At 62.7% G+C, this 50,178-nt stretch carries 48 protein-coding genes; 25 read left to right on the forward strand and 23 right to left on the reverse strand.

What is annotated here, in order from left to right:
- The first annotated feature begins 143 nt into the window (after nt 1–143).
- Nucleotides 144–779 carry a sigma-70 family RNA polymerase sigma factor gene (locus tag HCZ87_RS05295; RefSeq protein ID WP_167642727.1) on the forward strand — a complete coding sequence of 212 codons (636 nt, stop codon included), beginning with the start codon at nt 144–146 and terminating at the stop codon, nt 777–779.
- The gene (locus HCZ87_RS05300; RefSeq protein ID WP_167642728.1) at nt 776–1,411 is read left to right on the forward strand and encodes a ChrR family anti-sigma-E factor; all 636 of its coding nucleotides are present in this window, start codon (nt 776–778) and stop codon (nt 1,409–1,411) included. The genes HCZ87_RS05295 and HCZ87_RS05300 overlap by 4 nt, the downstream gene beginning before the upstream one ends.
- 148 nt (nt 1,412–1,559) lie before the next feature.
- Here the strand turns inward: HCZ87_RS05300 and HCZ87_RS05305 are convergent, their stop codons facing one another.
- Nucleotides 1,560–2,285 (reverse strand): SDR family oxidoreductase, encoded by a 726-nt coding sequence (locus HCZ87_RS05305; protein WP_167642729.1) that lies wholly within the window; start codon nt 2,283–2,285, stop codon nt 1,560–1,562.
- Entirely contained in the window at nt 2,282–3,052 is a 771-nt protein-coding gene (locus HCZ87_RS05310; RefSeq protein WP_167642730.1) for a DUF1365 domain-containing protein, read from the reverse strand. The genes HCZ87_RS05305 and HCZ87_RS05310 overlap by 4 nt, the downstream gene beginning before the upstream one ends.
- A gap of 125 nt (nt 3,053–3,177) precedes the next feature.
- Between HCZ87_RS05310 and HCZ87_RS05315 the strand changes: the two genes are divergently transcribed.
- The 4 genes from HCZ87_RS05315 (at nt 3,178) to HCZ87_RS05330 (ending at nt 7,533) form a co-directional block, all read left to right on the forward strand.
- Nucleotides 3,178–4,509 (forward strand): NAD(P)/FAD-dependent oxidoreductase, encoded by a 1,332-nt coding sequence (locus HCZ87_RS05315; protein ID WP_167642771.1) that lies wholly within the window; start codon nt 3,178–3,180, stop codon nt 4,507–4,509.
- Nucleotides 4,460–5,617 carry a cyclopropane-fatty-acyl-phospholipid synthase family protein gene (locus tag HCZ87_RS05320; RefSeq protein WP_167642731.1) on the forward strand — a complete coding sequence of 386 codons (1,158 nt, stop codon included), beginning with the start codon at nt 4,460–4,462 and terminating at the stop codon, nt 5,615–5,617. Before HCZ87_RS05315 ends, HCZ87_RS05320 begins: the two co-directional genes overlap by 50 nt.
- A 132-nt stretch (nt 5,618–5,749) precedes the next feature.
- Nucleotides 5,750–6,976 (forward strand): MFS transporter, encoded by a 1,227-nt coding sequence (locus HCZ87_RS05325; protein ID WP_167642732.1) that lies wholly within the window; start codon nt 5,750–5,752, stop codon nt 6,974–6,976.
- Entirely contained in the window at nt 6,973–7,533 is a 561-nt protein-coding gene (locus HCZ87_RS05330; protein WP_167642733.1) for a DUF3833 domain-containing protein, read from the forward strand. Before HCZ87_RS05325 ends, HCZ87_RS05330 begins: the two co-directional genes overlap by 4 nt.
- Here HCZ87_RS05330 and HCZ87_RS05335 read toward each other — a convergent pair.
- The 13 genes from HCZ87_RS05335 to HCZ87_RS05395 all read right to left on the reverse strand — a co-directional run bounded on the left by HCZ87_RS05335 (nt 7,478) and on the right by HCZ87_RS05395 (nt 22,237).
- Nucleotides 7,478–8,383 (reverse strand): alpha/beta hydrolase, encoded by a 906-nt coding sequence (locus HCZ87_RS05335; protein WP_167642734.1) that lies wholly within the window; start codon nt 8,381–8,383, stop codon nt 7,478–7,480. The genes HCZ87_RS05330 and HCZ87_RS05335 overlap by 56 nt on opposite strands.
- Nucleotides 8,384–8,499: 116 nt before the next feature.
- Nucleotides 8,500–10,005, reverse strand: coding sequence for a class I adenylate-forming enzyme family protein (locus HCZ87_RS05340; protein ID WP_167642735.1), 1,506 nt, complete (start codon nt 10,003–10,005; stop codon nt 8,500–8,502).
- Nucleotides 10,002–10,421 (reverse strand): PaaI family thioesterase, encoded by a 420-nt coding sequence (locus tag HCZ87_RS05345; protein ID WP_167642736.1) that lies wholly within the window; start codon nt 10,419–10,421, stop codon nt 10,002–10,004. The genes HCZ87_RS05340 and HCZ87_RS05345 overlap by 4 nt, the downstream gene beginning before the upstream one ends.
- Nucleotides 10,418–11,521 (reverse strand): acyl-CoA dehydrogenase family protein, encoded by a 1,104-nt coding sequence (locus HCZ87_RS05350; protein WP_167642737.1) that lies wholly within the window; start codon nt 11,519–11,521, stop codon nt 10,418–10,420. Before HCZ87_RS05350 ends, HCZ87_RS05345 begins: the two co-directional genes overlap by 4 nt.
- A 3-nt stretch (nt 11,522–11,524) precedes the next feature.
- Nucleotides 11,525–12,721, reverse strand: a complete 1,197-nt coding sequence (locus HCZ87_RS05355) for an acyl-CoA dehydrogenase family protein (protein ID WP_167642738.1) — start codon at nt 12,719–12,721, stop codon at nt 11,525–11,527.
- Nucleotides 12,722–12,724: 3 nt separating this feature from the next.
- Entirely contained in the window at nt 12,725–13,903 is a 1,179-nt protein-coding gene (locus tag HCZ87_RS05360; protein ID WP_167642739.1) for an acetyl-CoA C-acyltransferase, read from the reverse strand.
- The gene (locus HCZ87_RS05365; RefSeq protein ID WP_167642740.1) at nt 13,903–15,990 is read right to left on the reverse strand and encodes a 3-hydroxyacyl-CoA dehydrogenase NAD-binding domain-containing protein; all 2,088 of its coding nucleotides are present in this window, start codon (nt 15,988–15,990) and stop codon (nt 13,903–13,905) included. Before HCZ87_RS05365 ends, HCZ87_RS05360 begins: the two co-directional genes overlap by 1 nt.
- A gap of 40 nt (nt 15,991–16,030) precedes the next feature.
- Complete coding sequence (locus tag HCZ87_RS05370; protein ID WP_167642741.1) at nt 16,031–16,840, reverse strand: IclR family transcriptional regulator; 810 nt, start codon at nt 16,838–16,840, stop codon at nt 16,031–16,033.
- A 9-nt stretch (nt 16,841–16,849) separates the two neighbouring features.
- On the reverse strand, nt 16,850–18,187 hold the full coding sequence (locus HCZ87_RS05375) for a TRAP transporter large permease (protein WP_167642742.1): 1,338 nt from the start codon (nt 18,185–18,187) through the stop codon (nt 16,850–16,852).
- Between the two features lie 2 nt (nt 18,188–18,189).
- Nucleotides 18,190–18,696 carry a TRAP transporter small permease gene (locus HCZ87_RS05380; RefSeq protein WP_167642743.1) on the reverse strand — a complete coding sequence of 169 codons (507 nt, stop codon included), beginning with the start codon at nt 18,694–18,696 and terminating at the stop codon, nt 18,190–18,192.
- Between the two features lie 87 nt (nt 18,697–18,783).
- The gene (locus HCZ87_RS05385) at nt 18,784–19,824 is read right to left on the reverse strand and encodes a C4-dicarboxylate TRAP transporter substrate-binding protein (protein ID WP_167642744.1); all 1,041 of its coding nucleotides are present in this window, start codon (nt 19,822–19,824) and stop codon (nt 18,784–18,786) included.
- Between the two features lie 152 nt (nt 19,825–19,976).
- Nucleotides 19,977–20,783 carry a class II glutamine amidotransferase gene (locus HCZ87_RS05390; RefSeq protein WP_167642745.1) on the reverse strand — a complete coding sequence of 269 codons (807 nt, stop codon included), beginning with the start codon at nt 20,781–20,783 and terminating at the stop codon, nt 19,977–19,979.
- Complete coding sequence (locus HCZ87_RS05395; protein WP_167642746.1) at nt 20,783–22,237, reverse strand: aminotransferase class V-fold PLP-dependent enzyme; 1,455 nt, start codon at nt 22,235–22,237, stop codon at nt 20,783–20,785. Before HCZ87_RS05395 ends, HCZ87_RS05390 begins: the two co-directional genes overlap by 1 nt.
- Before the next feature lie 99 nt (nt 22,238–22,336).
- On the opposite strand from HCZ87_RS05395, the gene HCZ87_RS05400 reads away from it, so the two are divergent.
- Nucleotides 22,337–22,801, forward strand: coding sequence for an Lrp/AsnC family transcriptional regulator (locus HCZ87_RS05400; protein WP_167642747.1), 465 nt, complete (start codon nt 22,337–22,339; stop codon nt 22,799–22,801).
- Between the two features lie 69 nt (nt 22,802–22,870).
- Here the strand turns inward: HCZ87_RS05400 and HCZ87_RS05405 are convergent, their stop codons facing one another.
- Entirely contained in the window at nt 22,871–23,764 is an 894-nt protein-coding gene (locus HCZ87_RS05405) for a rhodanese-related sulfurtransferase (RefSeq protein WP_167642748.1), read from the reverse strand.
- Between the two features lie 198 nt (nt 23,765–23,962).
- On the opposite strand from HCZ87_RS05405, the gene pncA reads away from it, so the two are divergent.
- The 3 genes from pncA (at nt 23,963) to pncB (ending at nt 28,270) form a co-directional block, all read left to right on the forward strand.
- Nucleotides 23,963–24,556, forward strand: a complete 594-nt coding sequence (gene pncA, locus HCZ87_RS05410; protein ID WP_167642749.1) for a bifunctional nicotinamidase/pyrazinamidase — start codon at nt 23,963–23,965, stop codon at nt 24,554–24,556.
- A 202-nt stretch (nt 24,557–24,758) separates the two neighbouring features.
- Entirely contained in the window at nt 24,759–26,918 is a 2,160-nt protein-coding gene (locus HCZ87_RS05415; protein WP_254868529.1) for a PAS domain-containing hybrid sensor histidine kinase/response regulator, read from the forward strand.
- 62 nt (nt 26,919–26,980) lie between these two features.
- Nucleotides 26,981–28,270 (forward strand): nicotinate phosphoribosyltransferase, encoded by a 1,290-nt coding sequence (gene pncB, locus HCZ87_RS05420; RefSeq protein ID WP_167642751.1) that lies wholly within the window; start codon nt 26,981–26,983, stop codon nt 28,268–28,270.
- 39 nt (nt 28,271–28,309) lie between these two features.
- Here the strand turns inward: pncB and HCZ87_RS05425 are convergent, their stop codons facing one another.
- Nucleotides 28,310–29,485 (reverse strand): acetyl-CoA C-acyltransferase family protein, encoded by a 1,176-nt coding sequence (locus HCZ87_RS05425; RefSeq protein WP_167642752.1) that lies wholly within the window; start codon nt 29,483–29,485, stop codon nt 28,310–28,312.
- 107 nt (nt 29,486–29,592) lie between these two features.
- On the opposite strand from HCZ87_RS05425, the gene HCZ87_RS05430 reads away from it, so the two are divergent.
- The 3 genes from HCZ87_RS05430 (at nt 29,593) to tdh (ending at nt 32,574) form a co-directional block, all read left to right on the forward strand.
- Nucleotides 29,593–30,159: a helix-turn-helix domain-containing protein gene (locus HCZ87_RS05430; protein ID WP_167642753.1), complete on the forward strand. Its 567-nt coding sequence runs from the start codon at nt 29,593–29,595 to the stop codon at nt 30,157–30,159.
- 182 nt (nt 30,160–30,341) lie between these two features.
- Nucleotides 30,342–31,526, forward strand: coding sequence for a glycine C-acetyltransferase (locus tag HCZ87_RS05435; RefSeq protein WP_167642754.1), 1,185 nt, complete (start codon nt 30,342–30,344; stop codon nt 31,524–31,526).
- Nucleotides 31,527–31,542: 16 nt separating this feature from the next.
- Entirely contained in the window at nt 31,543–32,574 is a 1,032-nt protein-coding gene (tdh, locus tag HCZ87_RS05440) for an L-threonine 3-dehydrogenase (protein ID WP_167642772.1), read from the forward strand.
- Between the two features lie 246 nt (nt 32,575–32,820).
- On the opposite strand, the gene HCZ87_RS05445 is transcribed toward tdh, so the two are convergent.
- Nucleotides 32,821–33,564, reverse strand: coding sequence for a metallophosphoesterase family protein (locus HCZ87_RS05445; protein ID WP_167642755.1), 744 nt, complete (start codon nt 33,562–33,564; stop codon nt 32,821–32,823).
- Between the two features lie 144 nt (nt 33,565–33,708).
- On the opposite strand from HCZ87_RS05445, the gene HCZ87_RS05450 reads away from it, so the two are divergent.
- A complete protein-coding gene (locus HCZ87_RS05450; RefSeq protein ID WP_167642756.1) occupies nt 33,709–34,077 on the forward strand; it encodes a hypothetical protein in 369 nt (122 codons plus the stop codon).
- Between the two features lie 55 nt (nt 34,078–34,132).
- On the opposite strand, the gene serA is transcribed toward HCZ87_RS05450, so the two are convergent.
- Nucleotides 34,133–35,728 carry a phosphoglycerate dehydrogenase gene (gene serA / locus HCZ87_RS05455; RefSeq protein ID WP_167642757.1) on the reverse strand — a complete coding sequence of 532 codons (1,596 nt, stop codon included), beginning with the start codon at nt 35,726–35,728 and terminating at the stop codon, nt 34,133–34,135.
- Between the two features lie 99 nt (nt 35,729–35,827).
- A complete protein-coding gene (locus HCZ87_RS05460) occupies nt 35,828–36,973 on the reverse strand; it encodes a phosphoserine transaminase (protein WP_167642758.1) in 1,146 nt (381 codons plus the stop codon).
- A 234-nt stretch (nt 36,974–37,207) separates the two neighbouring features.
- Here HCZ87_RS05460 and serB point away from each other — a divergent pair, with 234 nt between their 5' ends.
- The 5 genes from serB to HCZ87_RS05485 all read left to right on the forward strand — a co-directional run bounded on the left by serB (nt 37,208) and on the right by HCZ87_RS05485 (nt 41,449).
- A complete protein-coding gene (gene serB / locus HCZ87_RS05465; protein WP_167642773.1) occupies nt 37,208–38,083 on the forward strand; it encodes a phosphoserine phosphatase SerB in 876 nt (291 codons plus the stop codon).
- A 7-nt stretch (nt 38,084–38,090) separates the two neighbouring features.
- A complete protein-coding gene (locus HCZ87_RS05470; RefSeq protein ID WP_167642759.1) occupies nt 38,091–38,849 on the forward strand; it encodes a TSUP family transporter in 759 nt (252 codons plus the stop codon).
- A gap of 181 nt (nt 38,850–39,030) precedes the next feature.
- Entirely contained in the window at nt 39,031–39,564 is a 534-nt protein-coding gene (locus HCZ87_RS05475; protein WP_167642760.1) for an invasion associated locus B family protein, read from the forward strand.
- A gap of 233 nt (nt 39,565–39,797) precedes the next feature.
- Nucleotides 39,798–40,988: a 23S rRNA (adenine(2503)-C(2))-methyltransferase RlmN gene (gene rlmN, locus HCZ87_RS05480; RefSeq protein ID WP_167642761.1), complete on the forward strand. Its 1,191-nt coding sequence runs from the start codon at nt 39,798–39,800 to the stop codon at nt 40,986–40,988.
- A 260-nt stretch (nt 40,989–41,248) separates the two neighbouring features.
- The gene (locus HCZ87_RS05485; RefSeq protein WP_167642762.1) at nt 41,249–41,449 is read left to right on the forward strand and encodes a hypothetical protein; all 201 of its coding nucleotides are present in this window, start codon (nt 41,249–41,251) and stop codon (nt 41,447–41,449) included.
- Between the two features lie 124 nt (nt 41,450–41,573).
- On the opposite strand, the gene HCZ87_RS05490 is transcribed toward HCZ87_RS05485, so the two are convergent.
- Nucleotides 41,574–42,422: a TIGR00730 family Rossman fold protein gene (locus HCZ87_RS05490; RefSeq protein ID WP_167642763.1), complete on the reverse strand. Its 849-nt coding sequence runs from the start codon at nt 42,420–42,422 to the stop codon at nt 41,574–41,576.
- A 160-nt stretch (nt 42,423–42,582) separates the two neighbouring features.
- Between HCZ87_RS05490 and HCZ87_RS05495 the strand changes: the two genes are divergently transcribed.
- The 4 genes from HCZ87_RS05495 (at nt 42,583) to HCZ87_RS05510 (ending at nt 45,710) form a co-directional block, all read left to right on the forward strand.
- Entirely contained in the window at nt 42,583–43,536 is a 954-nt protein-coding gene (locus tag HCZ87_RS05495) for a threonine/serine dehydratase (protein WP_167642764.1), read from the forward strand.
- A gap of 46 nt (nt 43,537–43,582) precedes the next feature.
- Nucleotides 43,583–44,182, forward strand: a complete 600-nt coding sequence (locus HCZ87_RS05500) for a GntR family transcriptional regulator (RefSeq protein WP_167642765.1) — start codon at nt 43,583–43,585, stop codon at nt 44,180–44,182.
- A gap of 126 nt (nt 44,183–44,308) precedes the next feature.
- Complete coding sequence (gene dapD / locus HCZ87_RS05505; RefSeq protein WP_167642766.1) at nt 44,309–45,136, forward strand: 2,3,4,5-tetrahydropyridine-2,6-dicarboxylate N-succinyltransferase; 828 nt, start codon at nt 44,309–44,311, stop codon at nt 45,134–45,136.
- A 205-nt stretch (nt 45,137–45,341) separates the two neighbouring features.
- The gene (locus HCZ87_RS05510) at nt 45,342–45,710 is read left to right on the forward strand and encodes a hypothetical protein (RefSeq protein WP_167642767.1); all 369 of its coding nucleotides are present in this window, start codon (nt 45,342–45,344) and stop codon (nt 45,708–45,710) included.
- Nucleotides 45,711–45,712: 2 nt separating this feature from the next.
- Here the strand turns inward: HCZ87_RS05510 and HCZ87_RS05515 are convergent, their stop codons facing one another.
- Together HCZ87_RS05515 and HCZ87_RS05520 are read right to left on the reverse strand one after the other, a co-directional pair.
- The gene (locus HCZ87_RS05515) at nt 45,713–46,780 is read right to left on the reverse strand and encodes a transporter substrate-binding domain-containing protein (RefSeq protein WP_167642768.1); all 1,068 of its coding nucleotides are present in this window, start codon (nt 46,778–46,780) and stop codon (nt 45,713–45,715) included.
- Between the two features lie 73 nt (nt 46,781–46,853).
- The gene (locus tag HCZ87_RS05520) at nt 46,854–48,014 is read right to left on the reverse strand and encodes a Hint domain-containing protein (RefSeq protein WP_254868530.1); all 1,161 of its coding nucleotides are present in this window, start codon (nt 48,012–48,014) and stop codon (nt 46,854–46,856) included.
- A 380-nt stretch (nt 48,015–48,394) separates the two neighbouring features.
- On the opposite strand from HCZ87_RS05520, the gene dapE reads away from it, so the two are divergent.
- Together dapE and HCZ87_RS05530 are read left to right on the forward strand one after the other, a co-directional pair.
- A complete protein-coding gene (dapE, locus tag HCZ87_RS05525) occupies nt 48,395–49,540 on the forward strand; it encodes a succinyl-diaminopimelate desuccinylase (RefSeq protein ID WP_167642769.1) in 1,146 nt (381 codons plus the stop codon).
- A complete protein-coding gene (locus HCZ87_RS05530; protein ID WP_167642770.1) occupies nt 49,537–49,965 on the forward strand; it encodes a GNAT family N-acetyltransferase in 429 nt (142 codons plus the stop codon). Before dapE ends, HCZ87_RS05530 begins: the two co-directional genes overlap by 4 nt.
- Nucleotides 49,966–50,178 lie beyond the last annotated feature (213 nt).

Below are 50,178 nucleotides of genomic sequence, written 5' to 3' on the forward strand. Positions count from 1 at the left end.
AAAGGAACCGCTATGGCGGATCAATTGTTCTGCGAAAAACGGCTTGACTGGGACGCCCCCGTTACCGAAGTCCAGACGCTGGATTCTGTGCAGGCTTCGTCAGAAAAAGTGATCCGGGACGCAGGCTTTGCCGTAGCCGGGGTATGCTGAACGAAATTCTTGACACAAGATACGCCGAACGGCGGCCTGGGCTGGCGCAACGTCATGAAAGAATACCTGTGTCGAAAAGCAAGATCGAGATTTCGCAGCAGACCCGATGGATGATTGCCGTGCGGGACAATCGGGACCGCGCCGCATTTGCCGCTCTATTCGATGCCTTTGCGCCCAAGCTAAAAGGCTTCATCATGCGCTCTGGAGCCTCCGCACATCAGGCCGAAGAAATCGTGCAGGACGTGATGCTGACAATCTGGCGCAAGGCAGCGCAGTTCGATCCGCATCGCGCTCAGGTCTCGGCCTGGATCTATCAGATCGCCCGAAACCGTCAGATTGACATCGCCCGCAAGGAAAACCGCCCCATGCCCGAGGAGCTGAAGGAAGAGCCGGGGACGGAACCCGACGCCAGCCAGATCCTCGGCCTGGAACAGGAAGCCGGGCAGTTGAGGCACGCGCTTGCCGCGCTCAAGCCCGAACAACGCGAGATCATTGAACAGGCCTATCTTGGCGAGCTGACTCATCAGGAGATCAGTGCGCAGACCGGTCTGCCGCTTGGAACAATTAAGTCGCGCATCCGGCTTGGACTGGAGCGCCTCAGACACGAGTTAAAGGACCTCAAATCATGAGTGCCATAACCCATCATGTCCCCGATGCCATGTTGGCCTCCTATGCGGCCGGCACCCTTCCGCATGCCTTCGCGGTCGCTGTGGCCAGCCATGTTTCAATGTGTGAGCAGTGCCGGGCGGCTTTGGGCGCGCATCAGGCGGTTGGCGGTGCCATTCTTGAAGAGACACCTTCTGTCGCGGTTTCCCCTGCGTTGAAGCGCGACCTGCTGGCACGGCTGGACGCGCCGTTCACACCAGAGCCGGTGTTTGAGCGAAAAGGCATCTTTCCCGGCCCGGTCATGGAAGCATTGAGAGGCCGTGCACTGCGTTGGAAAACACTGGGCATGGGGGTCCGTCAGGATATCCTGGCCGCGGACCCGAGCGGCTCTGTCCGACTGCTCTACATCCCGCCGGGACAGGCGGTGCCCGATCACGGCCATAACGGGTTGGAACTGACGTTGGTGCTGCAAGGCAGCTTCAGCGACGAAACCGGCCGATTTGGCGTTGGCGATGTCGAGATTGCCGACGAACACCTAGAGCATACGCCGGTTGCCGACGATGGAGACCCCTGTATCTGCCTGGCGGCAACGGACGCGCGATTGCGTTTTCGTGCGCTGGTGCCACGGCTGTTGCAGCCGCTGTTCCGAATTTAGCCCCAGCCGCACGTGACCTGTGTCGGAAGCCGTCCCTTTGGCGGCTTTCTTTTCGTCGGGATGTGTTGGACATGAGGAGGAGCTCCCCACGCGCGCCGCGCCTTCGGACCAATCTTGCGCTGGGTTCCAGCACGTTGTGGTGAAGGCGCTATTTGCCGCGATACACCAGCCAGTCCGGCAGCATCGCCAGCGCGCGGATCGCCCAGGAAAAAGGCGCCGGGAAATCGGTGCGAAAACGGCGCTTCGACATCGCCTTTATCACGCGGTCCGCCGCATCCTCGGGCGTCATCAGCATGGGCATGCGAAAGGTGTTTTTTCGCGTGAGGCGGGTCTTGATAAAACCGGGGTTGACCAGGCGCACCACGATGCCCGTTCCCCTGAGGTCAAAGCGCATGGTTTCGGCAAGGCTCACCACTGCGGCCTTGCTGGCGGCATATCCGATCGACGCGGGCAAGCCACGATAGCCGGCAAGCGAGCCGATCAGGGTGATATCACCGCGATCCCGCGCGACCATTGCAGGCACCACTTCCCCCAGGACACGCATCGCACCGGTGAAATTGACATCGGCCATGGTCAACGCGGTTTCGCTGTCCCAGGCCGTTGTGCGCATGGGCTCGTAGGTGCCGACATTGTAGATCCCCCCATCCACATCTCCCGCCACTTGGGCCGCCTGCCGCACCTCATCAACATCGGTCACATCCAGTGCAAGCACGGTCGCATTGCTCAACTCCGCCCGCAGGGAGTCCAGCCGCTCTGTATTGCGTGCCGACAGGATCAGATGGGCGCCTTGCGCGTCCAACCGTTTCGCCAGCGCCCGCCCCAGGCCCTCGCTTGCCCCGATGAGCCAGTAAGTCTTGCCGAAAAAATCATTCATTTGCTGACCTCACCCAAAGGTTGGCTGTCGCTCATCAAGACCGACGGCGCAGGTTGTTTCCGAAGAAATGGCGCGCGTTTCAGATAGAGGATCGCGGCCTGCCAATGAATCAGCGTCAAGACCCGGACCGCGCCCAAGGGGCGGCGAAGCGCGGCCCACAGAAGTGAGCCGTTTGTCGCCACATGCCGGTTTCCTGACAAGGTCGCCAAGACACCTTGATCCTCATTTTCAAAGACAATGCGAATATCTATCCGCGCGTCGCTGAAACCGAAATGAAACCGGTAGTGACCGGCGATTTCCTGAAAGGGCGAGACATGCATCAGCTTCTCGGCGATCAGCGCGTCGCTGCGTTCGATCGGGCGAAAATCCTCATGGGCGCAGAAATAGCAGTGCCTCTGGCCGAAGGTGCTGTTCACCTCCGCAACAAAGGCCCGTGGCCTGCCATCCACCAGCGCAATCCAAAAGCTGACTGGGTTGAAATGGAACCACAGGAAGCTGGGCTGGGTCAGCAACAAAAGCTCTGCGCCCTTGGTGTCGAAACCGCGCTCTTGCAGAACCTGCTCAAACCACGCCAGACCACGCCCGCCGCCCCGCGCTCCGCCGTGCTGACGATCCCACAGTGACCAGAGATTGAACCGGTTGCGCGACATCAGCCACGGGGTCTTGGCACTGAGATCGGTCAACACGAAATCAACGCCATAGCTGAATGTGTTCTTCAGCTTTCCGCGCCGGGCATGAAGGGTTCGGGCCTGTATATGTTCGAGCATCATACCTTCTATACGCCAGCGCGCCGCTTTTGGATCTGAAAAGACTGGCGATCTTTCGGGTTTTATTGATCCGACCTGACGCCCCCAGCGTAACAGCTTCATTACGCTGCAAAGTTGAGGACGGTATGTTCGATCAGACCCACGGCCCAAGAAAGAAGATCGCAATTGTTGGCGGAGGGATCTCCGGCCTGTCGGCGGCCTATTATCTGGCCCCCTTCCACGACGTCACCCTTTTCGAAGCGGCACCTCGATTGGGTGGGCACGCCCGCACCGTGATGGCAGGCAAGAACGGCGACCAGCCGGTCGATACCGGGTTCATCGTTTTCAATTACGTCACCTATCCTTTCCTGACGCGGCTGTTTCGTGATCTCGACGTCCCGGTGATCAAAAGCGAAATGAGCTTTGGCGCCAGCATCAACGACGGTCAGCTGGAATACGGGCTGAGCAGCATGGGCGCCATCACTGCCCAAAAGAGCAACTTGATGCGGCCACAGTTCTACAAGATGATCGCGGACATCATCCGTTTTGGAAAACGCGCCGAAGCTGCCGCCACCGATGATGAAAAGACCATCGGTGAACTGGTCGAGGAGCTCGGCCTCGGCACGTGGTTCCGCAACAACTATTTGATGCCAATGTGCGGTGCGATCTGGTCAACACCGGTTGAGGATGTGGACCGTTTCCCGGCGAAATCGCTGGTGCGGTTTTTCCGAAATCATGCGCTCTTGGCCGGTTCGGGCAAACACCAGTGGTGGACGGTGAAGGGCGGCAGCATCGAATATATACGCCGCCTGGACGCCGCGCTTCGCGCCCGGGGGTGCATCATTCGCACCGATACGCCGGTGCGCCATGTCCAGCGCGACGCCCAGGAGGTACGCCTCTTTGCTGACCATGGCCTTTCGGCCTCCTTTGACGAGATCATCCTGGCCTGCCACTCGGATCAGGCGCTGCAAATTTTGGGCAAAGACGCCACGCAAGCCGAAACCGACGCGCTGGGCAGTATTCGGTATCAACCAAACACCGCTGTTTTGCATTGTGACGCAAATCAGATGCCCCGGCGTCGTGCCTGCTGGTCGAGCTGGGCCTATCGCTCGCAAGACGGCAATATCGGCCTGACCTATTGGATGAACCGCCTTCAAAGCATCCCGGAGTCGGACCCGCTTTTCGTCACCCTGAACCCGTCCACCGAAATCCCGCAGGACATGGTCTATGACGTGGCGCATTTTGCGCACCCGATGTTTGACAAGGCTGCCATCAAGGCACAGCGCGACATTCGCGACATGCAGGGACGCAACCGGACGTGGTTTGCCGGCGCGTGGAACCGGCACGGATTTCACGAGGATGGGATCGCCAGCGCGATGCGCATCGTGCGCGCCCTGAATGACCGTCGCCAATTCAAAGGAATGGAAAATGCGTTTAACCAACAAAGCCCTGAAATCGAATTTCCTGTCCACTTGTGAACGGCTGCGTGACGGGCAACTGACGCTGCGCACCCCGGAAGGCGAGCGATATCACTTTGGGCACTCCGGCCCCGAGGCGGAAATGGTTATCCGCGACTGGTCTGCGGTCTCGGCCCTGGCCGCCCATGGCCAGGTGGGTCTTGGCGAAACCTATGTTCAGGGTCTCTGGGATACGCCCTCGGTCGAAGCGCTGGTGGCCCTTGCCATGCGCAACCGCGATTATCTGGGCACATTCGATCAGGCCAACCCATTCAACAAGGCCAAGTTCCGCCTGGTCGATACCGTGTTGCGGGCCAATTCACGTCGCGGTTCCCGTAAGAACATCCGCGCCCATTACGATGTGGGCAACGAGTTTTACGCACTGTGGCTGGACGAAGGAATGACATATTCCTCCGGCCTCTATGAACAAGCCGATGACGATCTGAACCGTGCGCAAACCCGCAAGAACGCGCGCGCGCTGTCGCGGCTCGGGAGCGGAGAGCGCACGCTCGAAATCGGCTGCGGATGGGGCGGATTTGCGGAACATGCCAGCGAAGAAGGGCGTGACGTGACCGGCGTAACCATATCGCGCACTCAGCATAGCTATGCCGAGTGCCGACTTGATGGCCGCGCCGATATCCAGCTGCGCGACTACCGCGACATAAATGGCCAATACGACAACATCGTTTCGATCGAGATGATCGAAGCGGTCGGAGAGCGCTATTGGCCCAGCTATTTTGCCACCCTCAAGCGCAACCTCGCAGAAGGCGGGCGCGTTCTTTTGCAAGCGATTACCGTCAAAGACAGTTTCTTTGACACCTACAAATCCTCCTCCGACTACATCCGCCAATACGTCTTTCCCGGTGGCATGTTGCTGTCTGACAGTGTGATCGCCGCCCAGGCCAAGACCGCGGGTTTCACCGTTCGCGACAGCTTTGCCTTCGGCCGGGACTATGCCCGAACCTGTCGCACCTGGGCCGAGCGTCTCGCCGCGCAGAAGCATCGCATTTCAGAAATGGGATATGACGAGCGCTTCTTTCGCAACTGGCAATATTATCTGGAGATTTGCGCGGCCTCCTTTGCCGTGGGTCACACCGATGTCGTTCAGGTGGAGTTGGCCCATGCCTAGCTTTATCTGCCCGTCTGCATGGCTTGCATTGCCCATGGGGGCAGGCCTCTGGGGCAAGACCCGCGCCCGGGCGCTCTCTTGGGGCGACGCCAGCGAGTCGAACGCCTTTAGCCGCACGCCGAAAGACGCATGATGCTGTATCCGCGTGTCAGCCTCTATGCGCTGATGCTGGCCGCGGCTGGCATTCCGCTCTATATCCATTTGCCGCGATTTGCGTCGATCGAGCTTGGGCTCGGTCTGGGCGTGATCGGCACCATCCTGTTTGCAATCCGGCTGGTCGATCTTGTGCAGGACCCGCTGATCGGCTGGGCAATCGACCGCTGGCCGCGTGCACAAAGCCTGTTTGCAAGCATCGCAGCACTTGGGTTGGCGATCGGCTTTCCGTTGCTCTTTACCGCCCAGCCCGGACCACAGGTGGTGCCACGCCTGGTCGTCATCCTCGTGCTGCTCTTCTCCGCCTACAGCCTGGGCATGATCCTCCTCTATGGGCGCAGCGCCACTCTGGCAGCCTCGCCGACACCCCAGGCCCTGATGACGCTGGCATCCTTTCGCGAGGGGGGCATGCTTGCCGGCGTGGTGATTGCGGCCATTGCCCCGGCCATCTTCGTCGCCCTCGGGGCTGGCGGACAAGGATACCAGGCCTTCGGTCTGTTTCTTGGCGCCATGGCCCTTGGCATTGCCGCGATCACCTTGCCGATCTGGCGCCGTCCTGTCGTCCTGGGAGACAGGCTTTCCATGGAGGGCCTGCGCCAGGCTGGCGCGCTACGGCTTCTTATTCTGGCGTTGGTCAACAGCCTGCCCGTGGCGATCACATCAACCTTGTTCTTGTTCTTCGTCGAAGACCGTCTTCTGCTGCCAGGCAAGGCCGGCCCCCTTTTGGTGCTGTTCTTTCTCAGCGCAGGGCTCAGCGTGCCGCTCTGGACCCGGCTGAGCCAGAAGATGGGCCCCAAGACCACGTTGCTGATCGCGATGCCTCTGGCAATCCTCGGTTTTGTGGGGGCGGCGTTGCTGGCACCCGGCAATCTGGCAGGATTTGCGCTGATCTGCCTGGCCTCCGGTGCCGCCTTGGGGGCCGATATGGTCATCCTGCCCGCAATGTTCTCTGTGGCCCTGACCCACGCGGGTCTCAAGGCCTCGCTGGCGTTCGGCATCTGGTCCTTTGCGGGCAAACTTGGTCTTGCCCTGGCGGCTTTCGCGGTTCTTCCCGTTCTTGAACACAGTGGCTTCATTCCTGGCGGGACAAACAGTGCCGAAGCCTTGAAGACATTGAATATCTCCTACGCCGTCATTCCCTGCATCCTGAAACTCGGCGCCCTGGCACTCGTCATGGCGCTTCCCACCGAGGAGCCAACCAAATGAAACTCATTACGGCCCTGCTTCTGCTTGTCATCTTGGTCATGGCGGCAAAGTCCATGTTCTTCAGCTTTCGCGCGCAGACCCCGGCAGATTACGCCGATACCAGCCCTGCCTTCTCCTTGCAGACCCACCTGAACGGTGAAATCCGGTCCGAAGGTGTGATCTTCGGTCCAACCGGCAAGATGACGAACAGTTTCGTTGCCAGAATGGTCGGCGAATGGGACGGCGACACGGGCACCCTGAGCGAGGAGTTCACCTATTCAAACGGCAAACAACAACGTCGTGAATGGTCCCTGAAAATGGGCGCTAACAACACCTTCACCGGCACGGCTGATGATATCATTGGCGAGGCGCAGGGCGTGGTTTCGGGATCGACGATCAGAATGGACTACCAGATCGTTCTGCCAAAGGAGTCAGGCGGTCATACGCTGACAGCAACCGACTGGCTGTATCTGACCGAAAGCGGCGTCATCATGAACAAGTCAGAGATGCGCATGTTTGGCATCAAGGTGGCGGAGCTGATCGCAACCATGCGCCCGGATCCCGAGGCCCAGCGCTGAGCCAGGCCGCGACCTCTTCCCAAAGCCTCTCTCGCCCCGGCAGAAAGCCCCCCGCGTGGCCGATGCGGCGCAGGCCGAGGTCGCGTGGCCTGCGAAAGGCGAGCTCGCTCGATGCATTGGGATAGAGGGCGAGCAGGTCTGGGGCGCTTTTGCGCGTGGCGATGGGATCGTCGGAGAAGACCCAGGAGCGGATCGGGGCCGTGACCTCGGCATAGGATTGCAGCTGCGATGCTGATGCAAGGTCGCGGCGCAAATACCCGGGACGCTGGCACCACCGCCGCCAGGTGCGAAACAGGCGCGGCGGCAAGGCTTCGCCGCTCCAGCCTCCGATCGGCATTATCTGCTTGTATCGCAACAGCGAATAGGGCCCAAGCCCCCACCAGAAATACAGCTCCAGTGGAATGTACCACAGATGGTGCGCGCCCCAATAGCCGCTGCCGACACCGATAAAAGCATGTCGCGATAATTCAATTTGATTGGCGGCAAGACCCAGGAAATGGCCACCGACACTATGCCCGATATGTGTCAGCGGCAGCCCCTTGGCCTGGTGGCGCAGCGTGTCAATCGCGCTGGGCAGGTCAAGGCTTCCCCAATCGGTGTAGTCGATCTGATCAAAGCCCTCGTCGCCGTTGCGCGACTCGGCGATGCCCCGATAATCATAGGTCAGCACCATCGCACCCCGGGCGGCGAGGTAGCCCGCGATGTGGCGGTAAAACCGTCGTGGAAAACCGGTTCCAGCGGATATCAGCACCCCATAGTGCGGCACATCCCGCCCCCGGTAGAGCGTGCCCACCAGAGGCCAGCCGTCGCGCGCGGCGAACTGAATATCCTCTGCGTGAACCTCCGTCATCGGGCGTGCCACTGTCCTGTTGCTGGTCAGCTGTGCGTTTCCTTGTCAGGAGGCGCACAGCCGGTTTGCATTGCATGGGTGATGCCTGACCGGCCAAGGCGCGGCGGCATCTTGCGTCATGCCTCGCTGCTGTCCAGAAGCGCGGCGAACCGGGTCAGCAGCTGATGTTTCAGGATCTTGCCGGTGGCCGCAGCCGGGAGGGTCTCGACAACAAAGATGCGTGACGGGCGTTTATACCCGGCCAGGCGTTCGGCGACAAAAGACCTTAATGTCGCAGCATCCGTGGCTCCGGGGGCTGTTGGCTGAACAAAGGCCAGGATCTCCTCGTCGCCATGCGCGGGGCGTCCGATCACGGCGCATTGCACCACGGCGGGGTGATCGTTCAGCGCCGCCTCCACCTCGGGGGGGTAGACATTGAACCCGCCGCGGATGATCAGCTCCTTTGAGCGCCCAACGATGTGCAGACGCCCCTGATCGTCAAACCGTCCCAGATCACCGGTGCGCAGCCAGCCATCCGTGATCGCTTGCGCGGTGGCCTCGGGGTTGCGGAAATAGCCGGTCATCACATGCGCACCACGGGTCAGCACCTCGCCGACCTCCGGGTCTTCGCCGAGGGCCAGGTCCAGCGTGACCTCGACACCTGGCAGCGGCGGCCCGACCGAGGTATCAGGATCGCCAATGGCGTTGCGCGTGCCAGAGACACCGGCGGTGCTTTCGGTCATGCCATAGCCGTTCTGCAACGGCAGCCCGTAAAAGGCCTCGGCCTTGCGCTTCCAGGCTGGATCAAGCGGGGCCGCGCCGGAGGAGACATAGCGCAGTTTGGCGTTTTCCAGCCGCGAAATACCCTGCTTCTCGGCATAGGCCATCAACAGCGCATGCATCTGAGGCACCGCAGGCAGCACGGTCACCCCGTCCAGCAGCGCGGAATAGAGCCTGGCCGGATCAAACCGCGTCACCAGCTCCACCATCGCGCCGACCTGGGCAGAGGCCATCAGCATGGAGGCAACGCCAAACACATGGGTTAGGGGCAGCCCGCCATAAACGTGATCCTCGGCGGTGAGATCCCGCAGCCCAACCGACGCCTGCGCGGCAAACAGCAGGTTGGCGTGGCTGAGCATCACGCCCTTGGGATCGCCGGTGGTCCCGGTGGTATAGAGCAGGATCGCAGGGGCGTCGGCCTCATCCGGGATCGGCTCGGGGTCGGGCGTGCCGGGTTCAAACCGGAGCCTGCCAAAGCCGGTGTCCAGAGCCTCGGCCGATCCTGCATGGGCGGCCGCCTCGGGCGAAATATGCGAGGTATAGAGCGTGAGCACGGGCCGCGCGTGGGTCTTGATCCGGGCGATTTCGGCGCTGGACATGCGCGCGTTGACCGGCACGGCCCAGACGCCGATGCGCGAACAGGCGTTGATCAGAACCGGCAGGGAGAGGCAGTTTTCCCCCACGACCAGCACCCGCTCGCCCGGGGCGGCGCCACGATCACGCAGCAGGGTCTCTGCCTCCTGCACGAGGGCGGCATAGGCGCCCCAGCTATAGGTTTCACCGTCGCAATCCCGGATTGCGGGGCGTTCTGAGCGCGTGGCCAGGTTCTGGTCCAGCAGGTGGTGAATACGGGATGGCGTCATGCGTCGCCTCCTTTCTGAAGCCGCGCGCGTTTGAACACGCCGGTGGCCGAGGCGATCAGCACGCCGGTTTCATCCACCAGATCCGCCGCCAGGAACAGGATGGACCGACCGCCGCCGGTGATGCGCGCGGTGGCGGTGACACGGGTGCCGGCCATGACGGGCGCCATGAACTGCGTCGCCATCGAGATGGTCAGGAACGGTGTGCGGGCGCTTTCATCGACGGTCAGCGAACAGGTGGCGCCCATGGCATTGTCCAGCAGCGTCGCGGCAATGCCGCCATGCAGCACATCGTGGCGGTTGGTATGCGCCCCGGTCACGTCCAGATGGCAGCGGGCGCAGCCATCCTCGTGACCGATGGTGAGCACATAGCCAAGCGTCTGCTGGGCGCCGGTCTCGTTGCGGATCTCCTCGATCATGCGGCGCTCTGTGCCAGGGCGATGAAGCGCTCAAGGTGGTAATCCGCGTCGCCAAAGCGATGATCAACCATGCTGAGGCGTTTGGCGAAATGGCCAAGGGCGTATTCCATCGTCATGCCGATACCGCCATGCATCTGGATCGACTCTTCGACCACCAGCCGCGCGGTGCGGCCAACAAGGTTCTTGGCAGCCGAAACATGCAGCTCGCGCTCGGGGGCGTCGAGGTGACCACAGAGGTTGATGACAGCCGAACGGACCTGCTCGATCTCGATCAGCACATCCGCCATACGGTGTTGCAGGGCCTGGAATTTGCCGATGGGCTGGCCGAACTGGCGACGCTGGCGCAGGTAATCGACGGTCAGGGCCTTGATGGTTTCCATCAGGCCAAGCGCCTCGGCGCATTGCGCGGCACTGGCGCGGGCCTGTGCGGTCTGGATCAGGGCAAAGCCGTCCTCCGTCAGCCGCGCGTCGGCGTCGAGCGTGACATCCAGCACCAGTTCCGCGGCACGGCCACCGCCATGCAGGGGATAGTCGCGCATCTGCATGGCGTCGGTCGGCACCAGGAAGAGGCCGATGCCCTCGGCGGCGTCCGTCGCGCCAGCGAGGCGGGCGCTGACAATGCAGGTCTCGGCGGCGGCGGCATTGTGGACCACGGCCTTGCTGCCCTTCAGCACCCAGCCATCGCCGCTCTGCTGCGCGGTGGTGGACACCTGTGACAGCTCATAGCGCGAGTCGGGCTCGGCATGGGCGAAGGCGATGATACGGCCCGCGATGATCTCCTCCACCAGCGCGGGGCGGGTGGAGGCAAGGACGGTGCCAGACAGCAGCGCGCTGTCGATCAGCGGCGACGGCAGGCCGGCGCGGCCCAGTTCCTCGGCCACGACCATGATGTCAAAACCAGCACCGCCAAAGCCTCCCTCGTCCTCGGTGAACATCGCGCCGGGCAGGCCCATCTCCACCAGCTGTTCCCAGAGCTCCGGGTCGAGACCGGTGATGCTGTCGGTCGCCTTGGCAATGCTTTCATGGTCGGTGGTGTCCGACAGGATGCGGCGCAGGCTGTCCTGCAACATCTGGCGTTCTTCGGTGAGTTTGAAATCCATCGGTCAGAGCTCCAGAATGGCTTTGGAAATGATCGCGCGCTGCACCTCGTTGGAGCCGCCGTAGATCGAGAGTTTCCGGTTGTTCAGATAGGCCTGGGTGGCAGGCAGCGCATAGTCCGGGCCGATGGGGTCCAGATTGCTGCCCTCGTCCAGCTGTTCCGAGACAAAGGGCGCGGCGTAGGGGCCAACCGCCTGTTTGGTCAAGGCATTGATTTGCTGGCGAATAACCGTGCCCTTGACCTTCAGCATCGAGCTTTCGGCCCCCGGTGCCTGACCGGATGCGGCGGCGGCGATGGTGCGCAGGTTTGTGGTGGCCATGGCCATCAGGTCGATTTCCACCTCGGCAAGTTTGGCGGCGAAAAACGGGTTTTCGATCAGCGGCTTACCATGGTGGGTTTGCTCGCCCGCGATGCGTTTCAGTGCCGCCAGCCCGGCGCGGGCAAAGCCGACACCGGCGATATTGGTGCGCTCGTGTGTCAGCAGGTATTTGGCATAGGTCCAGCCCATGTTTTCGGTGCCGACAAGGTTTTCGGCGGGCACGCGCACATCTTTGAACCAGACCTCGTTTACCTCCGGTTCGCCGTCGATCAGCACGATGGGGCGGACCTCGATGCCGGGGGTGTTCATGTCGATCAGCAGGAAGGAAATCCCCTCTTGCCGCTTGCCCTCGCGCGAGGTGCGCACCAGGCAGAAAATCATGTTGGCATGCTGGCCAAGGGTGGTCCAGGTCTTCTGGCCGTTGACGACGTAGTGATCGCCGTCCCGCACCGCGCTGGTCTGCACATTGGCCAGATCCGATCCGGCGCCCGGTTCGGAATAGCCCTGGCACCACCAGTCATCACCGTTGAGGATGCGCGGCAGGTAATGCGCCTTTTGTGCGTCGGAGCCGAATTTCATCAGCACCGGACCCAGCATCGCAACGCCAAAGGGCACGATGCGCGGGGCGTTGGCGCGGGTGGTTTCCTCTTCGAAGATATGGCGCTGCACCGCGTCCCAGCCGGTGCCGCCATGCTCTGTCGGCCAGTTGACACCGAGCCAACCCTGCTGGTTCAGGATCGCGTGCCACTCTTCAAAATCCTGCTTTGTCAGGCGTTTACCAGAAGCCACCTTCAGCGACAGGCGCTCTGGCAGCTTGTCGCGCAGGAAAGTGCGGACGGTCTCGTGAAAGGCGAGTTGTTCAGCGGAATAGCTAAGATCCATGGGTCAGGCTCCGAAAATTTCAAACAGGCCAGCGGCACCCTGGCCGCCGCCCACGCACATGGTGACAACGCCGAGCTTGGCCCCCCGGCGACGGCCTTCGCGCAGCAGATGCCCGGCCATACGGGCGCCGGTCATGCCAAAGGGGTGACCGATCGAGATGCCGCCGCCGTTGACGTTGAGGCGGGCATTGTCGATGCCGAGCTGGTCGCGGCAATAGATCACCTGCGAGGCGAAGGCCTCGTTCAGCTCCCAAAGGTCGATATCATCCACCGTCAGGCCGTGGCGCGCCAGCAGCCGGGGGATGGCAAAGACCGGACCGATGCCCATCTCGTCGGGCGCGCAGCCCGCGACGGCATGACCGAGATAGCGGCCAAGCGGCGCGAGCCCGGCCTTTGCGGCCTCGTCTTCATGCATCATGACCAGCGCGGCGGCGCCGTCCGACAGTTGCGAGGCATTGCCGGCGGTGATGAACTTATCCTCTCCCCGCACCGGTTTCAGGCTGGCCAGCCCTTCGGCGGTGGTGCTCGGACGGTTGCATTCATCCTGCGCAATGGTCAGCGTCTGATGCGAAACCTCGCCGGTTTCCTTGTCTTTTACGGCCTTGGTGACCTCCATCGGGACGATCTCATCCGCATAGAGACCTGCGGCCTGGGCGGCGGCGGTACGGCGCTGGCTTTCCAGCGCCAGCTCGTCCTGCGCCTCGCGGCTGATGCCATAGCGTTCAGCGACATTATCGGCGGTTTCGATCATCGTCACATAGAGATCGGGGCGATGGGCCTCGACCCAGGCTTCGCGCGCATGCCGGGGCGTTGGCTGGTTCAGCGAGATGCTCTCGACCCCGCCAACGAGCATCGCCCGCGCGCCCTCGTTGATGGCCTGTCCGCCCATGGCGATGGCCTGAAGCCCCGAGGCACAAAAGCGGTTGACGGTGGTGCCGGCAACGGTGTCAGGCAGCCCCGCGCGGATCACCGCCTGGCGCGCAACATTGCCGCCGGTGGCATGTTCGGGATAGCCGGTGCCCCAGATGGAATCCTCCAGCAGCGCCGGATCCAGCCCGGCGCGCTCCACCGCGTGACGGGCGACATGGCCCGCCATTGTGACACCATGGGTCATGTTGAAAGCCCCCCGCGCGGCTTTGCCGATTGCGGTGCGGGCGGTTGAAACGATTACGGCACGCGACATTATGCGGCTCCTTCGTTGAGGTCGCCAAAGGTCTTACCCTCGGCGACGAGACGTTCAAGCAGGGGGGCGGGGGTCCAGAACCAGGGGTCTTCGCGCGCCCAGTCCTGAATATCGGCGAGCAGACCCGGCAGGCCCTCGCGGTCGGCCCAGAGCATCGGGCCGCCGCGCCAGCGCGGAAAGCCGTAGCCATAGAGCAGCGTGACGTCGATATCGAGCGGCCGGGCGGCGATGCCATCTTCCAGCACTTTCGCCGCCTCATTGACCATGGCCGCCATGTAGCGGCGCTGGATCTGTTCAGGCTCCAGCACCTGTTGCGATTGATCCCCCCGGGCGGCGTCGATCAGGGGCTGCACCTCAAGGTTCGGCGTCGGGCTGCCCTCGCCATAGCAATAATACCCGCTGCCGGATTTTCGGCCGAGCCAGCCCCGGTGATACATCTCATCCGCCCAGGTCGGCACGATGTCACGCGGGTCGCGGGTGGCGGCTTTGCGCTGGCGGGTCATATAACCGATGTCGAGTCCGGCCAGATCGCTCATCTCAAAAGGCCCCATCGGCAGGCCAAAGGCGCGGATCGCCTCGTCGATCTGCCAGGGCGAGGTGCCCGCAAGGATCATCCGGTCGGCGGCGGCGCGATAGGTGGCGAGGATACGGTTGCCGATAAAGCCGTCACAGACGCCCGCTTTCACGGCGGTCTTGCCGAGCCGCTTGGCCAGGGCAAAGGCCGTCGCCGTGACCTCGGGCGCGGTCTGATCTGCGACCACCACCTCCAGCAGCTTCATGACATGCGCGGGCGAGAAGAAATGCAGGCCGATCACATCGCCGGGACGGCTGGTGGCCTGCGCGATTTCGTTCACATCGAGGTAGGAGGTGTTGGTGGCAAGGATCGCGCCCGGTTTCATCACCGCATCAAGGCAGCCAAAGACCTGTTTCTTGACGTCCATATTCTCGAAAACGGCCTCGATTGCCAGATCGGCATCGGCAAGCGCCGCGTAATCGGTGGCAAGGCTCAGGCGCGCAAGTGCCGGGGCGCTGTCTGCCAGCTTGCCACGTTTCACGGCGGCGTCGAGATTGCCGGTGATGGTCTGCCGCGCGCGGTCAAGGCCCGCGTCATCCTGTTCGATCAGCGTGACGGTGAGACCACGCAGCAGGCAGGCGGTGGCGATCCCGGCCCCCATGGTGCCGCCGCCGATCACCCCGACATGATCCAGCGAACGGGCGGCAATGCCCTGAAGCTCGGGCAGTTTGGCGACCTTGCGGTCGTTGAAAAACGCATGGATCATCCCGGCGCGCTGCGGCGTCTCCATCAGCTCCAGGAACAGGCGGCGTTCCTCGCGGATGCCCTCTTGCAGCGGCAGGGTGCAGGAGGCTTCGACCGCGTCGATGGCGCGCAGGGGGGCCACCTGTCCCCGGGATTTCGCGGCCCAGCTTTTGCGGGCGCTGGCAAAGAGGTCGGCGTCATGCGCGGGCGCAGGCAGAGCGCCGGTGCGCCGGGTCGGAGCGCTCTGCGCCAGCAGCTCCTGCGCATAGGCCAGCCCCTCGGCGCGGGGATCGCCCTCGACCAGACGGTCGATCAGGCCGATTTTCAGCGCCTTTTCGGCAGAAAGAGGCGCGCCGCTGCACATGGCGTCCAGCGCCGGGCCAACACCCGTCAGCCGGGGCATGCGCTGCGACCCACCCGCGCCGGGGATCAGGCCAAGCGCCACCTCGGGAAAGCCAAAGCGCGCGCCGCTCACCGCAAGCCGGTAATGGGCACCAAGTGCGATCTCGCAGCCGCCGCCCAGGGCGGGGCCGTGAACGGCAGCGACGACGGGCTTGGTTGCATCCTCAATCCGGGTGCAGAGGTCGGGCAGGTAGGGCTCCACCGGCGGTTTGCCGAATTCGGTGATATCCGCGCCGCCCAGGAACAGGTTGCCGTCGCCGACAATCAGCGCGATGCGCGCGTCCGCGTCTGCGTCAAAACGGTCGATCGCCTCCCACAGGCCCTGCCGCACGGCCTGGCCGAGGGCGTTCACCGGCGGATTTGCGATGGTGATGATCGCGACCGCACCGTCGCGGTCGTAGCGGATGGGATTGCTGGCCTGGCTCATGGGTGAAGGCTCCGTTTCGTTTCGGGCAAGGGGGTCTCGTTCAACTGCGCAGGGTGATGGAGGGCGGCTGTCCCATCATGCGCTCAAGCTCGCTGACCGCATCGTTGAGACGCGGACCGACTTCGTTCTCCATGCGCGCGACGCTCAGGTCGGCGGGCATCGCACCGGCGGTAAACACCACCGGTTCGGCAAAGTCGCGGGCGTGGAAGGGTTTGCTGACGGCGTGGATGTCAGCGGCGAAATACTGGTCCGGCGGGGTGATGGCAAAACCGCGGGTGATAAGCTGGTCATGCGCCGTGCGGCGGACGTCCTGCGCGCGTTCCACCGTGAGGCCGCCGTCGTTCAGCGCATTGGCGACGGTGGTGGCAAACAGCTCGTCGCTCATTGCCGCCAGCATCGTATGCCCCGAGGAGGTGCCATGAAACGGCAGGCGGTGACCGGCCTCCAGCCAGAGGGAGGAGACCCCGCGCGGCCGCCAGGTGCGCAGGATCAGGAGCTTGGCATTGTCACGCACCAGAAGCAGCGCCAGGGTGCCGGTCTCATCCGCCAGCCGCTGCATGATCGGGCTGCTGACATCCACAAAGGACACCGAGGCCTGCGCCACATTGCCAAGCGCAAGCAGCGCCGGGCCGGGGCGATAGCGGTCATTGCGGCGGGCGTGGGTCAGATAGCCAAGCGAGCGCAGGGTGAAGGTCAGACGCGAGACCGTGCTCTTTGGCAGCCCCGTGCGCTCGGCGATTTCGGCATTGCCGAGCCCGTCATCCGAGGCGCGGAAGGCGCGCAGCACCATCAGCCCCCGGGCGAGGGTGGTGGCGAAGCGGCGGTCATTGGTGTCTGGAAGCGAGGTCATTGGCGGGCCTTACATGGAGTTCGGGATCAACAATGACAGTATCGGGAAGGCCATGATCAGCGCCAGAACGATAAAATCGACCGACAGGAACCGCACGATGCCCGAGAAGATCTGGTTGCTCGGCACCTCTTTGCCCACCACCGAGGCGATGACAAAGACATTGAGCCCCACGGGCGGCGTGATCAGCCCGATCTCCAGCAGCTTGATCACCACAACGCCGAACCAGATCAGGTTCAAACCGTAGCCTTCGACCAGCGGCACCAGCAGCGGCAGCGTCAGCACCATGATGCCGATCGGATCCAGGAACATCCCCAGGATCAGATAGATCGCGGCAATCGCCAGCATCAGCAGGACCACGTTCAAATCAGCCGCCTGCACCGCGCCGACGATATCCCCGGCAACACCGGTGAGGGCGATAAAGGCGACAAAGATCTTGGCGCCAGCCGCGATGATAAAGATCGAGGTGGTCTGGATCACCGTATCGCGCAGCGCGTCAAAGACCGCCCGCAGGGTCAGCGTGCCCTGGGCAAAGCCGATCAACAGGGTGGTGCTGACGCTGATCGCTGCGGCCTCGGTCGCCGTGAACAGCCCACCATAGATACCGCCAACGATGATGACGAAGAGCATCGCGGCAGGCCAGGCATCGGCGGCGGCACGCAGACGCTCGCGGCGCGTGATGATCCCCGGGGCAACCGGCGCGGCGGCGGGGTCGCGACGGACCCAGAGCCAGATCACCAGAAGAAAGCCGATCAGCGAAATCAGCCCCGGAAGCACGCCCGCAAGAAACAGCGAGGAGATCGAGGTCTCGGTGAAAATACCGTAGATGATGAACAGCACCGACGGCGGGATCAGGCTGCCAAGCGTGCCGCCCGCGGCGACCGAGGCCGTCGCCAGGCGCTTGTCATAGCCCATGCGCAGCATCTCGGGCGCGCAGATGCGGCCCATCGTCGATGCACAGGCAATCGAGGAGCCGGTGATCGCCGAAAATCCGCCGCAGCCCACCACCGAGGCCATGGCGACGCCGCCGGGGATACGGGTCAGCCAGACCCGGGCGGCGTGATAGATCCTTGTGGTGATCTCGGCCTTATAGGCGATATGCCCCAGCGCCACGAAGAGCGGGATCATCGACAGATCATAGCTGTGGATCAGATCAAAACTGTTGGAAAACACCAGGCTGGAGGTCGGGCGCCAGGCTCGGTCGGGGTTGAAGGCCCCGGTGCGGAAGGCAAAGATGACAAAGCTGCCAAGCGTCGCCACTCCGGTCAGTGCAAAAGCGATCGGGACGCGCAGGGCCAAGAGGCCAATCAACGCGGCAAAGGCGATCAATCCGATCAGTGTTCCGTCCATATTCAGTGACCTCCGATGCCGGGTTCGGACAGGCGCTCGTTGCGCAGAAGGCAGCGCAGGTCGGTGGCTGTCATCACCAGAAGGCGCAGCCAGCAGATGACCATTCCGGCCAGGAAAATCAGGCGTCCCGGCCATTTCGGCACTGCCAGCTCGCCAAAGTAAAAAGAGGATTTCTCGATCGCGCCGGCGGTTTCGCGCCAGCCCGCCCAGATCAACGGCAGGAGCGCCAGCAGGCCGAAGATGGATCCGAAGATGATCAGCGCATCCGACAGCCGCGCCGGGATGCGGTTCGCCAGGAACTCCACCGCGATATGCGCCCGGTTGGCGGTGGTGGCGGCCAGCGGCAGTACCACCGCCGCGACCATGAGATCCGCCACCACGATGGTGCTGTCGGGCACGCCCGAGTTGAACAGGGCCCTGAGCAGGACATTGGCCGTGATGACCAGGCCAAGCGCAAGGACGGCACAGATGGAAAGATCGACGAGCAGGCGCTCGATCCGGCGCAACATGGGACACCTATCAGCTAGGGGATAACGGTCGGAGCAGAGGACCGGGCCAGCCGCCAGGGGCCGGCCCGGTGAAAGAGCAGTCTGGGATCAGCGCGTCCAGGGATAGCCTTGTTCGTCCCGCTCCGCGGTGAATTTCGCCAGCAGGTCCTTGTATTCCGCCAGCATGGCCTCGCCATCCAGGCCAACCGCATTGGCGCGCTCGATCCAGGCCGCGACATAGGGCGCACCGCCCTCGACCAGCTTGGCGCGGTCCGCATCAGGCAGGGTGATGATCTCGACGCCAGCGTCCTTCATGGTCTGCAGGGCCCGGTCATTGTCAGCGATGATCAGGCGACCGAGCTCGTCCGCCATGCCTTCGCCCGCGGTCAGAAGCGCATTTTGGTCGGCTTCGGACAGGCTGTCGAACATGTCCTTGTTCATCAGGATGCCCAGCGCGCCGACCTGACCCCAGTTCAGCAACGTATAGCTGTCGATCACCTCGTGTTGCTTCAGCGCGGCGGTGGCGTAGCTGTAGCCCTGCGAACAATCGAGCAGGCCGGAATCCAGCCCCTGATAGGCATCATAGACCGACATCGGCACCATATTGGCCCCAAGATCCCGGAAGGTGTCGCCATAGGCGCCAACGCCCCGCACCTTGAGCCCGCTGATATCCTCGACCGAACGGATCGCCGCGCCTTTGCAGCCGATGTGAACGGCCGATGTGGTGAAGGTGCCGATATAGACCAGGTTCATCTCGGCCAGGTTGGCGCGGACGCTCTCGTTGGTGCGCATAAGCGTGTCGGTGGCCTTCATGCCGACCCAGGCGTCATCGTTCTGAAGCGGCAGATCGGCGATGCCATAGGCAACCATCTCCTGCGGGAAGTAGACCGAAATGACGGTGCCGAGATCGGCAACACCATCCGCAATGCCGCCCAGCGCCGCGCCTGCCTTAAAGAGCGCACCACCCCATTGGATATCGAAGTTCAGATCGCCCGACAGCGTCGTGGCTTCCTCAGCAAACCAGTTCAACGCGGCGGCACGGGCGCCCCGGTTGGGACCAGCTTCGGCCAGAATCAGTGTTGTGTCGGCCTGCGCAACAGGCGCGACCGCCATCAGCCCGCAAAGCGTTGCTGCCTTGAAAAACGTCATAGTTTCCTCCCTTAATTCCACTATGCAGAATTATATTCGCATAATTGATCTGAAATCAGGTCAGAAGGCAAGACATTTTTGGATCCGATCATCCGGATAGGGATTTCGGGAGAAGCAGATGGAACTGTCGGGAGGCAAGACGCGAGGTCTTGCTATGATGCGAGCTGTGCGGTCTCGGTCAGGGGCGTGATGTCGCTTGTGAACTCATGCTGAATGACCGCCTCTGGCGTGACCTCGATGGCGGTGCCCGGCTTGACCTCAATCCAGGTGTCGCGCCCATCGTCCAGCGGTTCGGAGGAAACGATGTGACCCTCCGCGCAGGGGCGCACGTAAAGGCTTGGCGCGAACCCATCAGAGGCCATTCTCGCAGCAAAGAGCCGTGTGCCATCGGACCAACAGGCCGCGAAGCGCATGAAGGGGGTTGTTCCGTATCGCTCGGCCATGGATTGCACATCATTGACCGCCCGCGCCATCGCGCCGATCGGATCGGTCTGCAACCCGTGCCCCAGAGCAATCAGAAAAATCGCCTCGCTATCCGTCGCGCCAAAGCGCGATCCATAGAGATCGGACGGAATCAAGGCGTCCAGAGCCTGCCGAAAGCGCTCGTGCCCGCCCGCCTGGCCATTGTGCATGAAACACCAATTGCCCACCGCGAACGGGTGGCTGTTGTTGCGCGAGGTCGCCATCCCAGTGGAGGCCCGGACATGCGCCAAGAACAGCCCGGACTTGATATGACCGGCGAGCTGCTTGAGGTTGGGATCGGACCAGGCGGGATGGGTATCCTTGTACAGACAGGGCGTTTCACGATGCGCATACCAGGCCAGCCCAAACCCATCCGCGTTGATCGGGGTCTTGCCGATCAGCGCGTTGCGGCTCTGCGCCACGAGGGATTGTTTTTGGTCGAGCACAAGTTCGTCGATAAATCGCGGCGCGCCGACCCAGGCAAGAAATCTACACATTATGCAGCCACCATTGAAAAGCGCGCGGTCTTTGTGTCAGCGCGATACAGCATGCGTTGCTCGCGCGAATTGCGGGCCACATCCCTGACAGCCTCTATAATCCGATCTGCTTTAGAATTCGTCATCAGCACAGAGAACCCGAGCCGGGTCCAACCGGGCTTCTCGATCTCCCGGCCCTCCAGGATATCCGCACGCAGCGCCTCGGAGCGGCTCTGGTCGATCCCGAGCAGGCGATGCGCATAGGGGCCGGCACAGGCACAGCCACCCCGCGCCTGCACCCCATGCAAATCTGACAGCATCCGGGTGACCAATTGCTGATGCACGGGCGCCCCATCCGGGTCGGTGACGGTAAAGGAAAAAATCGGCATGCGGCGCGCACGCGGCTGGCCAAGGATCTGCAAGCCGGGAAAATCCGCCCAGGCCGCCTCGGCCCGTTGGCGCAGCTCTTGCAGGCGGGTCGCGGTATACTCCGGGCCGATCGCATCCTTGACGATGAAGCAAAGTGCGGCCCGCAAATCGCCGACAACGTTCGGCGTGCCCGCCTCTTCGCGCGCGACAACATCGTCGGAGTAATCATGCCCCCAGGGCGACACAAAGCGGACAGTGCCGCCACCGGGCAATGTCGGCCTCATGGCCTTTACCGCTTCACGGCGCAGGATCAGAACGCCGGACGCTCCAGGCCCGCCAATGAACTTATGGGGGGACAGCACCACGGCATCAATCTGGGCCTGCGCGTCGCCGGCCAGATCAATCGGCAGATAGGGCGCGCCGCCGGCATAGTCCCAGATGCTGATGGCACCATGCGATTTGAGCACCGCCGTGACCTGCCGGACGTCCGTCACGATGCCGGTCACATTCGACATGGCGGAGAAAGCCCCGATGACGCGGCGCCCCTTATGGGCGCTCAGGGTGGCGCGCAGGATGTCCATATCCGGGCCGCCCGCCTCTGCCTCGGGGATTTCAATGACCTCTGCGCCGCTCTCGCGCCAGGGAAGGATATTGGAATGATGCTCATAGGGCCCGATCAGCACCACGGGGGATTGCGCCCCCTGCCCCGCCGCCTCAACGCCCAGCAGACCGACCAGACGATTGATACCCGCGGTCGCGCCGGAGCCGGTGAAGATGACATCATATTGGTCATTGCCGCCGCAGCTCTTCAGGATGATCTGGCGCGCCCGTCGCCGCAGCCGCGTCATCATCTGCCCGCAGAAGGAAGCCTCGGTATGACTATTGGCATAGATCGGCAGAATGTCCTCGACCACGAAGTCTTCGACCTGGCGCAATCCCCGGCCCGAGGCCACATAATCCGCGTATATCAAAGGGTTCGACCCATTGGGGCCTGGCACGTCGATGCCATCTCCGATCAATCCACGGCGCAGGTTTTCGATCAGATTCGCCTGCCCCAAGGAAGCCTTGAAACGATCAAATTGGTCCAATTGTGCTGCGCCAGTCATCGCCTGTAACCCTTATCCATGCCTTCGCAGATTGATACCACCGCCGATGCGTGGAATACTTCACCAAAATATCACCTAGATCTGCGGATTTTCTATCAAATGACCACACGAGACCTGGATTCCATCGACAAATCCATCTTGCGCTGTCTTCAGCGCGACGCGTCGCTCTCGCAGCGCGATCTTGCAGACAAGGTTGGGCTGTCGCAAAATTCCTGCTGGCGTCGTTTGACCCGCCTGCGTGAAGAAGGGGTGATCAAGGGGCAGACCATCCGTGTGGATATGCAGGCGCTTGGCCTGGGCCTGACTGTCTTTGCAATGGTCAGGACCCGGCACCACACGGCTGAATGGCTGGACCGTTTCCGCAAATCCGTTCTGGCGATTGAAAATGTGGTCGATTTCTTTCGGATCGCCGGGGACTACGACTATATGATCAAGATCGTCGCCAAGGACATGAATGATTTTGACCGGGTCTATCAAAAACTCATTGGCACGACCGAACTTGAAACGGTCACGTCCTATATCGCCATGGAGGCCATCGCCGATGGCAGAGACGCGCCAGCCTAGAGACTGAGAAGGGCTCCTCGCCCGCGGAAAATCTGTCGAGTGTGCCTCGCGACCTGTCGCGCCCCGCGCCTAGGCAAGTTCTCCGCGCTCACGGGCGAGACGGATCTGCTTTTGCCGCTCCCGAAAGCGGTTCTTGTCGTCCTCGGAGGTCTCGGCGACGCATTGATGGCAGGAGACCCCTTCCTCGTATTCCGCGCGCGCCTTGTCTTCGGGCAGAATCGGGCGGCGACACCCGTGGCAGAGCTCATGCGGGCCTTCCTTCAGCCCGTGGCCAACCGACACCCGATTGTCGAACACGAAGCATTCGCCCTGCCAGGTGCTGTCCTCGGCGGGCATTTCTTCCAGATAGCGCAGGATACCGCCCCTGAGGTGATAGACATCCTCTACCCCTTGAGAGAGCAGATAGTTCGTCGATTTCTCGCAGCGGATACCGCCGGTGCAGAACATCGCGACGCGTTTGTTGTGAAACCGGTCCTTGTTTTCCTGCCACCAGGCCGGAAACTCGCGAAAGCTCTCGGTCTCGGGATCGACCGCGCCTTCAAAGGTGCCGATGGCGACCTCGTAATCATTGCGGGTGTCGATCACCACCACATCATCGGAGCGGATCAGCTCGTTCCACTCCTGCGGTTCCACATAATTGCCCACCGAGGCGCGCGGATCGACATCCGGCTGCCCCATTGTCACGATCTCTTTTTTCAGGCGCACCTTCATGCGGCCAAAGGGCGGATGATCGGCGGTTGCCTCTTTCCACTCCAGCCCGGCACAGCCCGGCAGGGACTTGAGATGCGCCAAGACAGCGTCAATCCCGTCCCGCGGCCCGGCGATGGTGCCATTGATCCCCTCTTGCGCCAGCAGCAGCGAGCCTTTGACATCCTGCGCCAGACACAGGTCCAGAAGCGCCGGTTTCAGGGCGGCGGGATCAGCGAAACGGGTGAACTGATAGAGAGCGGCAATTGTGTACATGCCCCGGCGCATAGAGCGAAGCGGGTATTTTTGCAAGCGCGGAAAACACCGCAAAACGCCTTTAAAATATGCAAATAAGATGGATCAAAAGCCACATGCACGAGCTTGGGGCCGGACCCATCAAATGCAATGGATTGCGTTTTGCCCGAAAAGTCGCGCAGTATTTTCCGACGACAGAATACCCGCAAAGGAACGGTGATGACAAAAGCGCTTTTGGTGATTGATGTGCAAAATGATTTCTGCACCGGTGGCGCATTGGCGGTGCCGGATGGCGATGCCGTGGTGGCCCCGATCAATGCGATGATGGATCATTTTGACACCGTCATCCTAACACAGGATTGGCACCCTTCCGGGCATTCCTCCTTTGCCAGTTCCCACCCCGGACGCGGGCCCTTTGACACCGTAGAGATGCCATATGGCACGCAGGTGCTCTGGCCTGATCACTGTGTGCAAGGCAGCACCGGCGGCGCCTTTCATCCAGACCTGCGGGTGGACGGCGATCTGATCCTGCGCAAGGGCTTTCGCCGCGATATCGACAGCTACTCCGCCTTTTTTGAAAACGACCAGACCACACCGACCGGGCTGGACGGCTATCTGGGCAGCCGCGACATTACCGATCTGACGCTGGTGGGGTTGGCGCTGGATTTCTGCGTCGCCTTCTCCGCCCTGGATGCGCGCCGGCTTGGCTATGCGGTGACAATCGCCAGCGACGCCTGCCGCGCGATTGATCTTGACGGCTCATTGGAGACACAGCTCGCAAACATGCGTCAACGCGGCGTGAACTTTACATAATAGCGCAGGCTAATTTGTTAAGCTAATCCCGATACCAGTTCTATTGATAGCACTCAAAAAGCAAAAGGCGCACGCAGGTTTACACCGAATGGAAACCGCTGAGCAGCAAACACCCCTAGGGCCGCTTGCCCAATATGACGCGCAATTCAGCCCGCGCGGACTGCTCATGCGGTACATAAAATCCCGCGCGGGTTTTTTGTCGATGCGCATCGGACTCGCATGTACGGCGGTGCTCTGCGTGTCATTGGTCGTCACGCTGCCATTGGCGCTGGTCATGCTTGCCTTCTACCTGCTGTCGGATTGCGGCGAGGTCTGGTATCTGCGCGCCCTCGCCACACGGTTACGGGAGGGCGCCTCGGTGCGCCGGGCGCAGCTCGTGACCATGGGTTTTGCCATTCTGAACGCGCTGTCCGTCTCCGCCTTTGCCTATGCCCCAATGCTTCACCCGCATGCGGGTGCCGCGGGTCATCTCGCGATGGGGGAGCCCTTCTTTGCCCTTTGCGTCCTTCTGGGACCGGCCCTGCATGCCGGGTTGGACTATCGCTGGAACCCCGGATCTTCGCTCGTTCGGTTCCTGGTCTTTGCGCTGCTGGCGCTGACCATCGGCGCCCAGATTATCGCCAGCCCGGCGCTGCTCGACGCCGATCTGATCCTGCTTGGGATCGGGCTGTTGTGCTTTGTTATCGTGTTGGTTTGGTTCCTGATTTTCATTCAGAAGACCCATCAGCATTCGCGCCGCTCCAAGCGGTCGCAGGCGTTGCAGCGACAGGCGCTCGAAGATGCCTACCTGCGATTGTTCAAGCAAAAACAGGAGGCGCGCCATCTGGCGATGATTGCGGAACATGCCAATGACGGCGTCATGCTGCTGCATCCCGATGGCACCATTCGCTGGGTCAACGAGGCCTACGCGCGGATGGTCGGCTATCGCCGCGAGGAGCTGTTGGGGCATCATCCCAAGAACCTGCTGAATGACGACAATACCGATCCCGACACCCTGCGCATCATCGAAGACGGGCGGCGCGACGGCAAACCCTTCCGCGTCGAAATTCGCGCCAAACGCAAGGATGGCACGCCCATTTGGGTCGATGCCAACCAGGTTCCGATGTTTGATGACAACGGCCAGATCGAAGCGTTCATTTCGGTGGAGCGCGACGTCACCGCCGCCAAGGATCACGAACGCCAGCTGCGCGAGGCCCGCTGCGCCGCCGAAGAAGGTGCCCGCATCAAGGAGGAATTCCTGGCCACCATGAGCCATGAATTCCGCACTCCGATGAACGGGGTGATCGGCATGGCCCAGATGCTTCAGGCCACCAATCTGAACGAGGATCAGAAGCTCTACACCGACACGATTCTCAGCTCCTCGCGCGCGCTGTTGTCGCTGATCAACGACGTGCTGGATCTGTCCCGGATGAACGCGGCCGGCGTCTCCCTCTTTGAGGTGGATTTCGACCTCTATGCCTGCGTCGAGGATACCGCGCGGCTGTTGCAGGCGCAGGTCGATGAGAAGGGGCTGAAACTGACCGTCGACTTCGCCCCCGATCTGCCGCAATGGGTCCGCAGCGATGATCGCCGGTTGCGCCAGATCTTGCTGAACCTTGTAGGCAACGCTGTCAAATTCACCATCAGCGGCGGCATCGTCATTCGGGTCCTGACCGAGACTGTGCAGCAATCGCTCACGCTCAAGATCGAGGTCGAAGACACCGGCATCGGCATTCCCAACAACAAGCTCGAACATATCTTCGAGCGGTTTTCGCAGGCGGATAACGCGATTTCCCGTCGCTTTGGCGGCACCGGCCTGGGCCTGTCGATTTCGCGCGGGCTGGCCCAGGCGATGGGCGGTGACATCTCCGTCACCTCGACCCCTGGACAGGGATCATGCTTCACGGTGCAGCTGCCGCTGGAGCTCAGCGATGAACCCGCGCTCGCCCCCTGCGCCGAGGACAGCTGTTCCTCGCTTGAGGATCTTGCCGGGCTTGAGGGGCTGCGACTGTTGGTGGCCGAAGACAACCGGGTGAATCGCCTGTTGATCAGCAAGTTTCTGACCGATGTTCCCATCGACCTGCGATTTGCCGCCAACGGAAGCGAGGCCATTGATCTGGCAAAACAATTCAGCCCTCAGGTGATCCTGATGGATATGTCCATGCCAGAGGTCAACGGGCTGGACGCCACCCGCAGCAATCGCAAACTGGACATCCATCAGCCCTATATCGCAGCCCTGACCGCCAATGTGGACGAGGCCAGCCACAAGGCCTGCCTCGATGCCGGGATGGATACGTTTCTCAGCAAACCGCTGTCACGCGGCGAGCTGCTGACCCTCTTGCTGCGCTTCAGCAAAGCCTCTCAAATGAGTGCGCAGTCCTGAACGACTTGCCCGGGGGGCGGGGCTGTCCTATCAATCCCTGAACAACCGCAAGAGGCCCGCCCTTGGATATCGCCACCCGCGTCTACAATCACAAGTGGAAGATCGACCCGATCATTCGGTCCCTGATCGACACGGATTTTTACAAGCTGCTGATGTGTCAATCGGTGTTCCGCAACAAGCCGGACACGCAGGTGACCTTCTCCCTGATCAACCGCTCCACCTCGGTGCCGCTGGCCAGGCTGATCGACGAAGGCGAGCTGCGCGAACAGCTCGACCATATCCGCTCGCTGTCGCTCAGCCGTGGCGAGAGCACCTGGCTGCGCGGCAACACATTCTACGGCAAACGCCAGATGTTCCGCCCCGACTTTATGGAGTGGTTCGAAAACCTGCGCCTGCCGCCCTATCACCTGGAGCGCAAGGGCGATCAATATGAGCTGACCTTCGAGGGCAGCTGGCCCGAGGTCATGCTCTGGGAGATCCCGGCGCTGTCCGTGTTGATGGAGCTGCGCTCCCGCGCCGTGCTCAATGACATGGGCCGGTTTGAACTCCAGGTGCTCTATGCCCGCGCCATGACCAAGGTCTGGGAAAAGATCGAAAAGCTGCGCGAGATTCCGAACCTCGGCATCGCCGATTTCGGCACCCGTCGGCGGCACAGCTTCCTGTGGCAGGATTGGTGCGTGCAGGCGATGATGGAGGGGCTGGGCAATGCCTTCAGCGGCACCTCCAACTGCCTGATCGCGATGCGCCGGGAGGTCGAGGCAATCGGCACCAACGCTCATGAGCTGCCGATGGTCTATTCCGCCCTGGCCGAGGATGACGCCGCTCTGGCGCAGGCGCCCTATAACGTGCTGTCCGACTGGCATGACGAACACGAGGGCAACCTGCGCATCATCCTGCCCGATACCTATGGCACCCAGGGCTTTCTCGACCATGCGCCGGATTGGCTGGCCGGATGGACCGGGATCCGGGTCGACAGCGGCGATCCGGCGGCTGCCGCCGAAATCGCCATTCGCTGGTGGCAGGACCGCGGCGAGGATCCGCGCCAGAAGCGGGTGATTTTCTCCGATGGGCTTGATGTCGACAAGATCGCAGAGCTTCAGGCGCAATTTGCCGGCCGGGTCAAAGCCTCCTTCGGCTGGGGCACGCTTTTGACCAATGATTTCCGCGGCTTGGTGCCCGGTGATCGGCTGGCGCCCTTCTCGCTGGTCTGCAAGGCGATCTCTGCCAATGGGCGCCCGACGGTCAAGCTCTCGGATAACCCGGAAAAGGCCATGGGCCCGGCAGACGAGATCGCCCGCTACAAACGGGTGTTTGGCGTGGGCGAACAGGACTCCGTCGAAGTGATCGTCTGATCGGGTCGGGGAGAGCGCAACCGCCCTCCCCCGCTCCCTTCAGAGCCGCTCGATCGCAAGGGCAATCCCCTGACCGCCACCGATACACATGGTGATGATCGCGCGCCGCCCGCCGCTGCGTTCCAGTTCATAAAGCGCCTTGACGGTGAGGATCACGCCCGTGGCGCCCACCGGGTGGCCCAATGCGATGGCGCCGCCATTTGGGTTCACCTTATCGGCATCAAGGCCCAGCGCCTTGTTCACCGCCAGCGCCTGCGCAGCGAAGGCCTCGTTGGATTCGATCAGGTCAAAATCGCCAATGCCCATGTCGATCCGCTCCAGCAGCTTCTCGACCGCCGGGATCGGCCCGATGCCCATGACCTCCGGGCGCACGCCCGCATGGGCATAGCCAAGCACACGCGCCCGAGGTTTCAGGCCGGCCTTTTCCGCCGCCTCACCGCGCGCGAGCACCAATGCCGCCGCGCCGTCGTTGATGCCCGATGCATTGCCCGCCGTCACCCGACCGTCCTTTTGAAACACCGGCCGCAGGCCCGCCAGCGCCTCCAGCGAGGTGGCCTTGGGGTGTTCATCCACCGCAAAAGGCACCAGATCACGTTTGACCCTGACCTCGACCGGGACGATCTCGTTTTTGAAATATCCCGCCTCGATTGCCGCCGCAGCGCGGGTCTGGCTGGCGAGGGCAAAGGCGTCCATCTCTTCGCGCGAGATATCATACTCCTGCGCGACGTTTTCCGCCGTCACCCCCATATGGCCGGTGCCAAAGGGGCAGCTCAGCGCGCCCAGCATCATGTCGAGCGAGGTCACATCGCCCATCTTCTGGCCCCAACGGGTCGACGGCGTGATGAAGGGGCTGCGCGACATGCACTCGGCACCTCCGGTCAGGGCGAAATCCGCATCCTCCAGCATCAGCGCCTGAATGCTAGAGACGATGGCCTGCGCGCCCGAGCCACAGAGCCGGTTCACATTCATCGCCGGGGTGCTCTCCGGCACGCCCGCCTGCATCGCCGCCACCCGCGACAGATACATGTCGCGGGGTTCGGTGTTGATCACATGGCCATAGACCACCGAGCCGATCTGCCCGGGCTCCACCCCGGAGCGCTCCATCGCGGCCTTGGCGACCACGGTGCCAAGGTCGATGGGCGCCACGCCCGCCAGCGCGCCGCCAAAGGTGCCAATGGCCGTGCGTGCCCCATCCAGAATCACAATATCGGTCATGTTGCTCTCCTTATTTCCGTTGCCGCGACTATGCCGTGGCACTGCTCCGCTGTCGCCCGCAACGTCCCGTCATTGACAGCGCCGCGCTGCCGCGCCATCACTCCGTTATGACGGACACAACAGACGATATCCTGTCCCTCCTGCCCAGCCGCCTGAAAGAGGCGCGCCGGGCACAGGGATTGAGCCTTGAGGCGGTCGCCAATCTTTCCGGCGTCAGCCGCTCCATGGTGAGCCAGATAGAACGTGGCGAAAGCTCGCCCACCATTGCCACGCTGTGGAATCTCACCCGCGCCTTGCAGGTGGATTTTGCCGGTTTGCTGGATGCGCGCGCCGCCGAGGACCGTATTGATGTGCTGCGCGCACGCGAGGTTCCGGTGATCGACAACAAGAGCGCCAAATGCAGCATCGCCATCCTGTCGCCGCCCGAAGACGTTGGCGGGCATGAGGTTTACGACATCCGCTTTGCCCCGCAAGGCGCGCTGGTCAGCGCGCCGCATGGCGCGGGCACGGTGGAGCAGTTGACCGTATTGGACGGCAGCGTGGAGGTGACCTCCGGCGCGGCGCAAGACCGGCTCTTGCCGGGGGACACCGCACGATACCCGGCCGATGTGGCCCATGCGATCACCGCAACCGAAGGCGCAGCGCGGGTGTTTCTGATCGTGAAATCCGGCTGAATTGGGGGCGCAACGAGGGGCGCTGCCCCTCTGGCCCTGCGGGCCATTCACCCCGGGATATTTTCGGTTAGAAGAAAGAGGTGATATCCATAATAACGGATATTTTTCCGTGAAAGTGAATTTTCTGCTTTACGGATGCCGTTCTGCCGTGACAGACTTCGCAAAACAGCGGGAGTCTTGTCATGTCGAATGCATTCCTAGATCACATCAGCGAGGTCCTGACCCAGATCGAGGCGGATGGGCTTTATAAGCGCGAACGTCTGATCACCTCGCCGCAGGCGGGCGAGATCGAAGTCGCCGGGCGTCGGGTGATCAATCTCTGCGCCAATAATTATCTGGGTCTGGCGGATCACCCGGAGCTGATTGCCGCCGCCAAATCCGTGATGGACGAGAAGGGGTATGGCATGGCCTCCGTCCGTTTTATCTGCGGCACGCAGGATCTGCATCGCGCCCTGGAAAAGCGGCTCGCGCGGTTTCTGGGCAAAGAGGATTCGATCCTGTTTGCCGCCTGTTTTGACGCCAATGGCGGGCTGTTTGAGCCGCTGCTGAGCGCCGAGGATGCGGTCATTTCCGACAGTCTGAACCATGCGTCGATCATCGACGGCATCCGGCTGTGCAAGGCGCAGCGCTACCGCTATGCCAACAATGATATGGCCGATCTGGAGGCCCAGCTGAAGGCCGCCCGCGCGGCGGGGGCGCGCCATATCATGATCGCCACCGATGGGGTGTTTTCCATGGATGGCACCCTGGCCAATCTGCCGGCGATCCGCGAGATTGCCAGCCGGTATGAGGCCTTGGTGATGGTGGATGACTGCCATGCCACCGGGTTTATGGGACCACGCGGGGCGGGCACGCCGGATCATTTTGGCGTTGAGGTTGATATCCTCACCGGCACGCTCGGCAAGGCGCTGGGTGGGGCGCTTGGCGGCTATATTGCCGGGCCGCAGCCGGTGATAGACCTGCTGCGCCAGCGTGCCCGGCCCTATCTGTTTTCGAATGCGCTGCCGCCTTCTGTGGTTGCTGCCGGATTGGAGGCCATCCGGCTGGTCGAGGCGGGCGGGGAGCTGCGCGCGCAATTGTTTGAAAACGCCCGCTTCTGGCGCGCGGGGCTGAGCGATCTGGGCTTTGACCTGCTGCCGGGCGAGCACCCGATCATCCCGGTGATGCTGGGGGATGCAAAGCTTGCGCAGGCGATGGCGGCCAAGCTGTTTGACGAAGGCGTCTATGTGTCCGGCTTTTTCTTTCCCGTGGTGCCCAAGAGACAAGCGCGCATCCGCACCCAAATGAATGCGGCCCTGACCCGCGATGAGTTGACCCGGGCCCTTGGCGCGTTTGAGCGCGCGGGCAAAGCCTGCGGGGTGATCTGAGATGCTGCCCAACACGATGAAAGCGCTGGAGAAATCCAAACCCGAAGAGGGGCTCTGGATGGTGCAGGCCCCGGTGCCAGAGATCGGCCCGGACGAGGTGCTGATCAAGATCAACAAGACCGGCATCTGCGGCACCGATATCCACATCTGGAACTGGGATGACTGGGCCGCGCATACGGTGCCGGTGCCGATGATCACCGGCCATGAATTCGCCGGAGAGATTGTCGAACTCGGTCGCAATGTCACCGGGCTTTCGGTCGGGCAGCGCTGCTCTGGCGAGGGGCATCTGATCGGCACCGACAGTCGGCAATCGCGCGCGGGCAAGTTCCATCTGGACCCGGGCACCCGTGGCATCGGGGTCAATGAACTGGGGGCTTTTGCGCAGTATCTGCGTCTGCCTGCCTTCAATGTGGTGCCCCTGCCCGATGACATCCCGGACGAGATCGGCGCCATTCTCGACCCGCTTGGCAATGCGGTGCATACGGCGCTGAGCTTTGATTTGCTGGGAGAAGATGTCCTGATCACCGGCGCGGGCCCCATCGGCATCATGGCCGCTGCCGTCGCCCGCCACGCCGGAGCGCGCAACGTGGTGATCACCGATATCAACCCGGACCGTCTGGCGCTGGCGGAACATGTCGCCCGGGTGCGGGCCGTGAATGTCGCCAAGGAAGACCTGAACGACGTCAAACATGAACTCGGCCTGAAACAGGGCTTTGACGTCGGGCTGGAGATGTCCGGCAGCCAGGCCGCGCTCGATCAGATGGTCGAAGCGCTGGTGATGGGCGGCAAGATCGCGCTGCTTGGCATTCCGCCGGGCAAATCGCCGGTCGATTGGTCGCGTATCGTGTTCAAGGCGATCACCCTGAAAGGGGTCTATGGCCGCGAGATGTTCGAGACCTGGTACAAGATGATCGCCATGCTGCAAAACGGTCTGGATGTCAGCCGGGTAATCACCCACCGCTTTGCGGTTGCGGATTTTGCCGAGGGTTTCGCCGCGATGAAATCCGGCCAGAGCGGCAAAGTGGTCCTGGACTGGACCGACGCCTGAAGGCCCCCCTCAGCGCATGCGCGCGCCAAGGCCCGAGACCAGACCAGAGAAAAGAAGCGGGCTCTCCGATCATCGGGAGCCCGCCTTAGTGAAGGACAACGTGACGCATGGCCGGGCGCCAATGACGATGGGGAGACCGACTGCTAAGGGGATGCAGTTGGGCCATGGCGCCGGCCATGCAGTTCAAGATACAACCATTGCGAGTGAAATCGCAATGGATTTCTATCTCAAGAGACGCTAAGGCGCTTACAGGGCCTGCGCATCGGGCTGCAATCTCTGGCGGCCCTCAGGGGTCAGGCACCAGGCCTCCTCGCCCTCAAACACCACCGGAACCAGCGTCCGCCCGTAGCCTGCCCCGCAGTCAATATCGACGCGATTGCCATAGTGGACGGGGTGCTTCTCGGCGGTGTGGCCATGCACGATCAGCTTTGGGTGCACCGTGGCGTCATCCAGAAACCCCTGGCGGATCCAGATCAGGTCATCCTCCTGCTGCTCGGCCAGCGGCACCCCGGGCCGGATGCCCGCGTGCACAAACATCAGTGGGCCAACCTGATGCGACAGCGGCAGCGCGTCTATCCAGTCGAGATGCGCGCGGGGGACCGCCGCGCGGGCCTCGGCGTGGACGGCATATTTGCGGTCACGCGGGCCGCAGGCGACCCCGTAAGAGGCCAGCGTCTCGACCCCGCCGATCCGTTCGTTCAGGTAATAGAGCTCCACCGGCAGGAACGGATCCTCGCGGGGGAAATCCTCCATGAACCAGCTGAACATGCGGTCGTGGTTGCCCTTGAGGCAGGTCCAGTTGCGGCCCGTGGCCTGCCCCTCCATCAGGCGCTCGATCACGCCACGGCTGTCCGGGCCACGGTCCACGTAATCGCCGACAAAGACCACTTCGGCGTCCGGCCCGCCATCTGCGGCGACCAGCTCCAGCGCGCGCTCCAGCTGGGCGGTTTGTCCGTGAATGTCACCAATGGCGTAAATGGGCTGGGTCATTTCTCATCTTCTTTCGGTTTTTCGGCATGCAGAGCGCAGTATCCGGCTATGATGACAAACCAATAACGCCTTGCCCGAGCAACAGAACCAATCGGGGCACCAGAGGCAAGGCCAAATGCCCCGGCATCAGGGAAGGGAAACAAAATGAAGGGACTCGCATTCGGCTTCATGGCGCTGGCAGTCTGTCTGGGCATTCTGGGGATGCTCTGGGGGATCCACATGGCCGCATCCAAGGATCATACGCTGTCCATCGCCCATGCCCATCTCAACCTGATCGGCTGGGTCGGATTTTCGATCTTCGGGATTTATTACCACGTGGTCCCGACGGCGGCGCAGGGGCGGCTGCCGCGCCTGCATCTGGCGCTATCGATCCTGGCTGTGGGCAGCATCGTGCCGGGCATCGTGAGTGTCAAAAATGGTGGCAGCGATACGCTGGCCATTCTTGGCAGCCTCTTGACCGTCGGCAGTATGGTCCTGTTCCTGCTGACGGTGCTGCGCAGCCGGGCGCGCTGATCTGAATTGCGGGCCCGCTCAATCAGTGGGCCCGCAGGATTTGGGGTCAAAGACCTCAGGCGACGTCGAAAACCAGCGGCTTGATCTGGGTGAACAGACCGGTTTCGGCCAGCTTGGCGCGCGCCTCCGCCGGCACCGGCGCATCGACATAGAGCAGCGCGATCGCCTCGCCACCAGCTGCGGCACGGCCCAACGTAAAGTTGGCGATGTTCACGTCCATGCTGCCCATGGTCTGGCCCAGCGCACCAATGATGCCCGGCACGTCGTTGTTGGTGGTATAGAGCATATGCGCCCCCACCTCGGCGTCGATATTGATGCCCTTGATCTGGATGAACCGCGGCTTGCCATCCGAGAACACGGTGCCCGCCACCGAGCGCTCGCGCTTGGCGGTGACCACGGTCACCTTGATATAGCCGTCAAAGGTGCCGGATTTATCCTGATTGGTGGTGGAAATCTTGATGCCGCGTTCCTTGGCCACCACGGGTGCCGAGACCATGTTCACATCCGGGTTCACCTTTTTCATGATCCCGGCAACCACGGCGCAGTTCAGCGCCTCAAGGTTCATCTCGGACGCAACCCCGTCATAGAGCACGTTGATCGCCTGGATCGGCTCATCGGTCATCTGCCCGGCAAAGGCACCGAGATGTTCGGCAAGCTTGATCCAGGGGCCCATGACCTTGGCTTCTTCGGCGGTCACCGACGGCATGTTGAGCGCATTTTCCACCGCGCCGGTCAGCAGGTAGTTGGCCATCTGCTCGGCCACTTGCAGGGCCACGTTTTCCTGTGCCTCGGTGGTGGCAGCACCCAGGTGCGGTGTGCAGACCACATTGGGCAGGCCAAACAGCGCGTTCTCCTTGGCCGGCTCGACCGAGAAAACGTCAAAGGCCGCACCGGCGACATGGCCGGATTTCAACAGATCCGCCAGCGCCTCTTCATCGACCAGACCGCCACGCGCGCAGTTGATGATCCGCACGCCTTTCTTGGTCTTTTCCAGGTTCTCGCGGCTCAGGATGTTCTTGGTCTGCTCGGTCAGCGGAACATGCAGGGTGATGAAATCGGCGCGAGTCAGCAGCTCTTCCAGCTCGACCTTCTCAACACCCATCTTGTCGGCCTTTTCCTGCCCCAGGAAGGGATCATAGGCGACAACTTTCATTTTCAACCCACGGGCCCGGTCGCAGACGATACCACCGATGTTGCCCGCGCCGATCACGCCCAGCGTCTTGCCGGTCAGCTCGACCCCCATGAATTTGGATTTCTCCCATTTCCCGGCATGGGTCGAGGCGGAGGCCTCGGGCAGCTGGCGCGCGACCGCGAACATCATGGCGATCGCATGTTCGGCAGTGGTGATCATGTTGCCAAAGGGCGTGTTCATCACGATCACACCTTTTTTCGACGCCGCGTCCTTGTCCACGTTGTCGGTGCCGATCCCGGCACGGCCGATGACCTTGAGGTTGGTCGCGGCCTCAAGGATCGTCGGTGTCACCTTGGTGGCGGAGCGAATGGCAAGGCCGTCATATTGACCGATGATCTCGGCCAGTTTCTCTTTGTCCTTGCCCACGTCGGGCAGGAAATCAACGTCGATGCCGCGATCGCGAAAGATCTGAACGGCGGTTTCCGAGAGCTTGTCGGAGACGAGTACTTTGGGAGCCATGAGATAAGGTCCTTATCTGCGGGGGCCGCTGGGCGGCCTGAATTTACAACAAGAGGGGAGAGCGCAGCCCGGCGGTCTCTGCCGGGCCGTCTTGTGTCATCAGCCTTGTGCGGCGATCTCGGCCTCAAAGGCATGGGCCAGCCACGGCAGAAGCGCCTCGATATCGGCGGTTTCCACCGTTGCACCACACCAGATCCTGAGACCGGCAGGCGCATCGCGATAGGCGCCGATGTCATAGGCGATATCTTCGGCCTCAAGCCGTTTCGCCACCGCCTTGGCAAAGCTCGCACCGTCCTTGATGCGGGCGTCGGTGAACTTCAGGCAGACAGAGGTATTGGACCGCGTCGCCGCATCCACCGCCAGATTGTCGATCCAGTCATTGGCCGTGGTAAAGGCGTGGATCGCCTCCGCATTGGCATCGGCCCGGGCAATCAGCCCCTCAAGTCCACCAACAGAACGCGCCCAATCCAGCGCAAACAGGTAGTCCTCAACCGCCAGCATCGAGGGCGTGTTGATCGTCGCACCGGTAAAGATCCCGTCGATCAGCTTGCCGCCCTTGGTCAGGCGGAAGATCTTCGGCAGCGGCCATGCGGGGGTGTAGCTTTCCAGCCGCTCTACCGCGCGGGGGCCGAGCACGATGACGCCATGCGCCGCCTCGCCGCCCAGCACTTTCTGCCAGGAGAAGGTCGTCACATCAAGCTTGTCCCAGGGCAGCTCCTGCGCGAATGCGGCAGAGGTCGCATCACAAATGGTCAGCCCCTCGCGGTCATCCGCGATCCAGTCGCCATTGGGCACCCGCACGCCAGAGGTGGTGCCGTTCCAGGTGAACACCACGTCGTTGTTGGTATCCACCGTGGCCAGATCGACAATCTCGCCATAGTCAGCGGTCTTCACCTCGGCGTCCAGCTTGAGCTGTTTGACAACATCGGTCACCCAGCCTGCGCCAAAGCTTTCCCATGCGAGCATCTCAACCTTGCGGGCGCCAAGAAGGTTCCACATCGCCATTTCAACCGCGCCGGTATCCGAGGCGGGCACAATGCCGATCTTGTAGTCTGCGGGGATGCCCAGAACTTCGCGTGTGCCTTCGATGGCGGCAAGCAGCTTGGCTTTGCCGACGGCAGCGCGGTGGCTGCGACCCAGAGGCGCATCCGCGAGTTTGGACAGATCATATGTAGGGGGTTTGGCACAGGGGCCGGAGGAAAAACGCGGATTACCCGGCCGCGTTGCCGGTTGTTCAATAGCCATTGCTGCTACCCTTCCAGATAAGCGCCCTTCGTTAGGGAAGGGTGTCCTGCCGCCAGTGCTATGCGGCGGCGCAGCGCCGCGCAACAGGAAAAATCGCCCAATTGCGGCGTTCTGGAAAATAACGCGACACATTTCGTCGCGGATCGGAAACTTTCGCCGCCTGCGGGTTCGGCGCTGGCGCCCCCGGCAAGGCCCCGCTAAGACATGCAGAGCCGCATGAACCGGAGATCCCAGATGTATGTCGCGACGATTCTTGTGAACCCTGCTCAGCCGACGCTGGAGCCCAGCCTTGTTGACTCGCTCAGGAACGCCTGGGGCGGCGGCGAGACCAAATGGCTGAACCCCGGCGTTGCTGCCGAATTCCCCCTGCCCCGGCGCCCCGACAACCAGTGGCAGGTCTGGGCCGACCTGCAAGCCATCGGGGTCGATCTGGTGCTGCAACCCGCTGACGGGCGGCGCAAGAAGATGCTGCTGGCGGATATGGACAGCACCATGATCCAGCAGGAATGCATCGACGAGCTGGCCGAGGAGGCCGGTGTCGGCGCGCACGTCAAGGATATCACCGCCCGCGCCATGAATGGCGAGCTGGATTTTGACGGCGCGCTGACCGAGCGTGTCGGCCTGCTGAAAGACCTGCCCGAGGGCGTCATCGCTCAGGTGCTCGACACGCGCATCACCTATATGCCCGGCGGCAAGACCCTGCTGGCAACGATGAAGGCCAATGGCGCCTATGCGGCACTGGTTTCGGGCGGCTTCACCGCCTTTACATCCCGGGTCGCGGCGGAGCTGGGCTTCGACGAGAACCGCGCCAACACGCTGATCACCGCCGAGGGCAAGCTGACCGGCACGGTTGGCCAGCCCATCCTGGGCCGCGAAGCCAAGGTGAAGGCGCTGGAGGAGATCACCGCCCGGCTTGGTCTTTCAGAGGCGGATGTGATCGCGGTCGGCGACGGGGCCAATGACCTCGGGATGCTGAAACGGGCGGGCGCGGGCGTGGCGCTGCATGCCAAACCCTCGGTCGCGGCGGAATGCGAGATCCGCATCAACCACGGCGACCTCACGGCGCTGCTTTATGTGCAGGGCTACGCCCACAGCGACTTCAAAGGATAGCCTGCAGATGTTCGAGGTCGGGTTTGAAACGCTGCTGCTGTTGGTGGGGGCGGGCTTTGCCGCTGGTTTTATTGATGCGGTGGCGGGCGGCGGTGGGCTGATCACCGTGCCGATGCTGCTGATCGCCGGCGCCAACCCTGTGACGGCCCTGGCCACCAACAAGATCCAGGGGCTGTTTGGGGCGGCCACCGCGGCAATCACCTATGCCCGCGGCGGTCATGTGGATTTCCGCAGCCAGTGGAAATCCGCCGTCATCGCGTTTTTTGCCTCCATCGGCGGCGCGCTTCTGGTCTCGGTGCTGCCGGTGGAGCTGATCCGCTACGCGCTGCCGGTGCTTTTGATCGGGATTGCGCTGTTCTTTGCCACCAAGAAGGGGCTCGATGACACCGATCGTGCCCGCCGCCTGACGCCCGCGCTGTTTGCCGCCAGCATGGTGCCGCTCTGTGCCGCCTATGACGGGCTTTTGGGGCCGGGAGCGGGCAGTTTCTACATGCTCGCCTTTGTCGGCCTTGCGGGCTATGGCATTCTCAAGGCCACCGCCCATACCAAACTGTTGAATTTCGCCTCCAACGCTGGCGCGCTGGCCGCCTTTGCGGTGGTGGCAACACCCTGGTGGTTCACCGGGCTCGCCATGGGCTGCGCCCAGATCGCAGGCGCTCGGGTGGGCGCCGGGCTGGCGCAGAAACAGGGCGCGCGGGTGATCAAGCCGCTCTTGGTGCTGACCTCACTCACCCTGGCGCTGAAGCTGATCTGGGATTTGCTGTAACCGCTCACGGCATTTTCAGGGAAAAGACGGCAGAAACCCGCCAAAGCGGCCATTTGCGCATGGCCCTTGTGTCGCGAATATGTTTTTGTCAAGGATCATAAGGCACGGGCAAAGACGATGTGCAAAACATCGCAAAGAGCCCTCGGACAATTGAGGACACGAAGTCTTGGAGGCGGGACGCATGGCATTGAAACTCCGTCGCTTGGCAGGCGCGCTTATGCTGGTTGGCATGGCCACAGCCGCAAGCGCACAGCAAGCAACAACAGAAAACCGCGTCGGCGCGCATGTGGATTGGAGCGTTTTTGAGGAAACCTCTCCGCGTGAATGCATCGGCGTCTCCCGCCCGAAGGAAACGGTCAACACCCGCGACGGCCGGGTGGTCGCCGTGCGCCGCAGCGAAATCCGCCTGTTCGTGTTCTACCGCCCGGACAATGGCAACAAGGGTCAGGTGACCTTTACCGGCGGCTATCCCTTCGCGCCCGGCTCCACCGTCAATATGAAAATTGGCGATTCGGAGTTTGAGCTCTTTACCGAAGGCGAATGGGCCTGGCCGGCAACGCCCACCGATGACGCCAAGATCATCACCGCGATGAAACGGGGCACCGATGCGGTGCTGACCGCCCGGTCCTCGCGCGGGACGCAAACCCAGGACAGCTTCTCCCTGCTGGGCTTTACCGCCGCCATCGAGGATGCAGAAAAGCGCTGCGCTGGCTGAACTTGGCCGAAGGTGCGGGATTTTCAACGGCGGGGTCGCAGGGCGCCGCCGTTTTTCTATGCGAGGCTCTGCCTCGCGCTCCGGGATATTTTCGGTTAGAAGAAGGGGGAAGGCGGCGCCTTGAACGGCCCAGCGCATAGCGGGGTTGAGCGAGATTCCTTTTGATCTCGGGGGGAAACCCTATATAGAGCCGCATCCAACCTAGATCCGTTCCCAGCCAGAGAGTTTGTCTCATGACCGCCTCCGCGCCGATTACCCAAGATGTTCTGACGCTGCCCCGCAAACTGCCAGAGGGCGGCAAGATCAACCTTGTCGGCCTGACCCGCGCGCAGATGCACGACGTGCTGATTGAAAACGGCACGCCGCCGAAGCAGGCCAAGATGCGGGTGGGGCAGATCTGGCAGTGGATCTATCAATGGGGTGTGCGCGATTTTGCGTCGATGACCAACCTCGCCAAGGCCTATCGCGCCCAGTTGGAAGAGCTGTTTGAAATCACCATCCCCGAGGTGGTGAGCCGTCAGGTCTCCAGCGACGGCACCCGCAAGTATCTGGTGCGCATCGCCGGTGGCCACGAGGTCGAGGTGGTCTATATCCCCGAAGAGGATCGCGGCACCCTGTGTATTTCCTCGCAGGTGGGCTGCACGCTGACCTGCACCTTCTGCCACACCGGCACGCAAAAGCTGGTGCGCAACCTGACTCCGGCGGAGATCATCGGCCAGGTGATGATGGCGCGCGACGATCTGGAGGAATGGCCCACCCCCGGCGCGCCGAAGGATGAAACCCGCCTGCTCTCGAACATCGTTCTGATGGGCATGGGCGAACCGCTTTATAATTTCGACAACGTGCGGGATGCGATGAAGATCGCCATGGACCCGGAAGGGATCTCCCTGTCGCGCCGCCGCATTACCCTCTCGACCTCTGGCGTGGTGCCGGAAATCGCGCGCACCGCCGAAGAGATCGGCTGCCTGCTGGCGATTTCCTTTCACGCCACCACCGACGAGACCCGCGATGTGCTGGTGCCGATCAACAAGCGCTGGAAAATCGACACGCTTCTGCAAGCGCTGGCCGACTACCCGAAGGTGTCGAATTCCGAACGGATCACCTTTGAATATGTGATGCTGGACGGGGTGAATGACAGCGATGAGGACGCGCACCGCCTGCTGGATTACATCAAGCGCTACAAGATTCCGGCCAAGATCAACCTGATCCCCTTTAACGAATGGCCCGGCGCGCCCTACAAGCGCTCGTCAAACAACCGCATTCACGCCTTTGCCAATATCATCTACCAGGCAGGCTATGCCTCGCCCATCCGCAAGCCCCGCGGCGAAGATATCATGGCGGCCTGCGGCCAGCTGAAATCGGCCACCGAGCGCGCGCGCAAAAGCCGCAAGCAGATCGAAGCCGAGGCCGGCGTCAGCAAGTAGGCAGCGCCAGAACTGACCACCAATGCAGCGTATCCGGTGATAGGACATCATCTACGCGCCGTGGCGTGCGGTGTCGTGCATATATCATTCGGTGCTGTCCTCGAACAACGCGCCCGGTGACACGTGGTGGCTGCGAGGTCTGCCTTCGCGCCATCACATTTTCACATTTCCGCAAAATTCCTGCCCCAACTCGCCGACAGTCTCTGACCTGGAAACAATGATCCGCAAGGGATCACCGACAAACAACGAGGCAGAGACCCATGGGACAGCAGATGACGACGATGGACGAAGGGATTTTGACGCTGCTGCGCGAGGAGCGGCTCAAGGCTCTGAGCGCAAGGGAATGGCAGTTTCGGCTGCGCGGCTACGGCTTTGGCATCCGCGATGAAGCCGGAACGCAGATCCTGACCCGGCTGCCCCGCGGCGAAGCCCTTGGTGCGCTGCCCGCGGATATGGCGTGAGCCGAGTTTAGGAAGCGCAGCTTCGCCCCAACAAACCCCAATATCTGAAAGATATTTCCGCCCGTTCCGCGCGGGTCGGACGCGTCAGCGTCCGAAACACCTCATTTAACATAGGAAAGAACACTCAGCGGTCGCGCCCGGGCAGGTTCTGCCGCGCGGGGGCGGGATTCCAGCTGTCGATCACCTTGATCGCCTCATCGGCGCTTTCGACAAATTTGAACAGCTCAAGATCCTGATCCGAGATGGTGCCCGCATCCGCCAGCGCGTCCCAATTGATGATCTTCTCCCAGAAGGACCGACCAAACAGCAGGAAGGGCACTGGCTCCATCCGGCCGGTCTGGATCAGTGTCAGCGCCTCGAACATCTCGTCCAGGGTGCCAAAACCGCCGGGAAAGACACAGATCGCCTCGGCGCGCATCAGGAAGTGCATCTTGCGGATCGCAAAATAGTGGAAGTTGAAGCAAAGCTCCGGCGTGACATATTCATTCGGGGCCTGCTCATGCGGCAGCACGATATTGAGCCCGACCGAGACGCCTTCGGCCTCCACCGCACCGCGGTTGCCCGCTTCCATCACACCGGGACCGCCGCCGGTCACCACCACGTGACGCCGCCCGCCCGTGGCCTTGGATTTCTCCGTCATCTGGCGATCAAATTCGCGGGCCTCGTCGTAGAAATGGCTCAGATCCGCAAGCGTCTGGGTGCGCGCCTTGTCCTTGTCGGCGGGTGCCGGAATACGCGCGCCGCCAAACATCACCACGGTGCTCTCGACGCCGGCCTCATCCAGCATCAGCTGCGGTTTCAGCAGCTCCAGCTGCAAGCGCACCGGACGCAGCTCCTCGCGACAGAGGAAGCCATCATCCGCAAAGGCAAGCTGATAGACCGGCGATTGGGTCTGTGGTGTTACCGGGATATGCTCCACCCGGCTACGGTCAACGCGCGCGTCGGGAAAACGGCTGTGGCGGTCGTCACTCATATCAATTCTTGCCTGTCTACTGTCTCAAAGGTCAGCTCCCCTCATACATTGCTTCCCAGGACGGAGCCAGCGCTGATCCCGATGCGCCCTTGCCTCTCGTCAGGAAACCCCTAGGCTATGCTGCAACTGCAAACACACGATGGACACACAAGGCGAAACGATGGACTGGAAGCCCCTGATCTCCGGCGCGCATAGCCGGATCTCCCCCTATGTGGTGCAAACCCCTGTGCTGGATGTGCAAAGCTTCGGCCTCGGTTGTCCGGTGGCGCTGAAGCTGGAGCAGATGCAGCACGCGGGCAGTTTCAAGGCCCGTGGCGCCTTCAACACCCTGCTCTCGGAACCCGTGCCCGAGGCCGGAGTGGTGGCCGCATCCGGGGGCAATCACGGGGCCGCCGTGGCCTTCGCCGCCCGTGCCCTGGGCTATCCTGCGAAAATCTTCGTGCCCGAGATCGCCGGCGACACCAAGATCAACCTCATTCGCACCACCGGAGCCGATCTGGAGGTGGTGCACGGCGCCTACGCCAATGCGCTGGAGGCGGCGCAGTCCTGGGAACGCCAGAGCGGCGCCATGCAGATCCATGCCTATGACGCCCCCGCAACCGTGGCCGGACAGGGCACCCTCTTTGCCGAATGGGAACAACAGGGGCTGGAGGCCGACACGGTACTGATCGCGGTTGGCGGCGGCGGGCTGATCAGCGGCGCGCTTGGCTGGTTCCAGGGCCGCCGAAAGGTGGTCGCGGTGGAGCCCGCGACCTCCTGTGCGCTCAAATCCGCCTTGCTGGCGAATGCCCCGGTCGACGTTGAGGTCAGCGGCATCGCCGCCAACGCGCTTGGCGCCAAACGGATCGGCAATATCTGCTTTGAGCTCGCACAAGACCAGCGCACCCCCAGCGTGGTGGTTCCCGATGCCGCCATCGAGGCGGCCCAGCACGCGCTCTGGCGTGACCATCGGCTGTTGGTGGAACCGGCTGGCGCCACCGCGCTGGCCGCCCTGATGTGCGGCGCTTACCTGCCCGAACGCGGCGAGAAGGTCGCGGTGCTGCTCTGTGGTGGCAATATCGCCCCGGACCCGCTCAGCGATCCCGCCACGCAGCTGGAGGCCGCCTTCGCCTGATCACGCCCCTCTTGCGATATCGGCGCCCGCACCCTATCGAACAGGGATGAATGAAACCGCAGCCGATAAGATCTTTCACGCCGTAATGGAGCGGATCGTCACCGGCGATCTGCCGCCCGGCGAAAAGCTGCGCCAGGATTATATCGCTCGCGACTACGACACCTCTCATGTGCCGGTGCGCGAGGCCTTTTTGCGGCTGGAGGCCAAAGGGCTCGCGAAGTCCATTCCGCACAAGGGCATGCGCGTCACATCGCTGGAGCCGACCGAAATCCGTGAGGTGATCGAGATGCGGGTGGCGCTGGAGGTGCTGGCCCTGACCCACGCCCTGCCGCACCATGATGCGGATAGCCTCGCCACGCTGGAGGCTGCGCGCCTGGCCTGTGACGGCGCTGCGGATATCCTCGCCTGGAATCGTGGCAACCAGCAGTTTCATCGCGCCTTGCTGGCGCCCTGCGCCATGCCGCGCCTGCTGGCCACCATCGAGGATCTGCACATCACCGCCGCGCGCCACCTCTTTGCCTATTGGCGCGACCGCTGGGTGCCCCGGCCCGATGCCGATCATGCCGCGCTGCTGGATGCGGTCCGCGCGCAGGACACCACAGGCGCCTGCGATCTGTTGCGACGCCACCTGCGCCGGGTCGCCTGACCCCCACCCGCCGGGCGCGCACCGATCACGCCGTATCGCCGATGCAGGAGGCCGCGTTCGGGGCATGACCTGCCCGGAGTTTGTCGCTATAAGCGCCCGAATCCAACCTGAAACCGGAGCCCAAACATGTCCAACGCGCAGCTTGAAACCGCAATCGAGGCCGCCTGGGAGGCCCGTGACACCATCACCTCCGCCACCACAGGCGAAACCCGCGACGCCATCGAGGACACGCTGAACGCCCTCGACAGCGGCACGCTGCGGGTTGCCGAAAAACAGGAAAACGGCGACTGGCACGTGAACCAATGGGCCAAAAAGGCGGTTCTGCTCGGTTTTCGCATCAAGGACATGGAACAGCACGACGGCGGCCCGCAGGGGGCCGGCTGGTGGGACAAGGTCGACAGCAAGTTCAAAGGCTGGGGCGACAACCAGTGGAAGGCCGCGGGCTTTCGGGCCGTGCCGAACTGCGTCGTGCGCAAATCCGCCTTCATCGCACCCGGCGTGGTCTTGATGCCCTCCTTCGTGAACCTCGGCGCCTATGTGGACGAGGGAACCATGGTTGACACCTGGGCCACCGTCGGCTCCTGCGCCCAGATCGGCAAGGGCGTGCACCTCTCCGGCGGCGTCGGGATCGGCGGCGTTCTTGAACCGATGCAGGCTGGCCCGACCATCATCGAGGACAACTGCTTTATCGGTGCCCGCTCAGAGGTGGTCGAAGGCTGCATCGTGCGCGAAGGCTCGGTTCTGGGCATGGGCGTGTTCATCGGCAAATCGACCAAGATCGTGGATCGTGAAACCGGCGAAGTGATGTATGGCGAAGTGCCGCCCTATTCCGTGGTTGTGGCAGGCTCCATGCCCTCAAAGAATGGCATCAACCTCTACTGCGCCGTGATCGTGAAACGGGTGGACGCCCAAACGCGCTCCAAAACCGGCATCAACGAACTGCTGCGCGATTGATACGCTCCGGCAGCGCGCCCCTGACGGGGCGCGCCTTGGGGCGCTGCCCGCGATCTGCTATCCCGCAAACACTGCTCTAGGGATCATTTCACAGATCCCGCGAATGGGCCGCTCTCATAGGCTCAGGCCCCCGCCCATTGGGATTTCGCGCGCTGCGGGGCAAATTGGTTTGACCTCCCCCGTCCCAGCCGTCTAAGGCAGGCGCATGACACAGAAGAAACCCTCTCGTCAGCAGGTCTATACGCTGCTGGTTCAAATCGGTCGCAAAGACGGCGACGGCCTGCCCGACGGTGCGACCGGCGCGGCGCTGATGATCTATGCCTCCGGCGTGGACGAGGCCGAAGCGGTGCGCGAAACCGTGGCGATCCTGAAACAGGCGGACACCGCGCCGCTGGATGTCACCGGCTATGGCACCCTGGCCGAGCGCGAGGACGAAGGCCATGAGATCGGCGAAGAGGAACGCAGCCTGATGCAGCGTGCCCTGGACGAAAACGCGGTGATCGTGGCCCAGATGACGCCTTTCTTCGGCGATGAGCTGAGCGCCTCAGACGACGACAGCGGCGTCCTGCACTAACATCAGTAGCGGCTGCCGAACCACTTGCGATACAGGGTTTCATAGCTGCCGTCTTCGCGCATCTCCAGCAGGATGCGGTTGACCGGCTCCACCAGCTTTGACCCCTGCGGCAGGATGATTCCGTAATTCTCCGTCAGGAAGGTCCGCCCCATCACCTGGCCGATCCCGGCCCCGGTTGTCTTGACATAGTGGTTCAGAACCGGCGCATCAAAAACCACGATCCGGGTCCGGCCGGTTTCAAAATCGGTCAGCATCGTGCCCAGATCGGGAAAGGCGGCATATTCGATCTCGCGCCGGTCCAGGAAACCGGCGGCGGTAGAGCCCTGAATGGTGCCCACGTCCTTGCCGTATAGATCATTGATCGAGTTCACCGAGCCGTTGATCGCCTCCACCGTCATCGCTGCGGTGATCTTGGCAACAAAGATCGACACCACGAACAGCGAGGACAGCACCAGCGTCACCCCAAAGACCCGCCCCATGATGCTGCGCGGCACCCGCTCCTCGAACCCGCCGTTCACCACCAGATTGAGCGCCCACCAAAAGGACGGAAACCAGGCTTCGCGCAGGGGGCGGTCAAAATAGGGCTGGGCCCGGCGTTCAAAAACCCACATCAACATGCCGCCGCCCAGCAGCAGCACAAAGGCGATACCGATCGCCACAAGCAGATCCCAGGACAGCAGCGCCGCCAGCAGGCTCGGCTCCGAGACATCTTCGGCCCGCAGCATGATCTGCAAACCGCTCTCAAAAATCGGCTGGCTGAAATCCATCGCCGCCTCGCGCTCTGCGGTGATCGAGATATTGGCCGCCGCCATATCCGCCGTGCCCGCTTCCACATGCTCCAGCATCTGGGCAAAGCTCTCGACCCGGTTGATGCGCATGTCCCAGCCAAGCCGCTTGGCCACCTCCCGCATCAGGTCGATGCTGAAGCCGGTGTCATAGCCGCCCACCGACATCGAAAACGGCGGGCGGGTCACAGTGTCGACGACAATCTGCTGCTCCGCGCGCAGCGGCAGGGCGGAGAGGCTCACGAGGAGGAAAAACAGGCTGAGGCAAAAGGAACGCAGGGTCATTTCCGAGGTCTCATTGGCGGTAATTCGCTCTGCCTTAGAGGGGAAACCCCTTGTTTATCAAGTCCCAACACGCTCAGGCCAGACGTTGACCCGCAAGAACGATGGCATCATGGGCGCGCAGCACAGGATAGCAGGGCTCTGCGTGTTCCGGCAGGTCATTGCGGTCGATCCCGGCGGCGATGCTCGCTGCCAGCGCAGATCGGTCCCGCCGAAGCCGTCCGAGGAACAGGCTCGCCACGCCGAGACCCGCCGCCAGCGGCACCTCGTGGCCGGGCAGGATCACCTGACCATAGCGGATCAGCGGCCCGCCCGGGTGGTCGCGCTCGGCAACCCGGCTGCCGGTCAGCATCGCCGTCGGAGCCAGCACCGCCTCGCGGCCGAACTGGTATTCCACCTCGGATCCGGTCAGCGCGATTCGCTGATAGGGCGCGAGAATCAGATCCTGCGTCAGGCCCAGATAGGGCGCCCGCAACCGCACCGGCGCAAAGCTGCCCCGCGCCGGCAGCTCGCGTCGCAACACATGCAGCACCGGCACCAGGGCACCGCTGGCACAGCGCAGCAGATCCCCCCGCCGCAGCGCCGAGAGCGGGCGTGGCCCCTGATCCGTCAGCATTGGCGTATCCAGCGCCAGCCCCGGCGCCGGCCCCACCGGCTCGCAGCGCGCCGAGAGGGCGAGATATTCCACACTTGTGGCGATAAAGCTCTGCGGCGCCTGGGTCAGAAGCGCCTGAAGATCGACCAGCCGCCAGGGGCGCGGGGCTGTGATTTCGGTGATGCAGGCGCGATCCCCGTCCAGCCGTTCCACCGCCAGGCGCCCCTGAAACGCCGGCGCATCCCAACTCAGGGTCAGCCGCAGTTTATCGGCCCGCCCGGCCGCTGGCAGGGTGACCGCCAGCCGTTGCACATCCCCGCCATATTGCGCCAGCTCCAGCTCGATGCCACCCTCGGGCGTTGCGGTCAGGACAAAGCGGATCGGCCAATCGCCGGACTGGTCAAAGCGGATCAGGGTTTCCGGCTGGCCCGCATCCGGCAAACGCGCCTCCAGCACCAGGGAGCCCCGCGCCAGCAGTGCATTTTCTTCGCGCAGCAACAGGCAGCTGTGCTCGCCCTCCGGCGTCAGCCCGGCAGGATCGAAATACCGACCATCGCAATCCCACAGCCCCAGCCAGCTCATCGCCGCGCCCTGCTGTGTTGCCTCTTGCCTGCCATCCTGCACCTCGCCGCGCGTCGTCATGTCTGGCCCCGGGCGGCACGTTGATCGGCCTTTTGTGCCCGGGGCGTCCCTCAGTTTCAGTCCCGAAGTTCCCGGTCGGGGAGCTGCGCGGCGCAAGACGTTGAAACATCTGCCATATCCCACCGGGAGCCTATGGCTCGACAGGAAATGAAATCTGGTTTTGCTAGTCCTGCTCGTCGCATATGCGGGCGATCTTGGCGCCGCCCCGGTCCCATGCTTCGGTCTGTTATAGGGGCATGTTAGCACGGCGCGTGGCCCCTGTCAGGACCACAATCACCGCCGCTCCCCTCGCCCCGGTATTTCCGCCACAGCACGGCTGCCAATTGCACCCACCCCGCAAACCGCGCTAGGTCAGGGCAGAGCAATACAGGAGCCCGCCGATGACCGCCACCGATCCCGTCCAGCTGACCGCCGATCTGATCCGCTGCCCCTCGGTCACGCCCGAGGAGGGCGGCGCGCTGGTTCTGCTGGAGGGGCTGCTGAGCGCGGCGGGCTTTCACTGCACGCGGGTGGATCGCGGCGGGGTGAGCAACCTCTTTGCGCGCTGGGGCGACAAGGGCCATGCCCGCAGCTTTGGCTTTAACGGCCATACCGACGTGGTGCCCATCGGCGATGCCACCGCCTGGACGCATGATCCCTTCGGCGCTGAGGTGGTGGATGGGGTGATGTATGGTCGCGGCGCCACCGATATGAAATCCGGCGTCGCCGCCTTTGTCGCCGCCGCCATTGATTTCACCCGCAACACGCCGCCGGATGGCGCGATCGTCCTGACCATCACCGGCGACGAGGAAGGCCCCGCCGAGGACGGCACCACCGCGCTGCTGGACTATATGGAGCGCGAAGGCGAGGCCATGTCTGTCTGCCTGGTGGGCGAGCCCACCTGCCCCAACCATATGGGCGAGATGATCAAGATCGGGCGGCGCGGCTCCATGACCGCCTGGTTCACGGTGACCGGCGTGCAGGGGCATTCCGCCTATCCGCATCGCGCCAATAACCCGCTCAACGGCATGGCGCGGCTGATGGACCGGCTTGCCAGCCACCAGCTGGACGAGGGCTCCGAGCATTTCGACGCCTCGACGCTGGCGATTGTCACCATCGACACCGGCAACCCGGCGACCAATGTGATCCCGGCGCAGGCGCGGGCAGCGGTCAATATCCGATTCAACGATCTGCACTCCGGCGCGGCGCTCAGCGACTGGCTCCGGGGCGAGGCAGATAAGGTCGCGCAGGAGTTCGGCCTCAGGATCGACACGCAGGTGAAAATCTCCGGCGAGAGCTTCATCACCCCGCCCGGGGCGCTCTCGGCGCTGGTGGCGCAGGCGGTGCAGGTCGAAACCAACCAGCAGCCCGAGCTTTCGACCACCGGCGGCACCTCGGATGCGCGCTTTGTGAAATCCCATTGCCCGGTGGTCGAGTTCGGCCTGGTCGGCAAGACCATGCATCAGGTCGATGAATGCGTCGAGGTGGCGCAGATCCACCAGCTGAAATCCATCTATACCCGCATCCTCACGGATTATTTCGCATGAGCGCGCTGCGGATTGACGTCACCGATGATCTCGACAGCTGCCTGAAGCTGCGCTTTGAGGTTTTTGTCGAGGAACAGGGCGTGCCGGTGGAAGAGGAGCGCGACGCGCTGGATGACACCGCGACTCATCTGATCGCCACGCAGGACGGCGTGCCGATGGGCACCGCGCGTGTGGTGTTTCAAGGTGACACCGCCAAGATCGGCCGCGTCTGTGTGCTGAAATCCACCCGCGGAACGGGCCTGGGCGCCAAGCTGATCGAGGCCTGCGTCGCCGAGGCCGCGCGGCATGAGGGCGTCACCAGGGCCAAGCTCGGCGCGCAGACCCATGCGCTGGGGTTTTACGAAAAACTCGGCTTCACCGCCTATGGCCCGATCTATCTCGATGCCGGGATCGAGCACCGCGATATGGCCAAATCGCTGGGCTAAGCCGTTGCGCTATCAGGAGCTTACGCCAGATCTATGCGCGCGCTGCCCTCGCAACGCCCATAAAAAGTGGCAATACCCCTGCCCCATTGTTTCGTGCGCGAAACATTAGGTCAGCACAGCTGACCTAATGCCACGCCCCACGACCGGCGCGCTCCCGCGCGTCTGCTTTGCATCACAGATACAAATCATTCCCTTGGGCCCAGCAGCGCACCT

Source organism: Phaeobacter sp. HF9A, assembly GCF_011806385.1.
Classification (GTDB): Bacteria; Pseudomonadota; Alphaproteobacteria; order Rhodobacterales; family Rhodobacteraceae; genus Epibacterium.

Excerpts from the sequence above, each read along its gene's own strand:
- HCZ87_RS05295 (WP_167642727.1), top strand. The coding sequence starts at position 144 with ATGCTGAACGAAATTCTTGACACAAGATACGCCGAACGGCGGCCTGGG.
- HCZ87_RS05300 (WP_167642728.1), top strand. The coding sequence starts at position 776 with ATGAGTGCCATAACCCATCATGTCCCCGATGCCATGTTGGCCTCCTAT.
- HCZ87_RS05305 (WP_167642729.1), bottom strand. The coding sequence starts at position 2,285 with ATGAATGATTTTTTCGGCAAGACTTACTGGCTCATCGGGGCAAGCGAG.
- HCZ87_RS05310 (WP_167642730.1), bottom strand. The coding sequence starts at position 3,052 with ATGCTCGAACATATACAGGCCCGAACCCTTCATGCCCGGCGCGGAAAG.
- HCZ87_RS05315 (WP_167642771.1), top strand. The coding sequence starts at position 3,178 with ATGTTCGATCAGACCCACGGCCCAAGAAAGAAGATCGCAATTGTTGGC.
- HCZ87_RS05320 (WP_167642731.1), top strand. The coding sequence starts at position 4,460 with ATGCGTTTAACCAACAAAGCCCTGAAATCGAATTTCCTGTCCACTTGT.
- HCZ87_RS05325 (WP_167642732.1), top strand. The coding sequence starts at position 5,750 with ATGCTGTATCCGCGTGTCAGCCTCTATGCGCTGATGCTGGCCGCGGCT.
- HCZ87_RS05330 (WP_167642733.1), top strand. The coding sequence starts at position 6,973 with ATGAAACTCATTACGGCCCTGCTTCTGCTTGTCATCTTGGTCATGGCG.
- HCZ87_RS05335 (WP_167642734.1), bottom strand. The coding sequence starts at position 8,383 with ATGACGGAGGTTCACGCAGAGGATATTCAGTTCGCCGCGCGCGACGGC.
- HCZ87_RS05340 (WP_167642735.1), bottom strand. The coding sequence starts at position 10,005 with ATGACGCCATCCCGTATTCACCACCTGCTGGACCAGAACCTGGCCACG.
- HCZ87_RS05345 (WP_167642736.1), bottom strand. The coding sequence starts at position 10,421 with ATGATCGAGGAGATCCGCAACGAGACCGGCGCCCAGCAGACGCTTGGC.
- HCZ87_RS05350 (WP_167642737.1), bottom strand. The coding sequence starts at position 11,521 with ATGGATTTCAAACTCACCGAAGAACGCCAGATGTTGCAGGACAGCCTG.
- HCZ87_RS05355 (WP_167642738.1), bottom strand. The coding sequence starts at position 12,721 with ATGGATCTTAGCTATTCCGCTGAACAACTCGCCTTTCACGAGACCGTC.
- HCZ87_RS05360 (WP_167642739.1), bottom strand. The coding sequence starts at position 13,903 with ATGTCGCGTGCCGTAATCGTTTCAACCGCCCGCACCGCAATCGGCAAA.
- HCZ87_RS05365 (WP_167642740.1), bottom strand. The coding sequence starts at position 15,990 with ATGAGCCAGGCCAGCAATCCCATCCGCTACGACCGCGACGGTGCGGTC.
- HCZ87_RS05370 (WP_167642741.1), bottom strand. The coding sequence starts at position 16,840 with ATGACCTCGCTTCCAGACACCAATGACCGCCGCTTCGCCACCACCCTC.
- HCZ87_RS05375 (WP_167642742.1), bottom strand. The coding sequence starts at position 18,187 with ATGGACGGAACACTGATCGGATTGATCGCCTTTGCCGCGTTGATTGGC.
- HCZ87_RS05380 (WP_167642743.1), bottom strand. The coding sequence starts at position 18,696 with ATGTTGCGCCGGATCGAGCGCCTGCTCGTCGATCTTTCCATCTGTGCC.
- HCZ87_RS05385 (WP_167642744.1), bottom strand. The coding sequence starts at position 19,824 with ATGACGTTTTTCAAGGCAGCAACGCTTTGCGGGCTGATGGCGGTCGCG.
- HCZ87_RS05390 (WP_167642745.1), bottom strand. The coding sequence starts at position 20,783 with ATGTGTAGATTTCTTGCCTGGGTCGGCGCGCCGCGATTTATCGACGAA.
- HCZ87_RS05395 (WP_167642746.1), bottom strand. The coding sequence starts at position 22,237 with ATGACTGGCGCAGCACAATTGGACCAATTTGATCGTTTCAAGGCTTCC.
- HCZ87_RS05400 (WP_167642747.1), top strand. The coding sequence starts at position 22,337 with ATGACCACACGAGACCTGGATTCCATCGACAAATCCATCTTGCGCTGT.
- HCZ87_RS05405 (WP_167642748.1), bottom strand. The coding sequence starts at position 23,764 with ATGTACACAATTGCCGCTCTCTATCAGTTCACCCGTTTCGCTGATCCC.
- pncA (WP_167642749.1), top strand. The coding sequence starts at position 23,963 with ATGACAAAAGCGCTTTTGGTGATTGATGTGCAAAATGATTTCTGCACC.
- HCZ87_RS05415 (WP_254868529.1), top strand. The coding sequence starts at position 24,759 with ATGCGCATCGGACTCGCATGTACGGCGGTGCTCTGCGTGTCATTGGTC.
- HCZ87_RS05425 (WP_167642752.1), bottom strand. The coding sequence starts at position 29,485 with ATGACCGATATTGTGATTCTGGATGGGGCACGCACGGCCATTGGCACC.
- HCZ87_RS05430 (WP_167642753.1), top strand. The coding sequence starts at position 29,593 with ATGACGGACACAACAGACGATATCCTGTCCCTCCTGCCCAGCCGCCTG.
- HCZ87_RS05435 (WP_167642754.1), top strand. The coding sequence starts at position 30,342 with ATGTCGAATGCATTCCTAGATCACATCAGCGAGGTCCTGACCCAGATC.
- tdh (WP_167642772.1), top strand. The coding sequence starts at position 31,543 with ATGAAAGCGCTGGAGAAATCCAAACCCGAAGAGGGGCTCTGGATGGTG.
- HCZ87_RS05445 (WP_167642755.1), bottom strand. The coding sequence starts at position 33,564 with ATGACCCAGCCCATTTACGCCATTGGTGACATTCACGGACAAACCGCC.
- HCZ87_RS05450 (WP_167642756.1), top strand. The coding sequence starts at position 33,709 with ATGAAGGGACTCGCATTCGGCTTCATGGCGCTGGCAGTCTGTCTGGGC.
- serA (WP_167642757.1), bottom strand. The coding sequence starts at position 35,728 with ATGGCTCCCAAAGTACTCGTCTCCGACAAGCTCTCGGAAACCGCCGTT.
- HCZ87_RS05460 (WP_167642758.1), bottom strand. The coding sequence starts at position 36,973 with ATGGCTATTGAACAACCGGCAACGCGGCCGGGTAATCCGCGTTTTTCC.
- serB (WP_167642773.1), top strand. The coding sequence starts at position 37,208 with ATGTATGTCGCGACGATTCTTGTGAACCCTGCTCAGCCGACGCTGGAG.
- HCZ87_RS05470 (WP_167642759.1), top strand. The coding sequence starts at position 38,091 with ATGTTCGAGGTCGGGTTTGAAACGCTGCTGCTGTTGGTGGGGGCGGGC.
- HCZ87_RS05475 (WP_167642760.1), top strand. The coding sequence starts at position 39,031 with ATGGCATTGAAACTCCGTCGCTTGGCAGGCGCGCTTATGCTGGTTGGC.
- rlmN (WP_167642761.1), top strand. The coding sequence starts at position 39,798 with ATGACCGCCTCCGCGCCGATTACCCAAGATGTTCTGACGCTGCCCCGC.
- HCZ87_RS05485 (WP_167642762.1), top strand. The coding sequence starts at position 41,249 with ATGGGACAGCAGATGACGACGATGGACGAAGGGATTTTGACGCTGCTG.
- HCZ87_RS05490 (WP_167642763.1), bottom strand. The coding sequence starts at position 42,422 with ATGAGTGACGACCGCCACAGCCGTTTTCCCGACGCGCGCGTTGACCGT.
- HCZ87_RS05495 (WP_167642764.1), top strand. The coding sequence starts at position 42,583 with ATGGACTGGAAGCCCCTGATCTCCGGCGCGCATAGCCGGATCTCCCCC.
- HCZ87_RS05500 (WP_167642765.1), top strand. The coding sequence starts at position 43,583 with ATGAATGAAACCGCAGCCGATAAGATCTTTCACGCCGTAATGGAGCGG.
- dapD (WP_167642766.1), top strand. The coding sequence starts at position 44,309 with ATGTCCAACGCGCAGCTTGAAACCGCAATCGAGGCCGCCTGGGAGGCC.
- HCZ87_RS05510 (WP_167642767.1), top strand. The coding sequence starts at position 45,342 with ATGACACAGAAGAAACCCTCTCGTCAGCAGGTCTATACGCTGCTGGTT.
- HCZ87_RS05515 (WP_167642768.1), bottom strand. The coding sequence starts at position 46,780 with ATGACCCTGCGTTCCTTTTGCCTCAGCCTGTTTTTCCTCCTCGTGAGC.
- HCZ87_RS05520 (WP_254868530.1), bottom strand. The coding sequence starts at position 48,014 with ATGACGACGCGCGGCGAGGTGCAGGATGGCAGGCAAGAGGCAACACAG.
- dapE (WP_167642769.1), top strand. The coding sequence starts at position 48,395 with ATGACCGCCACCGATCCCGTCCAGCTGACCGCCGATCTGATCCGCTGC.
- HCZ87_RS05530 (WP_167642770.1), top strand. The coding sequence starts at position 49,537 with ATGAGCGCGCTGCGGATTGACGTCACCGATGATCTCGACAGCTGCCTG.